This window comes from Romboutsia sedimentorum, from assembly GCF_030131845.1.
Taxonomy (GTDB): Bacteria; Bacillota; Clostridia; order Peptostreptococcales; family Peptostreptococcaceae; genus Romboutsia_D; species Romboutsia_D sedimentorum.
The window spans coordinates 1-57,671 of record NZ_JASKYM010000009.1 but is presented as its reverse complement, the minus strand read 5'-3'; the positions used below and the strand labels follow the sequence as shown (position 1 = coordinate 57,671).

Below are 57,671 nucleotides of genomic sequence, written 5' to 3'. Positions count from 1 at the left end.
GGGGCTATAGCACTTCTTTTAGCGGGTGAAGATCCAATAGTAGCGTATTCGGCTATGCTAGAAGGCGTATTTGGAAAGCCTAAATTTATAGCATGGACTATAATAAGATCTACTCCACTTATATTAACAGGTCTTTCTATTGCCTTTGCATTTAAAACAGGATTATTTAATATAGGTGCAGAAGGTCAATTTATAATAGGAGCATTAGTTGCTACTATAGTTGGTGCTGGAGTACAGTTACCAGCTATAATACACATACCATTTACTCTTTTAGTCGCAGGATTCGCAGGAGGATTATGGGGTGGATTTGCAGGATGGTTAAAGTCTAAGTTTGGAATAAATGAAGTTATAGCAACTATAATGCTTAACTGGATAGCTTTCTATTTAAGTAACTTTATGATAAAAAGCACTTGGTTAGCAAGACCAAATAGTGAAGCTTCAGTAAGTATACATGATTCAGCAAGTATAGGAATAGATTGGTTAACAGGATTAGTAGGACCAGCAACAAAGGTTAACTGGGGCATAATTATATCTATAATACTTGTTTTAATAATTGCATTTATACTGTTTAAAACAACTTTAGGATTTGAACTAAGAGGAGTTGGATACAATAAATTTGGTGCAGAGTACGGTGGAATAAACGTTAGTTCATCAATATTAAAATCTATGGCAATTGCAGGTTTACTTGCAGGTATAGCAGGAGCTATACAAGTTATGGGTGTATCTGGTAATGTAACAATACTTGCAGCACAAGAGGGATATGGTTTTGATGGTATCGCTGTTGCTTTAATTGCAAATAGTAACCCAATAGGAGTTATTTTCTCAGGATTGTTATTTGGAGCATTTAAATATGGTGGAACGAAGATGCAAGCAGTAGGAGCACCTTCAGAAGTAATAAATATAGTTATAGGGTCAATAGTTTACTTTATAGCTTTAAGTAGTGTTTTAAGAATGATGTATGTTAAATTTAGAGATAAAAAGAACAAAGGGGGTAACGTATAATGGAAGATTTTGCTTTAATTCTTAGTACTACCTTAATGTATTCTACACCCCTTATATTTGCAGCTTTAGGAGGAGTGTTCTCAGAGAATTCAGGTATAATTAATATAGGTATAGAAGGTATGATGACTATAGGTGCTTTTGCAGGTGCAGCAGCAGGTGTTATTATAGGAAATCCTTGGATAGCTTTTATGATAGGTGGAATTGCGGGTGGTATATTTGCATTGATACACGGAATTGCTACTATAAGTTTTAATGCAGACCACACTATATCAGGTGTTGCAATAAACTTATTAGCTCCTGGGGTTGCGTTATTTGCATCTAAGATAATGTTTGATGGTGCAACTATGACACCAACTATACCAATGGAAAATAAGATACCAAGACCGTTAAATGGATTATTCCCATCTGGTAGTGTATTAGATATTATATTTAACTCATACGCAACAGTATTTTTAGCTTTTATATTAGTTGTAGTTGTATGGTATGTGTTATACAAAACTAGATTTGGGCTTAGAGTAAGAGCAGTTGGAGAACATCCAGGATCAGCAGATACATTAGGTATAAATGTTGCATTAACTAGATATTCAGCTGTAATAATATCAGGTGTATTAGCAGGATTAGGTGGAGCATCAATGAGTTTAGCTGTTGTTTCTTCATTTAGACCTACATTAATTTCAGGACAAGGATATATAGCTATAGCAGCAGTTATATTTGGTAAATGGAGACCACAATGGGCAATGGCAGCATGTTTATTATTTGGATTCTCAACAGCATTATCAGTATACTTTGGTAATCCGGAATTACCATTTAGCATAAATGAAAACTTATTATCAATGATACCATATATTGTAACATTAATAGTTTTAGTTATCTTTGTTAAGAGTTCTAAGGCTCCAGCAGCGCTTGGTAGCTCATATAAAAAAGGTGAAAGATAAAAAAGATGATAGCATATGCTATCATTTTTTTTTGTAAATTATTTGTAAGCATATAATATGAATTAAATAAAACAAATATAGATATAATAAAAGAAAGAGTTGTTGTAGATGAGATTAAAAAATCTATTCTAAGTACTAATAAATTATCAAATTGATTTTTATACTTCCTCTTATAGCAAGAAAGGAGCGAGTAGTTGACAATGAAAAATATTTACCTAACTTTATCAGAACAAGATAAGGCATATGCTATGAAATTTTTAAATAGTAATAACTTAAAAAAAGAACTAAAGTATGATGATGAACTTGTAGAAATAGAAATAAGTTCTGATAAACAAAATGAAATAAATAAAAAAGAAGCAACTGAAGAAATAACTGATTTAATAATCGGCATAATGAAAGACAAAATGTTAAAGGAACACTTATCAAAACAATATCATGATACATACTTAAGAGAAGATGAAAAAATATATATGCATTTATTAGACTTATTTGTGGAAAAGGAAAACTTAATTAGGCAGTCTGTTTACAGCGCTGTATACAATTATATACAAAATAACGACTATATAAATTTAGAAGGTTTTGTAAAATTTAGAATGAAAGGATTTTCTAAATATATCTCACATATAGTTGATATAGCAGTAGAAGAATATATACTTAAAAAAGATCAAGATGAGTTTATAAATGTTTTAAAATATTTTATAGATATGCAGGATGAAAAAATAGATTTATTAAAAGTTCACATAATGAAAGATAATTCATTTTTATTATACGACAAAGACGGCAATAGAATAGACAATATTGATAATCAAGAAATTGTAAATATGATAATCAAAGAAAATTTAAATTATGAGGATTTTTTAATAAGTACATTATTGACTCTGTGTCCTAAAAAAATAGAAATATTAGACACATTAAATAATAATGCATCTAAAGAAATAATAGAAACTATAAAATCTATATTTGTTAATAAAGTAGTAAAAGTATATGAAAATTAAATTAAATAAGTATTAACATTTAATTTATGATATTAACAACAATAAAATATTACTTTTTAAAATTCGATAAAAGTCTTATAATGGTATAATAAATAGTTATAAAATGAACTATATATTATATTAGGACGAGGAGAATTTATTATGAGTAATATATTTAAAATATTAATATTAGCAAGTATAGGCGGGGTAATAGGATATGTAACTAATGTTGTAGCAATTAAGCTGATATTTAGACCTATAAAACCTATTAAGATACCAGTAATAAATAAAGAGATTATAGGACTAATACCAAAGCGAAAAGCTGAGATTGCTAGTAATATAGGTGAGATAGTTCAAAAGGAATTTATTTCATTAGATGAAATATTAGAAAATATAATCACAGAAGAAGATAAAGAAAATGTAGTAGAGTACATAAAGGTAAAAATAAAAGTTATAATAAATGAAAAAATGGCATTTGCTCCTAGTGCTATAAAAAATATCATACAAGGATATGTATCAGAAGCAATTGAAAATGAAATAAAACAAAGTATAGACGATTTAAGTGAAGAAGTAATAAGAAAAGCAAATAAGCGTATAGATATTGGCAAAATGGTAGAAGATAAGATAAACAACTTAGATTTATATGAATTAGAGGAAATAATACTTAGAATAGCAAAAAATGAATTAAAGCATATAGAAATACTAGGTTTAGTATTAGGATTCTTAATAGGTATAGTACAAGGATTAATAATTATATTTATATAATATATTTATTGTTGCGACACCTATAAGTATCTGCTATAATTATATTAAATTTAAAAGCAAGCTATGAAAAGGAAGAGTAAAGTAGAAACAATTGCCAGAGAGGATAAGTCACCGGCTGAAAGCTTATCTAAATATGACTATTTGAAAACTACCTTGGAGCAGAATTTATTAACATATATTAATATATATGCGAAAGTATTCGGTTGACTACCTTATAGTCATCAAGAGGGTTGTATAAATATACGCCAACTTGGGTGGAACCGCGAATTAATACTCGTCCCAAATACATTATTTGGGTCGAGTTTTTTTAATATAAAAAATTAATCAAGGAGGTAAAAAAAATGATAAAAGTTACTTTGAAAGATGGGTCAATAAAAGAGTTTGAAAATGAAATATCTGTTATGGATATAGCTAAATCTATAAGTGAAGGGTTAGCTAGAGCAATAGTTGCAGCATCAGTTAATGGGGACGTTGTAGGATTAGACTACAAAGTAGAAAAAGATTGTGAATTAAACTTATTTAAGTTTGATGATGTAGAAGGTAAAGATGTGTTTAGACATACATCTGCACATATGTTAGCTCAAGCTATAAAAAGATTATATCCACAAGCTAAGTTTGCGATAGGACCAAGTATAGAAAATGGATTCTACTATGATATAGATTTAGAGCACAGACTAACAATGGAAGATTTAGAGAAAATCGAAAAAGAAATGAAAAAAATAGCTAAAGAAGATTTAAGCGTAGAAAGATACGAGTTACCAAAAGAAGAAGCTTTAGCTTGGGCAAAAGAAAACGAAGAAATATATAAAGTTGAGCTTATAGAAGACTTACCAGAAGGCGAAATAATATCGTTTTATAAACAAGGAGACTTCACTGATTTATGTAGAGGACCACACTTACCTTCAACTAAAAAAGTTAAGGCAGTTAAGTTATTAAGTGTAGCAGGTGCTTACTGGAGAGGTGACGAAAAGAACAAAATGCTTCAAAGAGTATATGGTATAACTTTTGAAAAGAATAAAGATCTAGAAGAATACTTACATTTACTAGAAGAAGCTAAAAAAAGAGATCATAGAAAATTAGGTAAAGAATTAGATTTATTCTTTATACCAGAAGAAGGACCAGGATTCCCATTATTCTTACCAAAAGGTATGGAACTTAAAAATGAATTATTAAAATTCTGGAGAGAAATACACAGAGCAGATGGATATTGTGAAATAGAAACTCCAATAATATTAAACCAAAAATTATGGGAGACTTCAGGTCACTGGTACCACTACAAAGAGAATATGTACACTGTTCAAATAGATGAGCAAGACTTTGCTATAAAGCCAATGAACTGCCCAGGTTCAATGTTATATTATAAATCTAGCCCACATTCATATAGAGATTTCCCTATGAAAGTTGGTGAGTTAGGTAGAGTTCATAGACATGAGTTATCAGGAGCATTACATGGATTAATGAGAGTTAGAGCATTTACTCAAGATGATGCACATATATTCATGCTACCAGAGCAAATAAAAGAGCAAATAAAAGGTGTTGTAAACTTAATAGACAGTGTTTATAAAACTTTCGGATTTGAATATCACTTAGAATTATCTACAAGACCAGAAGATTCAATGGGAACAGATGAAGAGTGGGAAACTGCTGAAAATGGATTAAGAGAAGCTTTAGAAGAATTAAATTTACCATATAAGTTAAATGAAGGAGATGGAGCATTCTACGGTCCTAAGATAGATTTCCATTTAAGAGATTGCTTAGGAAGAACTTGGCAATGTGGAACTATACAATTAGATATGCAACTACCTCAAAGATTTGATATAAGTTATGTAGGTCAAGATGGTGAAAAGCATAAACCAGTTATGATACACAGAGTTGCATTTGGAAGTATAGAAAGATTCATAGGAATATTAATAGAGCACTATGCTGGTAAATTCCCAGTTTGGTTAGCTCCAACTCAAGTTAGAATACTCCCTATATCTGATAAGTACAATGACTATGCTAATGAAGTTAAAAAAGCTTTATTTGAAAAAGGTATAAGAGTTGATATAGATGATAGAGCAGAAAAGACAGGGTTTAAGATAAGAGAAGCTCAACTTCAAAAGGTACCATATATGTTAGTAGTTGGAGAAAAAGAAGAAGCTGAAAAGAAAATATCTGTTAGATCAAGAGATAATGGAGAAGTAGGAACTCTAGATTTAAATGAGTTTATGAAAACAGTGTTAAAAGAAGTTGAAGAAAGAACAAATGTTATACAAGGATAATTAGTATAACTCTACTAATTACAAAGTCCCAAGTTTTTTTGAACTTGGGACTTTATTTTTTATACCTAAAAGGGTGTAGTACTATTTTCTAGTGCTACACCCTTTTATATTATTTGAATTTTGTATTATCTAACAAAGTTCTTTTTTAATTAAAGATTTTAATTCATCGTGTGTCATTGTCTCTTTGTCGAATAAGTGTTTAGAAACTAAATGCAAGTCATTTATATTTGCTTGTAATAATTTTAATGTCTCATTATAGCAATTTTGAACTATACTGTTAGCTTCTTTTTGGACTTGTTTAGACATAAATGTTTTAATATTACCATCTATAGTCATAAATCCTAAGTTACTCATACCGTATTCACATACCATTTGGTTAGCAATATCTGTGACTTTTTTTAGGTCATCCTTTGCACCAGTTGATTTATGGTTAAATATTATTTCCTCTGAAGCTTTTCCAGCTAGTAAAATTTTAATTTTTCCCATTAGTTCATCTTTAGTGTATATATATCTGTCTTCATCTGGAAGTTGAAGTACATATCCTAAAGCTTGACCTCTTGGAACTATAGATATTTTTTGAATAGGACAAAGGCCAAGTATATCACTGACAATAGCATGTCCTGCTTCATGATATGAAACTATTTTCTTTTCTTTTTCTACCAATACAGAATTTTTACACTCAAGTCCTGCGATAACTCTTTCAATTGCTTTATCAAAATGAAGTTCTGTGATAATGTCGCTATTTTCTCTAACTGCAAATATAGCAGCTTCATTAGCAATGTTTGATAAATGAGCACCGTTGAAACCATGAGTTTTTTTAGCTAAAAGTTCTAAATCTACAGATTTGTCTATTGGCTTATTTTTAGTATGAACTTTTAAAATCTCAAATCTAGTATGATAATTAGGAGAACCAATGTGTATATGTCTGTCAAATCTTCCTGGTCTAAGTAGAGCTTCATCAAGTAGGTCTAGTCTATTAGTAGCTCCAACTATTATTACATTAGAATCCTTTGCAAAACCGTCCATTTCAACTAAAAGCTGATTTAGAGTTTGGTCTTTTTCGTTATTACTTTCAGAATGTCTTTTGGCACCAATAGCATCGATTTCGTCTATAAAGATTATACTAGGGGCTTCTTTTCTAGCTTTTTCAAATAATGTTCTAACACGTTTAGCACCTACACCAACGTATTTTTCAACGAACTCAGAACCAGTTACATTGAAAAATGATGAATTTGTTTCTCCAGCCATAGCAGATGCAAGTAAAGTTTTACCAGTTCCAGGAGGTCCATAAAATAAGACTCCTTTAGGTATTTTTGCACCCATTTTCTGATATTTGCCCGGAGATTTCATAAAATCTACTATTTCAAATAACTCTTCTTTTATTTCTTCTAATCCGGCAACATCGCAAAATGTTGTTTTGGGCTTAGTAGCATTAGAGTCATCAGTTGGATTTTCCTTCTCCATTTTAGTTTGAGCAAATACAGGTACTGGTTTGTTAATCTTCTTTAAAAAATTATCTAACATTTTCATAGCCATACACCTCAATAATAAAAATTGTTTACTTGCTTTTATAGTTTCCATAGTTGCTAATATTTATTATTAAAATTTTCTATCAAACAAACCACAGAGTATGTAACATCTTTAAGTATGGCCAGAAATCAAGGAAATCATTACTTATTTAATAAAAAAAAAATGAAAAAATGTAAAAAAAAATAAAAAATAGTTGCAAAAAAATTAATCTGATGTTATATTATATAGAGTAGCTAATTGAGCTGCCAATTGAAAAATGAAGAAGAAGTCCGCTTCTCACCTTACGATAAGTGTTGTTGGGTAAATATAAGTTAAAGTTTTTATAGATATTATGCATAAAACTTTTTAAATTTGTTAACTTATATAGCGGATGATTTTATATCATTCGCTTTTTATATTTATAAAAAAATTTGGAGGTGTCCTACCATTAGTAAAGAACAAGCAATCAATGAACAAATAAGAGATAAAGAAATAAGAGTTATCTCGGACAGTGGCGAACAACTTGGAGTAATGCCAACTAAAGAAGCTCAAGCAATAGCAGATAGTAAAAATTTAGACTTAGTAATGATTTCACCTAATGCTGCACCACCAGTATGTAAAATAATGGATCTTGGTAAGCATAAGTATGAACAAGCAAGAAAAGAAAAAGAAGCTAAAAAAAATCAAAAGATTATAACTGTTAAAGAAGTTAGACTTAGACCAGGTATAGATACTAATGATTTAAATACTAAAGCTAATAATGCTATAAAGTTCCTTAAAAAAGGCGACAAAGTTAAAGTTGAGCTTAGATTCAGAGGTAGAGAACTAGGACATAAAGACATCGGAAGAACAGTAATGCTTAAATTCATAGATATAGTAAAAGAGTTTGGAGAACCAACTAAAGCCCCAGCATTTGAGGGTAATAACATGGTTGTAATTATAGATCCAAAAAAATAGATGATTAACTGAGAGGAGGAAATTAACATGCCTAAAATGAAAACTCATAGAGGTGCTGCTAAAAGATTCAAGAAAACAGGAACTGGAAAATTAAAGAGAGCTAAAGCTTTCAGAAGACATATACTAACTAAGAAGGCTGCTAAAACTAAGATGCAATTAAGAAAATCAGGAATAGTTTCAGCTGGAGATGCTAGAAGAATAGCGCAATTATTACCATACTAAGAATCGGATTAAAAAAAAACATAAAAACAGAGGAAAACAAAGGAGGTCATAACGATGGCAAGAGTTAAGAAAGCTATGAACGCTCGTAAAAAACACAAAAAAGTGTTAAAACTTGCAAAAGGATATATAGGAGCTAGAAGTAAATTATACAGACCAGCTAATACATTCGTAATGAAGGCGTTAAAGAACGCATATATAGGTAGAAAGTTAAAGAAGAGAGACTTCAGAAGACTTTGGATACAAAGAATAAATGCTGGAACTAGAGCTCATGGATTATCATACTCAAGATTCATGAATGGATTAAACTTAGCAGGAATAGAAGTTAACAGAAAAATGTTATCTGAAATGGCTATACATGATGCAGAAGGTTTCGCTAAATTAGTAGAAGTTGCTAAGTCAAAATTAGCTTAATCAAAATATAATTAATTTATATAATCAAGGTCTTTGAATTTTATTCAAAGGCCTTTTTGGTTATATAAAAACGAATTTTTTAATTGTTGTAAGAATTAAAAATTAAGCTTATGTAAATAATATTCTTTACACAAATTTAACGTAATTAGCGATATATATCATTGTTTTTAAATAAATTTTGGAATATAATATAATAATGGTTATAAGGGTTAAATATTTAGATAATACATAACAATTCATTATCTAAATTATAGAGGAGGTCTAGTGCTAAATGAAAATACTAGTGAGTAAGCTGGCTGCCTTCATAAATAAAATGCAACCAACACAAACAATGGTAATGGGATTTGCTTTAGTTATTTTAACTGGAGCATTATTATTAAATTTACCAATTGCAACTCAAAGTGGAGAAAGCATTGGTTTTTTAGATGCTTTATTTACATCAACATCAGCAGTATGCGTTACAGGATTAGTTATGGTAGATACGGCTACATATTGGAATACATTTGGTCAAGTTGTAATAATAATGTTAATACAAATCGGTGGACTAGGATTTATGACAATAACAACGTTATTTGCTCTTATAACTAAAAAGAAAATAAATTTAAGAGAAAGACTTTTATTACAAGAATCACTAAATCAAATGGATTTATCTGGATTAGTTAAATTAACAAGATATGTCTTATTAATGACTTTTACTATAGAAGGTATGGGTGCTTTACTTTTATCTACTGTATTTGTTCCACAATTTGGACTAATAAAAGGAATATGGTACAGTGTATTCCATGCTATATCAGCATTTTGTAATGCTGGATTTGATTTAATGGGAACTTATTCGGGTCCGTTTACTTCATTAACATCATATGTTAATAATTTTACAGTATCCGTAACTATCTGCGCACTTATAGTTTTTGGAGGATTAGGATTCCCTGTTATACTAGACGTAATTAAAAACAAAAAAATATCTAAATTAAATATACATTCAAAAGTAGTATTATTTACTACTGCTATATTGATATTTTTAGGAATGGCACTAATATTATTAATAGAATATAATAATCCAGATACGTTAGGACCTTTGGGTATAAAAGGTAAATTGCTTGGAGCTTTATTCCAATCGGTTACAACTAGAACAGCTGGATTTAATACTGTAGATTTAGCAATACTGCGCCAAAGTAGTATATTTATAATGATAATACTTATGTTTATAGGTGCTTCTCCTGCTTCAACTGGAGGAGGAATAAAAACCACTACATTAGCAACCCTAGTGCTTACAGTTAAATCCTTTATACTTCAAAAAGAAGATATAGAAATATATGAAAGAAGAATTGGAACATCTACAGTTAGAAAGTCCTTAGGAATATTTTTTATAGGAATTACTGTAGTTGTTTTTGGAACTTTAATTATTTCAATTACAGATCCAGATTTTACATTAGTAGAAGCTGGATTTGAAGTTGTATCAGCTTTTGCTACAGTCGGATCGAGTATCGGTGGAAGTCCTAACTTAAGTAGTTTAGGTAAAATGTTTATAATTTTATTTATGTTTATGGGAAGAGTAGGATCGTTAACTATATTTATGGCGTTAGCATCAAGAGGAATAAAGAAAAATGCACCGATTAAATATCCAGAAGGTAAAATAATAGTTGGATAAATATAATAAATTAAAAAATAAGATAGGTATTATTGAATAGACATTGGAGATGATTTTATATGGAAAGGAAGAAAAAAATGAAGCAATATATAGTTATAGGATGTGGAAGATTTGGAGCTTCAGTAGCTACAACTATGCATCTTTTAGGGCATCAAGTTATGGCAATAGATAAAGGTGAAGAAATAATTCAAAATATAGCAGACAAAGTTACTCATGCAGCGATAGTAGACGTTACAGATGAGCAGTCATTAAGATCTTTAGGACTAGGAAACTTTGATGTAGCCATAGTTGCAATAGGATCGGATATAAGAGCATCTATAATGGCTACACTTATAGCTAAAGAGATGGGTGTATCTCAAATCGTATGCAAAGCAAAAGATGAGTTACAAGCAAAAGTTCTTTACAAAATAGGTGCAGATAGAGTTGTTTTCCCAGAAAGAGACATGGGGGTAAGAGTTGCACATAACCTAGTTTCTGATAATATATTAGATCATATAGAATTAGACCCAGAATATTCAATAGTTGAAATTGTTACGCCAACTAGTTGGGTAGGAAAAACATTGATAGATTTAGAACTAAGAGCAAGATATGAAATTACTGTTTTAGCTATAAAAACAGGTAAAAGTATAAATGTTACTCCAGCACCACAAGAAGAATTAAGATCAGGTAGTATTTTAGTTGTAATTGGACAAAATAGTAAAATAAGTAGTATAGCATCAGAAAATAAAGATGTAATTAGGAGAAGATAGTAATGTCTATAATGATAACAGCTAAAGATAATGAAAAAATAAAATATACAAAATCATTATTGAAAACAAAAAATAGAAATAAAGAATGTAAGTTTATAATAGAGGGATACAGAATATTAACATTAGCTATTGAATGTAGTGCAGATTTAGAATATGTATTTATAAACGAAGATTTTGAAAATAAAGAAGAACATATAGAGTTCTTAAACACTTTAAAAGAAAAAAATATAAAAACATACAAAACTACAAATAAAATATTTAATGATTTAGTTGATACAGAAAGTACACAGGGAATACTTGGAGTAGTTAAATTTACTCAAAAAAATATAGAAGAGAATTTAAGCGATAAGAATCGATTTGTACTTATATTAGATAGAATACAAGACCCTGGCAATATGGGTACAATAATAAGAACAGCAGATGCTGCTGGAATAGATGCTATAATCGCGTTAAAAGGGTGTGTAGATATATACAATCCAAAGGTTATAAGATCTACAATGGGATCAATTTTTGATATGAAAGTAATTCATACGACACAAGAAGAAGCTTTAAGAATACTTAAATTGAAAAACTTTGAGATCGTATCTAGTTATTTAGACACAAATAATTTCTATAATGATGTAGAATACAACTATAAAACGGCGTTAGTTATAGGTAATGAAGCTAATGGAATAAATGATGAACTAGTATCACAATCAGATGTATTGGTTAAAATACCTATATACGGTAAGGCTGAATCTTTAAATGCAGCTATTAGTAGTGCCATATTAATGTATGAAATAAAAAAATACCAAGCTTAATATATTGTAAATAGTGTATAGTATATGTTATAATTATACGAAAAATATATTTTAAAATACTGTGAAAGAGAAAAGTATTTTGATTTAACTTAGTTTAGAGATAAGTGCCAAGGCTGAAAGTACTTTCTAAGAATTCAAAAGAAGTTCCCTCTGGAGTATTAAAGCTGAAATTTATAGTAGGCTTTAACGTCAAAACGCGTTAAGTTTATTTGAGGTGGTTTAATAAATTAAATTTATTAAGCTACTAGGGTGGTACCGCGAAATTATAGTCTTTCGTCCCTAGATAGGGATGAAGGGCTTTTTTTAATACACAAAAAGCGAAAGGGTGATTAATGTGCAAGAAAAATTACTTAATCTACAAGAAGCTGCTTTAAATGAAATTAAAGATACTTCAAGCATAGAAGTTGTAGAAAGCCTAAGAGTTAAGTACCTAGGTAAAAAAGGTGAGATAACATCTATTCTTAAAGAAATGGGTAAGTTATCAGCAGAGGAAAGACCAGTAATAGGTCAAGTTGCAAATAAAGTAAGAGAAGCGATAGAAGAAAATATATCTTCTAAAAAAGAAGAATTAAAATCAATCGAAAAACAAAAACAATTAGCAGAGGAAGTTATAGACGTTACTATGCCAGCAAAACCAGCATTAGTAGGAAAAAAACATCCTATATCTCAAATAATAGATGAAGTAAGTGAAATATTTATGGGGATGGGATTCTCTATAGCACAAGGTCCTGAAGTTGAAACAGTTGCAAATAACTTCGATGCATTAAATGCACCTAAAGACCATCCATCAAGAGATATGAGTGATACATTCTACATAAATAGTGAATTATTACTTAGAACTCAAACTTCTCCAGTTCAAGTTAGAACTATGAAAAATCAAGAACCACCTATAAAGATAGTGTCTCCTGGAAGATGTTTTAGATTTGATTCTCCAGATGCAACACATTCACCAATGTTCCATCAAATAGAAGGTCTTGTAGTAGGAAAAGATATTACAATGGCTCAATTAAAAGGAACATTAAACATGTTCGTTAAGAAGTTATTTGGAGAAGAAACAAAAACTAAATTTAGACCACATAACTTCCCATTCACAGAACCAAGTGCAGAAGTAGACGTTACATGCTTTAAGTGTAATGGAGCAGGATGTCCTATGTGTAAAGGTGAAGGATGGATAGAAATACTAGGAGCTGGAATGGTACATCCAAATGTACTTAGAAACTGTGGGATAGATCCAGAAGTTTATAGCGGATTTGCATTTGGTATGGGTGTAGATAGAATTACAATGCTTAAATACGAAATAGATGATATAAGATTATTATTTGAAAATGATATGAGATTCTTAAATCAATTTTAATTAGGAGGGATTTAAATGTTAGTACCTTTAAAATGGCTTAGAGACTATGTTAACATAGATAAAGATACACAAGAATTTGCTGATATGATGACTATGACAGGATCAAAAGTAGAAAAAGTAGAATTCTTTGGAAAAGAAACAAATGGAGTTGAGGTATGTAAAATACTAGAAATACAACAACATCCAGATGCAGAAAGATTAACAGTTACAAAAGTTGAAGTAGCAAATGAGCAAATACTTCAAATAGTAACTAATGCTAAAAACATAAAAGTTGGAGATTTTGTTCCTGTTGCAAGAATAGGTGCAGTATTACCAGGTGACTTTAAAATAAAAAAAGGTAAATTAAGAGGCGTATTATCAGAAGGAATGTTCTGTGGTGCTGAAGAATTAAGTATACCATCTCAATATGTTGAAGAATATAAAAAAGATGGGATATATATACTAGATCATCAAGATTCATTTGAATTAGGCATGGATGTAGCAGAAGTTCTAGGAGTTAATGATGCTTTAATAGAGTTTGAAATAACTTCAAATAGACCTGATTGTAGATCAATAATAGGTATAGCAAGAGAAGCAGCTATTACTTTAGGAACTGAGTTAAAATTACCAGAGATAAAAGTAAATGGTTGTAGTGAGGAAATGCAATTTGAAATAGACATCCAAACTGATTTATGCAAAAGATACTGCGGTAAAGTAGTAAAAGATGTTAAAGTAGGACCTTCTCCATATTGGATGCAAAGAAGACTTATAGAAGCTGGAATGAGACCAATAAACAATATAGTAGATATAACAAACTACGTTATGTTAGAGTTAGGTCAACCACTTCATGCATTTGACTTAGATGATATAAAATACAATAAAATGATAGTTAAATGTGCAAATGAAGGTGAAAAATTCACTACATTAGATGGTGTTGAAAGAACATTAACATCAGATATGCTAGTTATAGGAAACCAAGATAAGACACTAGACTTAGCTGGTATAATGGGTGGAGAAAACTCAGAAATAAAAAATGAAACAATAGCTATATTCTTAGAAGGAGCAAGTTTTGCTAAGGAAAACATAAGAGCTACATCTAAGAAATTAGGACTTAGAACTGAAGCATCTTCTAGATTTGAAAAAGGAATAGATGTTAATTTAGCACAAATGGCTGTAAATAGAGCGGCTCAGTTAATAGAAGAATTAGAATGTGGTAGAGTATTAAACAATATGTTAGACTACTATCCAAAAAAAGAAGAAGTTCAAAAATTAACAGTTAACCCTCAAAGAATAAACAAACTATTAGGTGTAAATGTATCTATAGAGCAATTCATAAATATATTAGAAAACCTAGAGTTTAAATGTAACTTAGTAGCTTCAGATAAGTTAGAGTTAGAAGTTCCAAGCTTTAGATTAGACATAACTGAAGATGCAGATATATTAGAAGAAATAGCTAGAATATATGGTTATGAAAAAATACCAGCAGCTGATTTAGAAGGAAATGCTACAGCAGGTGTAAAAAGTGAAAACCAAAAATTCATAGATACTGTAAAAAATAATGCTATAGCAGTAGGATTAAATGAAATATTAACATATTCATTTGTAAGCCCTAGAGGTGTAGATAAAATAAACTTACCTAAAAATGATGAAAAGAGAAACTTTGTTAAGATAATAAACCCATTAGGAGAAGAAACTTCTGTAATGAGAACAACTTTAATACCTAATATGTTAAATGTAATATCTACAAATGTATCTCATAAAGTTGAATCTGTAAGTGCATTTGAATGTGGAAATACATTTACACCACAAGATGGATTACCAGTTGAAACTAAGAAATTCTGTTCAGCAATGTATGGAAAGGATGTTGATTTCTTCTCATTAAAGGGAGTTGTAGAAACTATATTAAACAATGTAGGATTTGATGGTTATGAAATTGAGCCAGAAACTACTAATTCTACATTCCATCCTGGTAGATGCGCGAAAGTAGTGTATAATAATATATATATAGGTACTTTTGGTGAATTACATCCAGATGTTATTGAAAACTATAACTTAGGACAAAGAGTTTACGTAAGTGAAATAAATGTAGATTTAGTATTTGAAAACTTAACTAAAGTTAAAAAATACAGTCCACTACCAAAATACCCATCTACATCTAGAGATATAGCACTAATAGTTAAAGATGAAGTAATTGTTAAGCAAATAGAAGATATAATAAAAGCTAACAGTGCAGGGCTAGTAGAGAACTATCAATTGTTTGATGTCTATAAAGGGTCGCAAATAGAAGAAGGATACAAGTCTATAGCATACTCTATAACATATAGAAGTGCACAAAAAACTTTAACAGATGAAGATGTAGCAAAAGTACATGATAAGATATTAAGTGAGTTAAGTGAAAAACTAAACGCAAACTTAAGATCAAACTAACTAACGTAAGGGGAGTGTGTTAGTATGAACAAAGTTATGGTAAAAATCAACGGTGCTGAATATCCAATGGTGGGAGAGAAATCAGAACAGCATATGGTAAGTGTGGCATCATACGTTGATAAAGAGATGAGTAAGGTAATTGAAAGTAATCCTAGATTAAGTTCATCTGTTGCAGCAATAGTTACCGCTGTTAATATAACAGATATATTATTTGAATGTTCGCATGAAAATGAAGAACTTACTAAGAAAAATGAAGAGCTAAGCAACAAAGCTGGAAGTTCAGATGAAGAAATAAAACTAGAGATGACAAAGTTACAAATTTTATTAAAGAAAAAAGAAAAAGAAGAAGAAGACTACAATATAAAAATCAAAGAATTAAATAAAGTGATTGAAAATCAAAAATCACAAATAAAAGACTTAGGTAATAGAACAGAGTCTACTAAAGAAGAAGTTGATAGCTACAAGTGTGAAATAGAAGAACTTAAAGCACAACTTGAACAAGCAGAAGAAAAAGCTGTAGTAGCAGAAAAACTGTCTTCTAAATTCCAAAATGATGCATATAAAGTGCAACTAGAAAAAATAGAGATTGAAAATGAGGTAAAATACCTTAGAGCAAAGAAATAGTAATAATAATTAAACCTTCAGGAAAACCTGGAGGTTTTAATTTTGAGAATTAGGGATATTATAAAAATAAGATAAATATTCCTTAAAGGAGGACGTTATGAAAGACATAGAATTATTAGCACCCGTTGGGTCTTTTGAAGCATTAAAAGCAGCTGTTCAAAATGGAGCCAATGCTGTATACCTAGGAGGTAAAGATTTTAGTGCAAGAGCATCAGCGAATAACTTTGATAGAGAAGAATTAAGACAAGCAGTTATGTATGCACATATAAGAGATGTAGAAGTCTTTGTAACTGCAAATACATTAATAAAACAAAATGAAATACATGATTTTGTGGAATATGCAAAATTTTTATACGATATAAATGTAGATGCAATAATACTTCAAGATGTAGGAATGGCAAAACTTATAAAAAGTATGTTACCTGATTTTGAACTTCATGCAAGTACTCAAATGGTGGCACATTCACTAGAGGATGTTAGATACTTAGAATCAATAGGATTTGATAGAGTTGTTTTAGCTAGAGAAGTAAACGTAGAAGAAATAAAATATATTTGTGATAATTGTAAAGCAGATATAGAAGTATTTGTTCATGGAGCGTTATGCGTATGTTATTCTGGACAATGTTTAATGAGTTCTATGATAGGAAATAGATCTGGAAATAGAGGAAGATGTGCTCAACCATGTAGACAAAAATATGAACTTATAGATGTACATAGTGGAGAGATAATAAACAATAGTGGAGATTATTTATTAAGTCCAAGAGATTTAAATACTATAGAAGAAATCGATAAAATAATGGATGCTGGAGTGCATTCTTTAAAAATAGAAGGAAGAATGAAAAAACCTGAGTACGTTGCAACAGTTGTAGATGGGTACAGAAAAGCAGTAGATGAATATAGAGCTACTAATAAATTAAAAGTAAGTGATGAAACAATAAGTGATTTATACACTATATTTAATAGAAAATTTACAAAAGGATTATTATTAGGAGAAGTAGGAAAAGATGTTATGAACTCTGAAATACCTAATAACCAAGGTTTATATATAGGTAAAGTATTAGATTGCAATAAAAGAACTAAAAGACTTAAAATAATGCTTGAAAATACTCTTAAAAAAGGTGATGGAATAAACCTTGGTGGAGGAACTATAGGAAGAATTATAAAAAATGGTGATATACACACAGTAGGTCATAAAGGTGAGCTTATAGAACTAGATTTTATAGGAGAAGCTAAAAGAGGACAAGTAGTATTTAAAACTTCAGATAGTGAATTAACTGATAGAGTTCAAGCTACTTTTACACAAGAAAAAGAACTTGTAAAAAGTGATATAGATGCAAAAGTAACTATAAAATTAGGACAAAATCCTATACTTACATTAAGTGATAAAAAAGGTAGTAGTGCAACTATAGAAGGAGATAAAATAGTTGAGCCTGCAATGAAGGTTGCATTAAGCCAAGAAAAAGTAGAAACTCAAATGCAAAAACTTGGAAATACTCCTTACAAACTTAGAAATCTAGAAATAATATTAGATGACAATGCTAGTTTACCAGTAAGTATAATAAATCAAATGAGAAGAGATTGTATTGAAATCTTAGATAAACAAAGAATCAAGATAAAAAATAGAAATTATAAAAATAAAATAGTAAAATATAATCCAGCTAAAGTAAGTAGAGAATCATCAGAAAATATAGCTGTAAAAGTTAAAAACTTAGAACAATTAGAAGCCGTTCTAGAATTTAATAACATTGATATTATTTACTATGAAGATGCTAATACTTTACAAGAAGCATTAAATATGGGAATAAAGTTTAGCAAAAATATATCGTATTCTGCACCAAGAATAATAAGAAATCAAGAATATAAACAATTAGATAAAGCCAAAGAAACAGGAGTTAACTCGATACAAGTTGGAAATTGGGGTGCACTAGATTACTTTAAAGGAAAAAATTTAAATATTGATTATTATTTAAACGCTTTTAATAGTGAAACCATGAATCATTTTAAAGAAGCTGGAGCAACTAACATATGCTTGTCCCAAGAATTAAACATATATGAGATAAAAGAAACTTTAAAATACACAGACTTACAGACTGAAGCTGTGGTATATGGATATACCCCGCTTATGATAACAGAATATTGCCCAATGGGAGTTATCGTCCGTGATTGTAAAAAAGATAAAAGAGCATCTATATGTAAACAAAGTACATATGCTTTAAAGGACTTTAAAGAAGAGCAATATAGAATATCTCAAGATGTATTCTGTAGAAGTACTATATATAATTCAAAAGTAACTTGTATGCTAGATAACTTATATGAATTAAATGAAATTGGTATAAATACATTTAGATTAGATTTTACAATAGAAGATGGTCAAACTGTTAAAAAAATTATAGAAGCTTATCAAGAAGTAATAAATAATGATTATAAATTAGGAGTTAAGGCAACTAAACTTTATAATGAATTAGATGATTTAGGCGTTACAGCAGGACATTATTACAGGGGCGTAGAATAAATATAAGTTATACACGATTATTTAATAAGAAAATGTATATTAAAGTAGAAATCTAGGAGGTAATGGAAAAATGAGAGACAAAGCAGTAGAGCTAGTTAATAAGTACTTAGAAAGTGAGCACCTAATAAAACATTCGTATGCAGTAGAAGCGGTTATGAGAGCATTAGCTAATAAATTAGAACCAGATAAAGTTGATGAATGGGCAATAACAGGTCTGCTACATGATTTAGATTCAGATATGCTAGATTATAAAAATAATATAGAAGATTGTAAAGTACATGGATTTAAGTCGGTAGAAATTCTTAAAAATGAAAAATTAGGAAATGAATGTATGTATCAAGCTATAAAAGCTCACAATGAAGATTACAATGGAGTGAAAAGAGAGACTTTAATGGACAAAGCTATATATGCAGCAGATCCTATAACTGGATTTATAACTGCTATAACTCTTGTGTATCCAGATAAAAAAATAGCTAGTGTAAAAGTCAAATCTATAATTAAACGTATGAAAGAATTGAGATTTGCAGCAGGTGCAAATAGAGATGCTATGAGAAGTATAGAAGAAGTTGGTATTCCATTTGATGAATTTGCACAAATATCATTAGATGCTATGAAGGAGATAAGTGATACACTAGGATTATAGTTTATCGTCTGTTATAAAATGCAGTTTAATTGACTATATTGAGCAAATGTGGTATCATTATCGACAGAATAAGATTAAATAATGCTCTGGGTATTAAATGTATCCAGAGCATTTTAAATTTAAATAGCGGATATCACGAAACATGAAAGAGAGATATATAATATGAGTAGAAAAAAAATATTTAACGGAAAAAGATTAAAAGCAGCTAGAACATATAGAGGAAAAACAATAGATGTATTAGCAAAAGAAGCAAACATAAACAAAAAAGATATACTTGCATTTGAAGAAGATAAATACAAGCCAGTAGTTGAAAATGAATTAAAAATATCAAATACACTAAACTTCCCAAGAGAATATTTCTTCCAACACGATGATATAAAGGTAATTGTGGAAAGTACACATATAAGACCAGAATCACCAATACCAAGAGTTGAAGAGATATCATACAAAGAAAAACTTGTAATGACTCATAGAGTAGTATCAGTTATAGAAGAATATATAAAATTCCCAGAAATGAAAATAGCTGATGATTTAAGCAAGTATGATGATATGGAAGAACTAGCAACTAAGGTTAGAAGAAACTGGGGATTAGGTGATGGACCTATAGGAAATATGCTAAGTTTATTAGAATCTAATGGAATAATTGTATCAGGACTTAATGTAGATAAAAGAGGAGCATTATCATTTACTCAAAAACAAAGTGTAGAAAGAAATTCAAGATACTTAGTGTCTCTTGGAAATGATAAAAAATCAGCTACAATAAGAAATTATGATTTAGCTTATGAATTAGGTTATATAGTGTCTACTGAGATTGGAATGTCATCTAAAAATTTCTCTAAAGATGAATTTGCTTGTGCATTTTTACTACCAAAGGAAACTTTCTTTGAAGATTTAGCAAACGTAAATGAAATCAATGATTATGTTGAATTAAAGAAAAAATGGATAGCTCCGATATCAGCAATGATATTAAGAGCATATCAATTAGAAGTTATAAATTATAAAAAATATATGTATTTAATGAGAGAGATGGAAAAACAAGGTTGGTTAAAGAAAGAGCCTTTAGATGAAAATATAAAAGCTACAAGTCCAGCTTTATTAAAGAAATCTGTTGAAATGTTAATAGATAATAAAGTAATGACTAGAGAAGGATTAGTAGAAACAGTAGCTGATTCTGGAATAAGTCTTTACGCTGAAGATATAGAAATGCTTTTAGGATTAAAAGAAGGAATGTTATCACCAAAGGTTAATAATAAAAAAAATAATGTAACAAAAGTTAATTTTAAGAATAGAAAATAACATAATTTATAGAAGTAGCATAGTTGTTGGGATTAAATCTAACAACTATGCTACTTTTTTTATTTCTAAAATACATAATAAAACAATGTATCCTGTAACTTATGTAGTATATACTGTATCTTGGGTATATATATTGATACCAAAATATGTTAAAGTTTATAATTAAACTAAGCAATAAAAGAAAAAGAGGTAATGAAAATATTAAATTAGAAGGGTTATACTTATAGAGAGGGGGAATTCTAAATGAATAGATATGAAAAAATATTTTTGGGAATAATAGTTTTTTTGACAATAGCATTAATTATATTTTTAAATATAGACTATAGTGGCCATAAGATGAAATTTGAAGAAGACAGGATAATAGTAAATATAGACAATATATATATAAAAGATATAAAAAGTGTAGAATTGCTAGATGATGTATTTATAGGTAATAAAATAAAGGGAACTAATACTTTTAAATATCTTAGAGGTGAATTTAGGCTAGGTAATGATATCAAAGGAAAAGTATATGTATACAACAAGAGTAAGCCATATATAAGGATTATAGCTAAGGATAAAGTGTTAATATATAATGATAAAGATAGTAACGAAACAAAGGAAACATACAATAAGCTATCAAGCACATACGATATAAGTAAAACTATAAATGTTAAAGAAAACATTGTAAGTAAAGGCAATAAAGTTAAATATAATAAAACAGATAGTATTGTAGAAATTGTATCAATAATGCCTGTTGTTTTAATATTTATAGGTATAGGAATATACTCACTTAAAAGAAAAACACCAATGCATTTTTGGTCTGGTAGTACAGTGAAGTCTGAAGAAATAAGTGATATATATGCATATAATAAAGCTAATGGGATTATGTGGATAGTATATGGATTATCGTATTTATTAATATTGCCAATTGGAGTTGTGTTTGGAGAAGCTATATGTGCTATTATAACAATTATACTTGCTACTTTTGGTTTAGTTGCACTTATAATTTGCTACAAACTTATTTATAAAAAATATAAAGTTAAATGAAAAATAAAAGGGTATTTTATTATCAAAAAAACTTAAAATCTTTATTGATATAACATTTATATTAACTTTGAGGAAATGTTTTGGTTTAATAAGTAAGAATAAACTATTATTTGTTTAATAAAGATAGATAAAATGGATAAAAGTATTTATAATGAGAGTAAAGAAAATTTGATTTAGTTCAATATAGGTTAATTTAAAAAATTGGAGACATAATATGAAAAAAAAGCACATCACGATAACCATTATATTATTAATTTTAATATCATTATTTTTAGTGATAACAATTAATAAAAAAGAAAAAAATATAAATACTAGTAGTGAAAAACATAAATTAGATGTAAATCCTATTTCAAAAGAAACTGCAATAAATGTATTAAAAGCTGAGTATGGAGAGTATGTATCTACAAAAGTAGAGGATATAAAAACTGTGGACAATTTATATGTAGTAGATGTTTATATTGACATAAAAGATAGCGAAGAAGATGCACAGTCGCATGAACATTCGCATAGTCAAAGCTTAGGAGTACATAAGATAGATATGTTCACAGGTGAACTTAAAAAGCAGTAAGGATAATATCCTCACTGCTTTTGTTAATGTTTTACGAGAAACATTATTTATTTATGTTGATTCATAGACTTTAATAAAGCAACTAAATAATTCCATACATTTTCAGTAGAAGGAATATTTAAATGTTCATTAGGTGTATGAACCTCAAACATATCAGGTCCAAGAGAAATAGCTTGTGCATGAGGCATTTTATCTAATAATAATCCACACTCAAGACCAGCATGTAAAGCCATTATAGTTGGCTTCTTACCAGTTAATTTCTCATAAGTATCAATACATATATCTTCTAATTTAGAACCTTTGCAGTATTCCCAAGCTGGATAATCACTTTCTAATTCGAATGTACCACCTAAAGTTTTAGCTAATAATTCCATTTTAGTAGTTATATCATTTTTTAAAGTTTTAACAGAACTTCTAACTGCACATTCAAAAGTAACTTCGCTATCAGTAGATCTAATAACACCTAAGTTAGTAGAACTTTCAACTAAGTTTTCTATATCCATACTCATACTTTGAATTCCATTAGGAATTAAGTTTATTAATCTTATAACATTATTTTTAGTATCACAAGTGAAAACTTTATCTGTAGTAGTTTCAATACATTCTACAACTAGTCCAGGATCAGAAGTACTGAATTCGTGCTTGAATGTAGCTGCTATTTTTTCTATACATTTCTTAGTTTTTTCAACATCATCTTTAGCAACAACTATAACAGCTTCAGATTCACGAGGGATAGCGTTATTTTTAGATCCGCCTTCAATTTTAGCTAAGTCAAAATCTACACATAGTAAATTTAATAGTCTACCAAGTAATCTATTAGAGTTAGCTCTTTGTTTTACTATGTCCATTCCAGAATGTCCACCAAGTAATCCTTTAATATCTATTAATAAAGCTTGTTTGTCAGATGCAGCATTAGTATACTCAGCTTTTAATTTAGACCAAGCAGTTACTCCACCAGCACAACTTACAAGTAAAAATCCTTCTTCCTCAGAATCAAGATTTATTATGTACTCACCTTTAAGTGATTTGCAATCTAAAGCCATAGCACCAGTCATACCAGCTTCTTCATCAGTAGTAACTAAAAGCTCTATTTGAGGATGCTCTAAATCATTAGATGCAAGTACTGCCATACCCATAGCTACAGCTATACCATTATCAGCACCAAGAGTAGTACCAGTTGCATATATCATATCGTTATCTATTCTTAATTTGATAGGATCTTTAATGAAGTCATGATTAGTGTCTTTATTTTTTTCACAAACCATATCCATATGACCTTGAAGTATTACACCAGGGCAATTTTCATAACCTTTTGTAGCAGGCTTTCTTATTATTATATTCATTGCTTCATCTTGTATAGTTTCAAGACCTAATTTTTCTCCGAATTCTTTAAGAAAAGCACTTATTGCTTTTTCATTTCCAGATCCACGAGGTATTTGAGATATTTCCTCGAAAGATTTAAATACAAGCTCAGGTTTTAATCCTTTTAATACGTTTTCCATTATGAACAACTCCCTTTATTATAAATAAATATAGATTAAAATAGCTATCTTTAGTAAATAATGTACAAAAGCTACTAGTTTAAAATCTTAAGTAATACTTTGGTATGTACTTCAAAAAAGCATTTCTCTAGAAATATTCATATAGAATACTTTTTTATATATTACAAACAAACTAGTATTATGTATAATATATAAATAGCTACATAAATAGTATAATACAAATATACATAAAATACACGTTAGAAAATAAATATATTATTTAAGGAGGAACTATGAATCAAAAAGCATTGAGAGTTTTAGAATTCAATAAAATAATAGACATATTGAAGAGTAAATCATCATCTTCTCTAGGTTTAAGATATATAGAAAAATTACATCCGAGTTCTGATTTTGAAGAAGTTAAGTATATGCTAGAAGAAACTAGTGAAGCTCAAGCTATACTTACAAAAACAGGATATGTTGGGCTTCAAGGAATGCATGACATAGAAGATAAAGCGAAGAGGGCTAACGTAGGGGCATCACTAGACCCAGGTAGCTTAATTATGATAGGTGACACTTTAAGAGTCGCTAGAACTCTAAAGAATAGCTTATCATCAAGTGACAAAGAGGATTTTAATTACCCTATAATACAATCTTTAGCAAATTCTTTATATGCATATAGAGATATAGAAGATTCTATTTACAACGCAATAGTAAGTGAAATAGAAATATCTGATAGTGCGTCAAATACGCTTAGAGATATTAGAAGAAGAATAGTACAAAAAAACCAATCGATAAGATCAAAGTTAAATTCTATAATATCTTCTACTACTTACCAAAAATATTTACAGGATGCAATAATATCAGTTAGAGGTGATAGATTTGTAGTGCCTGTAAAATCAGAGTATAGATCGCAAGTAGCAGGGATAGTTCATGATCAGTCTTCATCAGGTGCAACTTTATTTATAGAACCAATGAGTATAGTTGATATGAACAATGAACTTAGACAATTAAGACTTAGTGAAGGTGAAGAAATAGAAAGAATATTATCAGAATTATCTGCAATGGTTGGCGAAATAAGTGAAGATTTAATATCTAATCAAGAAATACTTGGTAGATTAGACTTTGCATTTGCAAAAGGAAAGTTATCTATGCAAATGAGAGGTGTAGAACCTACTTTAAATGAAGATAAATTTATAAACATAAAAAATGGTAGACATCCTTTATTAGAAAAAGATAAAGTTGTTCCAAATACAATTTACTTAGGAAGAGACTTCCATACTTTAGTTATAACAGGTCCTAATACAGGTGGAAAAACTGTAACTATAAAAACAGTAGGTTTATTTGCACTTATGAACCAAAGTGGATTACATATACCAGCTGACTTTGGAAGCAGTATGTGTGTATACGATAATGTATTTGCAGATATAGGAGATGAACAAAGTATAGAACAAAGTTTATCTACTTTCTCATCTCATATGACTAACATAGTATCTATATTAAAAGATGTAAGTGAAGACTCTTTAGTTATATTTGATGAATTAGGCGCAGGAACAGACCCGATAGAAGGAGCAGCACTTGCAATAGCAATATTAGAAGATGTGCATATGGCAGGAGCAAAATGTATTGCTACAACTCACTATAGTGAAATAAAGAATTATACACTAACTAAAGAAGGTGTAGAAAATGCTGCGGTAGAATTTGATTTAGAAACACTAAGTCCTACTTATAGATTACTAATAGGAGTTCCGGGTAAATCAAATGCCTTTGAAATATCTAGAAAATTAGGTCTTAGTGATTATGTAATAACAAGAGCTAGGGACTTTATAGATACAGAAAATATAGCACTAGAAGATGTACTTCAAAATGTTGAAAAAAATAGGATAAAAGCTTTAGAGGAAAGAGAAGAAGCTGAAAAATTAAAAAATCAAATAGAAATATTGAAGATAGAGTATGATGAAAAAATAGCAAAAATATCAGCTCAAAAAGAAAAAATGATAGAAAAAGCAAAATCAGAAGCTTTTAGCATTACAAGACAAGCTAAAGAAAATGTTGATAACATAATAAAAGAACTTAGAGTACTAGAAGAAGAAAGAGCATCTAAGGAAAAAAATCAAAAAATAGAAGCACTTAGAAAAGAATTAGCTAGTTCAATGGGAAAACTTCAACCAAGTGTTGAAAGTATGATAATTCCTAAAGTTGCAAATAAAGAGATAAAAGATTTAAAAGTAGGAGAAGAAGTAAAAGTTATAACTCTTAATCAACAAGGTAGCGTAGTTTCTGTTGATAAAAATAAAAAAGAAGCTGTAGTACAAATTGGTATAATGAAAATGAACCTACCTTTTAAATCTCTTAAAAAGGTTAAAAAAGATGTTAAGTCTGTAGTAACTAAATCAACACGAAGTATAATAAAATCTAAATCAGGAAATGTAAGAAGTGAAGTTGACTTAAGAGGACTTAACTTAGAAGAGGCTATTATGGAAGTTGAAAAATATTTAGATGATGCTTATGTAGCAGGTTTAGAAACTGCAACAATAATACATGGTATAGGAACAGGTGTATTAAAAAGTGGACTTCAAGATATATTAAAAAGAAATAAACATGTAAAGTCTCAAAGAGGCGGACAATATGGTGAAGGTGGAGCAGGAGTAACCATAGTTAAATTTAAATAAATTTATGTTTATTTTAACAATAAGGTGGAATATAGATGATATTAGTATCAGCATGTTTAATTGGAATAAACTGCAAATATAATGGTTACAATAATAAAAATGAAAAAGTAATACAGTATTTAAAAGATAAACAGTTTATAATTGCTTGTCCAGAACAATTAGGTGGTATGTCAACACCAAGAGACCCATCTGAGATAATTGAACTAGACACAGACGATATTATAAAAGGGCAAACTATTGTAATTAGTAATAAAAGCCTAGATGTAACTAATAAATTTAAAGAAGGCGCTAAAGAAACCTTAAAGATAGCTAATATATATAATTGTAAAGAAGCTATCTTAAAAGATGGAAGCCCATCTTGTGGTTCTAGCTACATATATGATGGAACATTTAGTAGTAAAAAAATAGATGGGGTAGGAGTAACTACTGTACTATTGATAAATAATGGAATAAAAGTGATAAGCGAAAAAGAATTATAGTAAAATATAAGTAGAGAAATACGGTAAATATCTTGAAAAAACTCGAAAATTGATTTACCATAAAGTAATACATAACAATAAGAGTAAGAGAGAGGAGAAATAGCATGCAAGATTTTAAAATAGCAGTAGCAAAGTGCTTAAAAGAAAAGATAGAAGATTTATCGGTAGAAGAAATAGTAGGACTAATAGAAGTTCCACCAAATAAAGATATGGGGGATTATGCTTTCCCTTGCTTCAAATTAGCAAAGATATTTAGAAAAGCACCTAACATAATAGCTCAAGAATTAAGTGAAACTATAGAAGCTAAAGATTCTGTAGCTAAAGTTATGCCATTAGGAGGATATGTAAATTTCTTCGTTAACAAATCTCAGTTAGCACAAACTGTTATAAATGATGTATTAACACAAAAGGAAAACTATGGTCGTAGTGAAATGGGCAAAGATGAAAATGTAATAGTTGAGTTCTCATCTCCAAATATTGCTAAACCTTTCCATATAGGACATATAAGAACTACAGTTATAGGTAATGCTTTATACAAAATGTACGAATCACAAGGATACAATACTACTAGAATAAATCACTTAGGTGATTATGGAACTCAATTTGGTAAGTTAATAGTAGCTTTCAAAAAATGGGGAGATAAAAAAGTTGTAGAAGCAAGTCCAATACCAGAACTATTAAAATTATATATACAATTCCATGATGAAGCTGAAGCTCATCCAGAAATGGAAGATGAAGCTAGAGCATGGTTCACTAAGTTAGAAAATGGTGATGAAGAAGCTACACAATTATGGCAATGGTTTAGAGATGAAAGTTTAAAAGAATTCTCTAGAGTTTATGATTTATTAGACATAGAGTTTGATTCTTTAGCAGGAGAAAGTTTCTACTCTGACAAAATGCCAAGAGTAATAAAAATGTTAGAAGAAAAAAATCTATTAAAAGAATCTAAGGGAGCTAGAATAGTAGATTTAGAAGATTACAAGATGCCACCAGCACTTATAATGAAAAATGATGGTTCAACATTATATATGACAAGAGACTTAGCAGCGGCAATATATAGAAAAGAAACTTATAACTTTGATAAGTGTGTATACGTAGTTGGATCTCAACAAAATTTACACTTTGAACAATGGTTTAAAGTAATCGAACTTATGGGATTTGAATGGGCTAAAGATTTAGTTCATGTTGGATTTGGTATGGTTGCGCTAGAAAATGGAACTATGTCTACTAGAAAAGGTAGAGTAGTATTCTTAGAAGACGTTTTAAAACAAGCTATAGAAAAAACAAAAGAAACAATACTTGCAAAAAATGCAGATGCTTTAAATGCAGATGAAATAGCAAAACAAGTAGGTGTTGGAGCTATAGTATTCCAAGAATTATCTAACAGTAGAATAAAAGATTATACATTCTCATGGGAGAGAACATTAAGCTTTGATGGTGAAACAGGACCATATGTTCAATATACTCATGCTAGATGCTGTGCAGTACTTAGAAAAGCTAATGAAGAAGCAACTACAAATATAAACTATGAATTATTAAATGATGTTGATAGTGCAGAAGTATTAAAAGTTATAGCATCTTTCAATAAGTGTATAGTATCAGGATTAAAAAAGAATGAGCCTCATTTAGTAACTAGATTTGTATTAGACTTAGCTCAAGCATTTAATAAATTCTACCATGATAACTCAATATTAGTTGAAGACGTAGAATTAAGAAAAGCAAGACTTGCTTTAGTTGCAGCTACTAAGCAAACTTTAGAAAATGGACTTAAGTTATTAGGAATGCATGCACCAGAAAGAATGTAATAAAATATAAAAATGCAGGGATGTCGAAAATTGATACTTTACATCTAAAAATGTAGTATCGTATAATAGAAGTAGATAGTAGTATAATCAAAAATCTTGTAAACTACTATCCCCCTGTATAAATGGCAGCTTATAAGCTGCCTCTTTTTTTTAGTTACTCAAGTAAGAGTATATTAAATGTAGTAGATGATAAAAATAATTATTATAGAGCTTTATTTAGGAAGGTAATATTAATGAAAGATGATATAATAAAAAAGTCCTATATACAAGCATTTGATATAGGAGATAAAAATTTAAAAGATTTAATTATAATAAATACAAAATGTTTAATTGATGACAATACACAACGTTATGTTTATATAGATAATAATAGGCTTAAAGACGAATTGATATATTACAGATATTATGGAGAAACTCCAACATATAAAAATATATTGAATTTACTATTGCCAGTGATACTTTCAAATACTAATATTCGAAAAAGTGAAGATGTTGTACTAGATTTGATTAAAAAATATGTAAGATACCTAAAAAGAGAAGCATATTTATTTGAATATATTTTAGGTGCAGTTATCTACAACATTATAATTCATAAAATAATAGAAGATAAAAATATAGAATATGAAGATTTGTTAAAAGATATCAAACAAAGAATAATAGGGTTTTCTATAGAGTTAGATAAAGTTAATACAATAAAATTCCAAATGGAAAGAATAAAAATTATACAATCAATTGATAAGTATATAGATTTAAAAGTAGAAGATTATGATGATGAAAAAATCGTAGAAAGTATGTTGAATATTTTATATGATATATATATAGAAGATAGAGAAGTAGATAATGATGGGGTTTTAAGTATAAAAAAATCTATATTATCTATATTAGGAAGTGAAGAAAATCTAAAAATAGATAATATAGACTTTGTTTTATCAATGTCACAATATATTATTAAATTGAGAAAATATAAAATCAATAAAAAAATTTATGATAAAAATGCAGATCCACGAAACTTAATTAATTTAGAAGCTGGAGATACTACATTAGACAATATACTTAATCAAATAACAATCGTATCAAAGTATTTTAGCGACAATATACTCCATATAAATGTAAAATCTAAATCTGGTATATACGAACTAAAATTTAAGAAGTCATAAACTTTTAGTTATTAGTTTCTAAATAATTTACGAATTGTTCTTCGGTAGTGCTAGTTAAAAAACATAGTTCTTTTACTATGCTGTTTCTAAGATCAATAAAATCTTCAAGGCCAGTATTTTCGTTTGTGTACTCTAGGGCCTTTACAATAAGCAATAAATCTCTTTTTGATAAAGCGTTGATAGATACTTGGTCAATTAATTCCATAAAAAACTTCCTTTCTAAATCAGATATACTTATAATACTATTATTCTACAAAAAACATGGAAAAACCTTCTATTAAAAAAATTTTGATAGAATTTTACACATACTATTTTAACCTAAAAATAGCATAAAAATATATAACAATATTAAAAAGAGGTGAAATAATTGAAAATACTATTAACAACGCTAAATTCAAAGTTTATTCATACAAATTTAGCTATAAGATATTTAAAAGCATTTGTTAAAGACTTAGTAGATGTAGATTTAAAAGAATACACGATAAATAACGATTTAGATTATATATTAAAAGATATACATAAAAATGATTATGATATTATATTATTTTCAACTTATATCTGGAATGTAAATGATATAGTGAGGATATGTGATAATATAAAAAAAGTTAAGCCTAATACTAAAATCGCGCTAGGTGGACCAGAGGTAACATACGATAGTGAATGTTCTATGAAAAACTATCCATTTGTAGACTACATATTATGTGGTGAAGGTGAATTAGTTTTTAGGGACTTAGTAATGTACTTACAAGGTAGCAAAAACATAGAAGATGTAGAAGGTATAGTTTATAGACATGGAAATGAAATAATAACTAATAGACCTAAGGCATTATTAGAAAATTTAGATGATATACCAAGCCCGTATGAAAACTTAGATCCAACAGAATATGAAAATAGAATAGTTTATTATGAAACATCTAGAGGTTGTCCTTTTAATTGTCAATATTGTTTATCATCAACGCTTAAAGGACTTAGATACTTTGGTATAGATAGGGTAAAAAAAGATTTAAAGGCATTGATAGATGCTAGAGTTTCTCAAATTAAATTTATAGATAGAACATTCAATGCAAATAAAAACTTTGCAAAAGAAATTATGAACTTCCTTATGGAAAATGATAATGACTATACTACATATCATTTTGAGGTTACGGCACATTTATTAGATGATGATATGCTAGATTTTTTAGTAGATTGCAAAGAAGGATTATTCCAATTTGAAATCGGAGTTCAAACAACAAATCAAAAAACTTTAGATGCTGTTGGTAGAAGAGATGATTTTAAAAAATTATCTTATGTAGTACAAAAAATAGCATCATATAGAAATATACATCAACATTTAGATTTAATAGCAGGTCTTCCTTATGAGAATTATTCTAGTTTTGAAAATTCATTTAATGATGTTTTCAACTTAGGTATAGAACATTTACAATTAGGATTTTTAAAGATGATAAAAGGAACAGGTATAAGAAAAGCTGCTAATGAACATGGATATAAATACAAAGATTATACTCCATATGAAGTTTTATATAATGATTATATTAGCTACTCACAAATATTAAAATTAAAAGATATAGAAGAAATATTAGAAAAATACTATAATTCCAAGAATTTTGTATTATCAATGAGATATATAATATTTAATTATTATAAAGAAAGTCCATTTAAGTTTTTTGAAGCTTTTGCTACATACTTTGATGAAAATGGATATTTTGATATGGCACAAGGAAAAAATCAATTATACAAAATATTACTAGATTTTTATAATGAAAAGATAAATGCGAATAATGATATGTTTAATGATATTTTAAAATATGATTATATATCTTTAGGAAAAACATCTAATTTACCAAACTTCTTTAATAAATTAGAAAAAGAAGATTTTAAAAATAGATGTCATGTATTTTTACAAAAAGAAGAAAATTTATCACAATACTTACCTCAATTTATAAATATTTCAGCTAAAAATATAATAAAAAATGTTCATTTTGAACCATTTGAGTTTGATATACTAAAGCTAAAACAAAATATAAATGCTTCAGTAGGTAAAACAGACAATATGATATTGTTTGTATATGATGATAAAAAAATATTTGAAAAATCAAAAGCACATAGCGTAGAAATATAAAGGAGATTAATATGAAATTTAAAATAGAAAAATATTTAGTTAAAAAAGCTGAGCAATTAGCTTTTATAAAGATAAAGCACGATGGTGAGTTTAAAGTTGAAGGATATAGTGTTCCAAATGGTGGATTAGATGTACCTATAAAAAATGAAGTACTAGTTAAAGGAATAAAAGAAAATACAGCACAAGATAATATAAATGCAATGTCCATAGCTGATGCAATGATATTTATAATTGGTATAGATAGCCAATTTAAAAATAATAATGAATATAGAAAATTCTTAGACGCATTTAGTAAAAAAATAAACTTAGACCTAAAAGCATATATGGGATATATGTCTAGAAAATATTTTGATATTGGAGAATGTACAGATTCACTAATATATCTAAAAGCTATGATAACTATGTACCCTGAAGACATAGATGGATTATATCATTATGCAATAGTATGCCAAGAAGTTGCTAAACAATATCAAAAGGATATGGAAGATGAGGCAATGAATAAGTTTTTACTTGAGGCATTATCTAAATTAGAAAAAGTTATAGAATTAGATGAAGGATTTGCATTAGGTTATTACCATTTAGGATATCATTATTATAATCAAGGTCAATATATAAAAGCTAGAGTAATATGGGAAGAAGCATGTAAATTAGGATTAGATCCAGATTTAATCGCTGAAATACAAGAGAATGTAGGTAAAATGGACTTTAAAGTTCAATATGAAGAAGGATATAATCTTGTATTCCAAGGAAAGTGCGAAGAAGGATTAAAGAAACTATTACCACTAGAAGAAGAACATTCTGATTGGTGGAACTTATTATTTATGATAGGACTAGCTTATAAGGATATGAATGAAATTGAAGAGGCTAAGAAATATTTCGAAAAAATATTATTAATAAAACCACATCAAGTTGATGCTATGGTGGAATTAGGTCTTTGTGAAGCAACTAATTTTAATTTAGAAAAAGCAATTGAACATTTTGAAACAGCAGCAAAAATAAAAGAAGACCCAGAAATATTATGTAATTTAGGAATGGCATACTTAAATAATGGTAATCTAGATGATGCTATTTATTATGTAGAAAGAGCGCATGAATTAGATTCACAAGATGAAGTAACGATAGCGTGCATGAAAGAACTTAGTAAATATAGATAAAAATAATTCTAATTAACCAAAAAAGGCTCCTAATAAGGGGCCTTTTTTTATAATAATATGCTACTATATAAGTATATACAAAAGGGGGTGGCTTTAATATGATAAAAAATTTAGAAGATATGTTAGCTAAACTTAAGGGACAAGATAAAGTAACACTTTCTGTAGCTGCAGCAGAGGATAAAGAAGTATTAATAGCTATAAAAGATGCAGTAGAAAAAAAAATAATAAAGCCTATATTAGTAGGAAATCTTGAAAAAATACAACAAATAGCAAAAGAAATAGACTTTAAGTTAGATGATATCAAAATAATAAAGACTGAAACTATAGAGGAAAGTGCTAAAGTAGCAGTTCAATTAGTATGTAATAAAGACGCTGACTTCGTAATGAAGGGAATATTAGATACAGCAGTACTTTTAAAGGCAGTATTAAATAAAGAATATGGGCTTAGAACTGACAGCTTATTAAGCCATGTCATGATATATGAACTTGAAAAATACCATAAGTTATTATTATTAACTGATGGTGGAATGAATATAGCACCAGATTATGAGCAAAAAGAAAAAATACTTAAAAATTCTATACAAGCAGCAAAAGCATTAGGTATGGAAACTGTCAAAGTTGCATGTCTTGCAGCTAAAGAAAAAGTTAATCCTAAAATGCAAGCTACAGTAGATGCAGATTTACTACAAAAGGCTTCTAAAGAAGGTAAATTTGGTGAGAATGTTATTGTTGAAGGACCTTTAGCTTTTGACCTTGCAGTATCTAAGGAAGCTAGTGATATAAAAGGGTTCAAAAGTGAAATAGGTGGTGATGCAGATATATTAGTTGTACCAACTATAGAGGTGGGTAATGGAATAGGTAAAGCATTTACATATATGTCAAATTCAAAATCAGCAGGGGTGGTTATGGGAGCTAAAGCACCAATAGTTTTAGTATCAAGAGCAGATAGCCATGAATCAAAATTGTACTCTATAGCATATGGTGCACTAATAGCACAAAATTTGAAATAAAATATAGTTAAAATATGTAAAATGTATATGTACAAATCATTAAATTGATACTATAATAAAGTTGGACGAGGTAAACGTTTTTCACAAATGTTTATTGGTAAAATTTTATATAAAATCATTTTAGTGATAAAATTAAAATTTATTAATTTAAAATATTTATTTGATGAATGATTTTGTTTAAATTTGTATAAAAAAATACCAAATTATCAAAAATTAGTATATAATCAAATTAAAGGAATTTGTAATTTGAACTTTTATAAAGGCTAAGGAATTGATGATTACTAATTTGTTTATGATCATCCTTAAAATAATATTTCAATAAAATAACAATTAAAAACGGACATAATTTTTTTATCACCTAGGGAATAAAAATCAATAAAAAAGGGGATAGGAATATGGATAAAAAAATGTTAACTATCGATTTAAATAGCCAGGTTATGATAGACAAGGCTGAAAAAGATGGCGTAGAGACTATGTACGATAGAAAGTTAGCTATGAAAGCACAATGTGGCTTTGGTCTTCAAGGTAACTGTTGTAGAATATGTGGAATGGGGCCATGTAGAATAACACCAAAAACTCCAAGAGGATTATGTGGAGCAGACGAACATACAATAGTAGGTAGAAACTTTGCAAGAATGGTTGCTGGAGGAACAGCAGCTCACTCTGACCATGCTAGAGATTTAGCGCATACAATGGCTTTAAGTAGTAGAGATGGTAACTACAAAATAAGAGAAGAAGGTAAATTAATAGAACTAGCTAAGGAATGGGATGTAGCTACAGAAGGTAGAGATATCTATGATATAGCTCATGAAGTTGCTGAGATAGGTCTAATGGAATTTGGTAAGCCTTATGGCGTATCAAGACTTCTAAAAAATGCACCAAAACAAAGACAACAAGTATGGAAAGATTACGAAATAGAGCCAAGAGCTATAGATAGAGAAATAGCTACAATAATGCATTCAACTCATATAGGGTGTACTTCTGATTTAGATAGTTTAATACATATGTCATTAAGAACATCTATGGCAGATGGATGGGCTGGATCTATGATAGGAACTAGATTTAGTGATATCCTATTTGGAACTCCAATACCAAGACAAACAGAAGCTAATTTAGGAGTATTAGAACAAACTAAAGTAAATATAGTATTACACGGTCATGAACCAACATTATCAGAAATGATAGTATTAGCATCAGAAGATCCAGAATTAGTAGCTTTAGCTAAAGAAATGGGAGCTGAGGGAATAAACTTAGCTGGTATGTGCTGTACAGGTAATGAGGTTACAATGAGACATGGTGTAAGAATAGCAGGAGACTTCCATCAACAAGAACTAGCAATTATAACAGGAGCTGTAGAAGCTGTTATAGTTGATGTTCAATGTATATTCCCAGCATTAGCAAAAGTTGCTGATTGCTATCACACAAAATTCATAACAACTTCTCCAAAAGCAAAAATAACAGGATCAACTTATATAGAATTTAAAGAAGAAGAAGCATTAGCAATAGCTAAAGAAATAGTGAAAGAAGCAGTATTAAACTTCAAAAACAGAGATCAAGAAAAGGTTTTAATACCAGAATTAAAATCAAGTGCAACAGTTGGATATAGTGTAGATGCTATAATACCTCAGTTAGATAGAGTTGTAAACTCTCATATAGATCCAACAGGAACAGTTAAGCCATTAGTGGACTGTTTAAAATCAGGAGTATTAAGAGGAGCTGCTGGTGTTGTTGGATGTAACAATGCTAAAGGTGTTTCAAATGAAGCTCATGTAACTATTATGAAAGAATTAATTAAAAACGATATAATAGTTGTTACTACAGGATGTGGTGCTCAAGCAGCAGCTAAGTTTGGATTAATGGATAAAGATGCAGCTAAGAAATATGCTGGAAAAGGTTTGGCTACAGTTTGTGAATTAGTAGACATACCACCAGTACTACATATGGGTTCATGCGTTGATATAAGTCGTATATTAGATTTAGTTGCAGCATGTGCTAAAAATTTAGATATGGATATGTCTGATATTCCAGTAGTAGGAATAGCTCCAGAATGGATGTCTGAAAAAGCAGTAGCTATAGGATGTTATGTTGTTGCATCTGGTATAGATACTTACTTAGGAATAATGCCTCCAATCACAGGATCATCAAGAGCAGTAGAGATATTGACTGAAGGATTAAAAGATAAAGTTGGAGCAAGCTTTACAGTTAATGAAAACTGTCATGAGTTAGCTGCTACTATAATAAGTGATATAGAAAAGAAACGTGTTCACTTTGAAAAATTAGTAGAAGAAAAAATGATGGTTCCAGCTGAAGCTTAATAATTATATATAAATAAAAAAACTATAAATACTACTTTGAAAAGTTAGTAATTATCCAAATAGGTTCTAGTAAGAACTAACTATAGTTTATTTTGTATGTAAAAATATAAAATAAACTTAAAATTTAAAGTAAATTTGTTAAATATAAAACAAAAGTTTAAAAAACAATGGGGAATATAAAAAAAACAACATAAAATAAAGTTATAAATGACAAAAGGTGGTATAATAATGAAAATAGCAATAACTGGTAAGGGTGGAGTAGGTAAGACGACTTTTTCTTCAATGTTATCTAGAATGTTTGCAAATGACGGGTACAGAGTTGTTGCTGTAGACGCCGACCCCGATGCTAATTTAGCTTTAGCACTAGGTTTTCCAAAAGAAGTATATGATTCAATAGTTCCTATATCAGAAATGAAAAACTTTGTATCTGATAGAACTGCTGCATCAATAGGATCATTTGGAAAAATGTTTAAATTAAATCCTAAAGTAGATGATATACCTGAGAACTTTTGTAAAGAGTACAATGGTGTTAGATTACTTACATTAGGAACTGTAGATTCAGGTGGATCTGGATGTGTTTGTCCAGAACACGTATTATTAAAAAGACTATGCTCTCATTTAATACTTCAAAACAAAGATGTAGTTGTTATGGATATGGAAGCTGGTATTGAACACTTAGGTAGAGGAACTGCAGAAAGTGTAGATGCATTTATAGTAGTTGTTGAGCCAGGTGAAAGAAGTCTACAGACTTATAGAAAAGTTAAAAAGCTAGGAAATGATATTGGCGTTAAAAAAGTATTTGTTGTAGGCAATAAAATCAGAAATAAAGAAGATGAAGAATTTATAATCTCCAACTTAGAAGATGGGGAATCATTAGGATTTATTTATTATAATCAAGATGTTATAAATTCAGATAGATCAAATCAATCTCCATATGACACAAGTGAAGAAACCAGAAATCAGGTAAAAGCAATACAACAGCAGTTGATGAAATTGCAAAATCTGTAATTAAAAAGTTGATAAGTTAACCATCAATAAAACTTGATGGTTAACTTAAAAAACACTATTACACATAAAATATTTACAAATGAAAAATATGTATACATAGTGTCATATAGATTTATAAAAATATTTATTTTTGGGAGGAGATTCAGTTATGGGATTCAAATCTGATATAGAAATTGCACAAGAGGCTAAGCCACAAGATATAAGAGAAGTAGCTAAAAAGTTAGGATTAGGTGAAGATGACATAGAATTATATGGAAAATATAAAGCTAAGGTAGACTATAATCTTTTAAAAAGAGATAATGGTGGAAAAAAATCTAAGCTAATATTAACTACAGCTATAAACCCAACTCCAGCAGGAGAAGGAAAAACTACAACTACTATAGGAGTTGCAGATGGATTAGCTAAGTTAGGTGAAAATGTATTAGTTGCTTTAAGAGAACCATCTCTAGGACCAGTGTTTGGTGTTAAAGGTGGAGCAGCTGGTGGAGGATATGCTCAAGTTGTTCCTATGGAAGATATAAACTTACACTTCACTGGAGATTTCCATGCAATAGGAGCTGCAAATAACTTACTAGCTGCTATGCTTGATAATCATATACACCAAGGCAATGTATTAGGAATAGATTCTAGAACTATAACTTGGAGAAGATGCGTTGATATGAACGATAGACAATTAAGAAATATTGTTGATGGTTTAGGCGTAAGAGCAGACGGTGTAGTTAGAGAAGATGGATTTGATATAACTGTTGCATCAGAAGTAATGGCAGCTTTCTGTTTAGCAAGTGATATAAGTGATTTAAAAATTAGATTAGGAAGAATAATAGTTGGATATAACTTCCAAGGAGAGCCTATAACTGCAGAACAATTAAAAGCTAATGGAGCTATGGCAGCATTATTAAAAGATGCTTTAAAACCAAACTTAGTTCAAACATTAGAAGGAACACCAGCATTTGTTCACGGTGGACCATTTGCAAATATAGCTCATGGATGTAACTCAGTTATAGCTACAAGAATGGCTATGCACTTTGCTGATTATGTAGTAACAGAAGGAGGATTTGGTGCTGACTTAGGTGCTGAAAAATTCTTAGATATAAAATGTAGAATGGCTAACTTAAAGCCAGATGCAGTTATAATAGTTGCTACTGTAAGAGCATTAAAATACAATGGTGGAGTACCAAAAGATCAATTAAATAATGAAAATTTAGAAGCTTTAGAAGCTGGACTTCCAAACTTATTAAAGCATGTTGAAAATATAACTCAAGTATTTAAATTACCAGCAGTAGTTGCTATAAATGAATTCCCAACTGATACACAAGCAGAAGTTGAATTAGTAAGAACAAAATGTCAAGAACTAGGTGTTAATGTTGCCTTATCTCAAGTATGGGAAAAAGGTGGAGAAGGCGGAATTGAAGTAGCTAAAGAAATCATAAGATTAACTAGCGAACCAAATGACTTTAAGTTCTGTTATGAAGATGATGTAACTATAGCAGAAAAAATAAATGCTATAGCTACTAAGATATATGGAGCTGATGGTGTAGACTTTACTCCACAAGCTAAAAAAGAATTAGATAGATTAGAAAGTTTAGGATTTGGAAAGATGCCAATATGTATGGCTAAAACTCAATATTCTTTAACTGATGATCAAACTAAATTAGGAAGACCAACAGGATTTAGAATAACAGTAAGACAATTAACTGTTTCAGCAGGAGCTGGATTTATAGTTGCACTTACTGGACAAATAATGAAGATGCCAGGACTTCCAAAAGTTCCAGCAGCAGAAAAAATAGATGTTGATGAAAATGGAGTAATCGCAGGATTATTCTAATATATAAATTAAAGTAGTGTGTGGTTTTCCACACTCTACTTATACATAATATAATACCTTTAGAGTACTCAAGGGGGAAAAACAATGAAAATATCAGAAAAAAATTGTGTTGAATTTGTAGAAGTGCTAGCTTCTAAATCAGCAGTACCTGGTGGTGGCGGAGCTGCTGCATTAGTTGGTGCTGTGGGTATGGCCTTAGGTAGTATGGTATGCAATCTAACAATAGGTAAGAAAAAATATGCTGAGTATGAAGAAAGTGTAAAAGAAACATTAGTAAAAGCAGGTCAAATAGAAAAAAGATTATTAAATATGATAGATGAAGATGCAGAGTGTTTCCTACCTCTTTCAAAAGCTTATGGACTTCCTAAATCAACTGAGGAAGAAAAGAAGATAAAAGAAGAAACAATGGAAAATGCATTAAAGGTAGCTTGTGAAGTGCCAATAAATATAGTTAAGGTATGCTATGACGCAATAAAGTTACATGAAGATTTAGTGGACAAGGGATCAAAACTTGCTATAAGTGATGTAGGAGTTGGGGTTCAATGTTTAAGAGCTGCCATCCTTAGTGGACAGCTAAATGTAGTAATTAACATAAACTCTATAAAAGATGAAGATTATGTTAATAAAGTAAAAACTGAAGTAGATACTTTAGTAACTGAAGGTGTAAAAATCTGTGATGAAGTATATGCTAAAGTTGAAAGAGCATTAGGAAAATAAATATTAAATAAGAAAATTAATACTATTTGTAGTATTTAGATATAAATAAATTTAGGGGGCGTTGAACATGGAAGTAACTGCAACTAAAGGACAAATAATAAAAGGAAAACCAGTAGCTGATCAAATAAGTGAAAGTTTAATAAAAGAAGTTAATGAATTAGTTAAAGAGGGTATAAATCCTAAGTTAGCTATATTAAGAGTTGGAGCAAATGGAAGTGACTTAGCTTATGAAAGAGGCGCATTAAAAAGATGTGAAAGCACAGGAATACAAACAGAAGTTGTAGAATTACCTTCAGATGTTACTCAAGAAGAATATGTTAAGACTTTAAAAGGATTAAATGAAAATAATAATGTACATGGTATATTATGTTTTAGACCACTTCCAAAGCAATTAGATGAAGAAGCTATAAAATACATAATAGCTCCAGAAAAAGATGTAGATAGTTTCAGTCCAATAAACTCTGCAAAAGTTATGGAAGGTGATACAACAGGATTCCCACCATGTACTCCAACTGCAGTAGTTGAAATATTAAAGCACTATGATGTAGATTTAAATGGAGCTAAAGTAGCTGTACTTGGAAGAAGTATGGTAGTTGGAAAGCCAGCTGCAATGCTTTTATTAAATGAAAATGCAACTGTTACAATATGTCACTCTAGAACTAAAGATTTAGCTAAAGTAACAGCTGAAGCTGACATTTTAGTAGCTGCTGTAGGTAGAGCTAAAATGGTTAAAGAAGACTTTGTTAAAGAAGGCGCAGTTGTTATAGATGTTGGTATAAATGTAGGAGCTGACGGAAAATTATGTGGAGATGTTGATACTGATGCAGTACTTTCAAAAGCATCTATGATAACACCAGTTCCTGCAGGGGTAGGTTCAGTAACTACATCTGTACTTGCTAAACACGTAATCAAGGCTTGCAAATTACAAAATAATAAGTAATAAAAAATAGAGAAATATATACGTTTTAAGGGGGAATAGGGATGATAATTTCTGAAAATAAACCAATGCAAGAAATTTTAGGGTTCTTAAAGGATTCTGAGAAAGTTGTCTTAGTTGGATGTAGTCAATGTGCTGCGACTTGTAAAAGTGGTGGAGAAGAAGAAGTTCTTAAAATGAAAGAAGTTTTAGAAGCTGAAGGAAAAAATGTTTTGGGGTATACATTATTAGATCCAGCATGTAATCTTTTAAAATCTAAAAAAGATTTAAAAGTATTAAAAGAAGAAATTAAAGAGGCTGATGCACTTTTATCTTTAGCTTGTGGAGATGGAACACAAACTATAGTTAAAAATGTTAAGAACCTTCCAGTTTATCCAGCTAACAACACTTTGTTTATCGGTGAAACAAAGAGAGTTGGAGAATTTGAAGAGTCTTGTAAAGCTTGTGGAGAATGTGAGCTTGGATGGACAGGCGGAATATGTCCAGTAACTATGTGTGCAAAGGGATTAATAAATGGAGCATGTGGTGGAGCTAAAAATGGTAAATGTGAAGTGAACTCAGAACATGATTGCGCTTGGATAATGATATATAATAGATTAAAAGATATAGATCAATTAGAAAACATGGTAGCAATAAGACCAATGAAAGATTATTCTAAACAAAATAATCCAAGAGGTTTAAACTTAAAGGAAAAAGAAAAAGAAGCTACAGTTGAAGCATAGAGAGTTTAAAAAGGTTAAAAGGGGGATTTATTGATGAGCTTATTAAAACAAACATTAGAGAGTGGAAAGTTTGCAGTTACTACTGAAATGGCACCGCCAAAAGGAACTGACCTTTCTCACTTAGTAGAATGTGCTAAACCATTAGTAGGAAGAGTTCATGCAGCGAACGTAACTGACTTCCAATCAGCAGTAATGAGAACAACTTCACTTGCTACTTGCAAGTTATTAAAAGATGTAGGATTAGAGCCAGTTTTACAAATGACTGGAAGAGATAGAAATAGAATAGCTATACAAGGTGAAATGTTATCAGCTGGACTATTTGGAATAAATAATATGTTAGCTTTAACAGGGGACCATACAGTTGTTGGAGACCATCCACAAGCCAAAGGTGTGTTTGATTTAGATTGTGTTGGAATACTTCAAACGGCTGAGACTTTAATGAAGGGAACTGACCTAGTTGGAAACTCATTAAAAGGATCTCCAGAATTCTATTTAGGTGCATCAGTAACTCCAGAGTATGCTCCAATAGAAGTACAATTAATGAAAATGCAAAAGAAAATAAATGCTGGGGCTAAGTTCTTCCAAACTCAAGCTGTTTATGATATAGAACATATGAGAGAATTCAGAAAATTAACTAAAGCTATGGACTGTAAGGTATTAGCAGGGATAGTACCTTTAAAATCTCCAGGGATGGCAAAGTTTATGACTGCAAATGTTCCAGGTATATTTGTTCCAGATGAGCAAATAGAAAGATTAAGAGCTGCAGGAAAAGAAAACTGGGTATCTGAAGGTATAAAAATGTCAGGAGAATTTATAAGACAGTTAATAGAAGAAGATTTATGTGATGGTGTTCACATAATGGCAATAGGAGCAGAGGAAAACGTTCCTGCAATATTGGATTCTGCTGGACTATAAAATTAATAAAAAACTAAAGACTAATTAAGTATGGGGGAAAATAAAATGAGAATAGCGGTTATAGGGGGAGGACCAGGTGGATACGTTGCAGCTATAAAGGCGGCTATGCTTGGTGCAGAAGTAACAGTAATAGAAAAAAGAAGAGTTGGAGGAACTTGTTTAAACGTTGGTTGTATACCAACTAAAGCATTACTTGCATCTTCTTCTATGCTTATGAATATAAGAGAAGCCAAAGACTTTGGTATAAATATAGAAGGCGAAATAAAACCAGATTTTAAAGCTATAATGGCTAGAAAAGATAAAATAGTAAATCAATTAATAAGTGGAATAGAATTCCTATTTGAAAAAAGAGGAGTAAACTTAGTTAATGGATTTGGAAAATTAGTAGATAAAAATACTATAGAAGTTACTAAGGAAGATGGTTCAAAGGAAATGATAACTGCTGATAAAATAATATTAGCTAATGGATCAGCTCCTGTAGTTTTACCAATGTTCCCATATGATAAGAAAAGAATAATAACTAGTGATGAAGTGCTAGGATTAGAAGAATTACCAAAGTCAATTTTAATAGTTGGCGCAGGAGTAATAGGTTGTGAGATAGGTCAATTTTTAAGAACATTAGGAACAGAAGTTACTATAGTTCAAAGAGGTAAGCAAATATTACATTTTGAAGATAAAGATGTAGCAAAACAGTTGCAGAGACAGTTTAAAAAGGATAAAATTAAAGTATTAACAGATAGTGGGATGGAAAAATGTGAAGTAGTAGGTGATGAAGTTGTATCTACACTTTCAAATGGGAAAGAGATAAAAACTCAGTATGTATTAATGGCAACAGGTAGAAAACCAAATCTTGACGGTTCTGGAGTAGAAGATATAGGGATAGAACTTAATAGAGGTAAGGTAGTAGTAGATGAAAATTTACAAACAAATGTAGATGGTATATATGCAATAGGGGATTTAATAGATACTCCATTCTTAGCACATGTTGCTTCTAAGGAAGGTATAATAGCTGTAGAAAACGCTTTTGGTAAAAATAAAACTGTTGACTATACTGCTGTACCAAGATGTGTATATACAGAGCCAGAAATTGCTGCTGTAGGTAAAACAGAAAGACAGTTAGAAGAAGAAGGCTTAGAATATAATGTAGGTAAGTTTGAATTTAGAGGATTAGGTAAAGCTCAAGCTATTGGTCACTTCCAAGGATTTATAAAAATTCTTGCTGATAAAGAGGACAAGATAATAGGAGCTTCAATAGTAGGTCCTCATGCTACAGACTTATTGACAGAATTATCACTTGCTGTTCATTTAGGATTAACTGTAGAGCAAGTAGGAGATGTAATACATGCACATCCAACGTTATCAGAAGGCTTAATGGAAGCTCTTCACGATGTACATGGAGAATGTGTTCATGCAGCACCTCAATTAGCAAAAGCATAAAAGTCAGAGTGAAATTTAAAAGCTCTGTCTTGACTAAACAAAGGGGGAAATCTTAGGATGGGATATAACATAGCTGTAGCAGGAAAAGGTGGAACTGGTAAGACTAGTCTTACAGGGCTTTTAATTAATAATTTAGTAAGTAATAAAAAGGGTCCTATATTAGTTGTTGATGCAGATGCTAATGCTAACATAAATGAAGTATTAGGAATTGAAATTGAATCAACTATAGGGGCTATAAGAGAAGAAGTAAGTAATAGAGAAAAACAAGGGAATTCATTTCCAGGAGGTATGACTAAAGCTCAATATTTACAATATAGATTAAATACTTGTCTAGCAGAAGGCGAAGGATATGACTTAATGGTAATGGGAAGATCTGAAGGAGAAGGTTGTTATTGTTATGTTAATGGTATATTAAGAGAGCAGACAGATAAACTATCAGATGCTTATGAATATTTAGTTATAGACAACGAAGCTGGAATGGAGCATTTAAGTAGAAAAACTACTAAGCATATAGATAAACTATTATTAGTTAGTGATTGCTCAAGACGAAGTGTACAAGCTGTAGCGAGAATAAGAGATTTAGCTAGAGAACTTAAGTTAAGTGTAGGAGAAATATACTTAATAGTAAACAAAGTACCAAATGGAGAGTTAAATAAAGGTATAAAAGAAGAAATAGAGAAGCATAATCTGAGTCTTATAGGTGTAGTACCTATGGATGAGATGATATATGAATATGATTCTTCAGGGGTACCATTAGTAGAACTACCTGAAGATTCAAAAGCTAAGATTGCAATAAGCGATATAATAGCTAAATTAGAATTAAATTAGGCTTAAGGGGGAAAAAACTATGGCATTTAAAATGTCTGTTCAAAAATATTCTGGTAAGATATCAGAAGTAGAAATAGGAACAGGAGAAAAAGCAATAAAAATAGGTGGGGAAAATACTTTACCATTTTATAACTTTGATGGAGTAGCTGGAAATACTCAAAAAGTAGGAATAGAAATAAGCGATGTTTATCCAGAAGGATGGACTGATTCATTTAAAGAAATGTATAAAGAGGTTGCTGATTGTCCAGTTAAGTGGGCTAAGTATGTAGAAGCAAATACAAAAGCAGACTTTATATGTCTAAAACTTGTAAGTGCAGATCCAAATGGATTAGATAAAACTCCAGAAGAATGTGCACAAGTTGCTAAGGAAGTTGCACAAGCTGTTAGCTTACCATTAGTAATAGCTGGTTGTGGAAATCATGAAAAAGATGGAAAATTATTTGAAAAAGTAGCTCAAACTATAGATGGATACAATAGTTTATTCTTATCAGCTACAGAAGATAACTATAAAGCAGTAGGAGCAGCAGCAACTATGGCTTATAGCCACAAAGTATCAGCTGAATCTTCTGTTGATATAAACTTAGCTAAACAATTAAACGTTTTATTAACTCAATTAGGAGTAAAATCTGAAAATGTAGTTATGAATGTTGGTTCTTCAGCGGTTGGTTATGGATATGAGTATGTTGCATCGACTATGGATAGAATTAGATTAGCTGCATTTGGTCAAAATGATAAAACATTACAAATGCCTATAATAACTCCTGTTTCATTTGAAAGTTGGAATGTTAAGGAATCTATAGCAAGCGAGGAAGATGAACCAGCTTGGGGATGTATTGAAAAAAGAGGTATCGCAATGGAAATATCAACTGCAGTAAGTTCATTAGTTGGTGGATCAAATGCAGTAATACTTCGTCATCCAGAATCAATAGAAACTGTAAAAGAACTAGTTAGCGCATTAGCTTAATTAAATTGTAGGGTTAGGGGGAAAAAATCATGGCATTAAAAGCTTTAGATATATTTAAATTAACACCAAAGAAAAACTGTAAGGATTGTGGATTCCCAACTTGTATGGCTTTTTGTATGAAAGTTGCTTCAGGAGCTGTAGAAGTAAGTAAGTGTCCACATATGTCTGATGAATCATTAGCAAAATTATCAGAGGCAACTGCACCATTAATGAGAGGTATAAAAATTGGAGCAGAAAATTCTGAATATGAATTAGGGGCAGAAACTGTATTATTCAGACATGAAAAAACTTTAATAAATAGAAATAGATATGCTGTAGCATTTTGTGAATGCATGACTAATGAAGAAATAGATGCTAAATTAGCTAACATAAAAGCTGTTAATTATGTAAGAATAGGCGAAGAAATGAAAGCTGAAATGGCTCTTATAGAGTACTTCGAAAATAAAGAAGGATTTTTAAATGTAGTAAATAGAGTTAAAGATAGTAATTTAGACTTAGCTTACATATTAGTATGTGAAGATGCAGCTATAGCTAAAGAAGCTGTTGAAATATTAAAAGATAAAAAACCAGTAGTATACGGTGCTACTAAAGAAAACTACAAAGAAATGATAGAAGTAGTTAAAGCAGATAAATTAGCTCTAGGAGTTAAAGCATCTAGCTTAGAAGAATTATATGCTACAGTTGAATTAATTCAAGCTGCAGGATATAGAGAGTTAATATTAGATGTAACTGGAGAAAATATAAAAGATACATTTACAAATGCTGTTCAAGTTAGAAGAATAGCTTTAAAAGAACAAGACAGAACATTTGGATACCCATCAATAGTATTTGCAAACAAATTAGCACAAGACAATGCAAATATGGAAGTTGCATTATCATCAGTATTTACAGTTAAATACGGTTCTATAATAGTTATAGATGATATAGATTATGCAAAAGCTTTACCATTATTCGCATTAAGACAAAATATATACACTGATCCACAAAAACCAATGAGAGTTGAACCAAAAATATATCCAATAAATAACCCAGATGAAAATTCACCAGTAATAGTTACTGTTGACTTTGCATTAACTTACTTCATAGTATCAGGAGATGTAGAAAGATCTAAAGTACCAGTATGGTTAGCAATACCAGATGCTGGAGGATACTCAGTTCTTACAGCTTGGTCTGCAGGTAAGTTTGGAGGAAGTTCAATAGCTAACTTTATAAAAGAATCAAATGTTGGTGAAATGACTAAGAATAGAGATTTAATCATACCAGGTAAAGTTGCAGTTCTTAAAGGCGATATAGAAGATTGCTTACCAGGATGGAATGTAGTAATAGGTACAGAAGAATCAATGGAAATACCTAAGTTCTTAAGAGAATACAAAGCAAAGAAAGATGAAGCTTTAGCAAACGCTTAGAGAATAAAATACATATACTATACAAAATCCAAGGGGGATAATTATAATGGAAAAATTTATGATTATAGGTGAAAGAATACACTGTATATCACCAGTAATAAGGAAAGCATTAGCTGAGAGAGATCCACAACCAATATTAAAAAGAGCGCAAGAACAATTAGAAGCTGGAGCTCATTATATAGATTTTAATATAGGACCTGCAGAGAGAGATGGAGAAGAGTTAATGGCTTGGGGAGTTCAATTACTTCAAAAGGAATTTAACAATGTTCCATTAGCATTAGATACTGCTAATAGAAAAGCTATAGAAGCTGGTCTTAAAGTATATGATAGAACTCATGCAAAACCAATAATAAACTCTGCAGATGCAGGTGGAAGAATAGATTTAATAGATTTAGCAGGGGAATATGAAGCTAGAGTTATAGCTTTATGTGCTAAAGAAGGTATACCAAGAGATAACGATGAGCGTATGGCTTACTGTCAAGAAATGTTAGAAAGAGGTTTAACAGCAGGATTAGAACCAGAAGATATGTTATTTGACCCATTATGCTTAGTTATAAAAGGAATGCAAGATAAGCAAATAGAAGTATTAGAAGCTATAAGAATGATGACTGAAATGGGATTATTAACTACAGGTGGATTATCTAACGTATCTAACGGATGTCCTAAACATGTAAGACCAATACTTGATAATGCATGGCTTGCTATGGCTATGGCAAATGGATTTAGCTCAGCTATAATAAATCCATGTGATGCAGAATTAATGAAAACTATAAAGTCTTGTGACATAATAAATGGAGCTTCTTTATACGCAGATTCTTATTTAGAATTAAATGAAGGTGCATTTGCATTTAACGGATAATAGATAAAAAATATTTTAAAGTACAGATTAGGAAACTATGCTTAGTAAGCTTAAAGCAATATATAGTTTCCTAATGTATTACACAAAATAGATAAGAAGCTTAAAAGGGGGAATTAGAGTGAATTTATATAATACAATATTTAATGGTTCAGAACAAGCTTTAGCAGCAGCTAAAGGAATGTTAGCAGAATCTATAGAAAAACATGGAAGAGATCATAAGGTGGCATTCCCTGATACTGCATATTCATTACCATGCATATATGCAGCAACAGGACAAAAGATGAATACTTTAGCTGATTTAGAAGCAGCTCTTTCAATAGTTGAGAGTTTAATAAATAGAACTCATTTATTAGAACATGCACTAAATTCAGGTCTTGCTACAGCTCTTGCAGCTGAAGTAATAGAAGCTTTAAAATATGTGGATGCAGAAGCTCCATATAGTGAGCCTTGTGCAGGTCATATAACTGACCCTATAATAAGATCACTAGGGGTGCCTTTAGTTACTGGAGATATACCTGGAGTTGCAGTTGTACTTGGAGAGTGTCCAGATGCTGAAACTGCAGCTAACGTTATAAAAGACTACCAATCTAAAGGTTTATTAACTTTCTTAGTTGGAAAAGTAATAGACCAAGCTATAGAAGCTGGAGTTAAGATGGGTCTTGAATTAAGAGTTATACCATTAGGATACGAGGTAACTTCTGTTATACACGTAGTATCTGTTGCAATAAGAGCAGCTTTAATATTTGGAGGATTAACTCCAGGTGATTTAGCTGGATTATTAGACTATACTGCTAAGAGAGTTCCTGCATTTGTTAATGCATTTGGACCATTAAGTGAACTAATTGTATCTTGTGGTGCTGGAGCAATAGCTTTAGGATTCCCAGTTATAACTGATCAAACAGTACTTGAAGTTCCAATGAACTTATTAACTCAAAAGGATTATAGTAAGTTTGTAGCTACTTCTCTAGAAGCTAGAGGAATAAAAATAAAAGTTACTGAAATTCCAATACCAGTATCATTTGCAGCTGCATTTGAAGGTGAGAGAATAAGAAAGAATGACATGTTCGCTGAGTTTGGTGGAAATAAAACTGAAGCTTGGGAATTAGTTGTTAAAAAAGAATTAAGTGAAGTTGAAGACCATAAAATAGATATAATAGGACCAAATATAGATGAAGTAGAAGCTGATGGAGTAGTAAGATTACCATTAGCTGTAATAGTTAAGATAGCTGGTAAAGCTATGGAAGATGATTTTGAACCAGTTCTTGAAAGACGTTTCCATTACTTTATGAACTACATAGAAGGTATAATGCATGTTGGTCAAAGAGATATGTCTTGGGTAAGAATATCTAAAGATGCTTATGAAAAAGGATTCAGATTAGAGCATATTGGAGAAGTTTTATATGCTAAGATGAAAGATGAATTCGAATCTGTTGTTGATAAATGTGAAATAACTATAATAACTGATGCTGCTAAAGTATCAGAATTAAAAGGTGAAGCATTAGCTAGATATGAAGCTAGAGATGAAAGATTAGCTTCATTAGTAGATGAAAGTGTTGATACATTCTATTCTTGTAACTTATGTCAATCATTTGCACCAGCACACGTTTGTGTTGTTACTCCTGAAAGACTTGGACTTTGTGGAGCTGTTAGTTGGTTAGATGCTAAAGCTACTAAAGAATTAGATCCAACAGGACCATGCCAACCAATAGTTAAAGGTGAATGTTTAGATGATAGAAACGGTATATGGGCATCTGTAAATGAAACAGTAAGTGAAATATCTCAAGGTGCTGTTGAAAATGTTACATTATACTCAATACTTGAAGATCCTATGACTTCTTGTGGATGTTTCGAGTGTATATGCGGTATAATGCCAGAGGCTAATGGATTTGTTATAGTAAACAGAGAATTCTCAGGAATAACTCCAGTTGGTATGACATTTGGTGAGCTTGCTTCTATGACTGGTGGAGGAGTTCAAACTCCAGGATTCATGGGTCACGGAAGACACTTCATATCTTCTAAAAAGTTTGCTTATGCAGAAGGTGGACCAGAGAGAATAGTTTGGATGCCAAAAGAATTAAAAGAATATGTAGCTGAAAAATTAAATGCTAGTGTTAAAGAGTTAACTGGTATAGAGAACTTTACAGATATGATATGTGATGAAACTATAGCTAATGATTCTGAAGGCGTATTAGCTTTCTTAGAAGAAAAGGGTCATCCAGCATTATCTATGGATTGTGTAATGTAATTTAGGATACTAGGGGGATAAAACAATGAAGGTTATACCAAGCTTAAAATATTCAGATAAACATACTTGGGTAAAAGTTGAAGGTGAATTTGCTTATATAGGAATAACTGATTTTGCTCAAGATCAATTAGGGGAAGTATTATTTGTTGAAATGCCAGAAGTTGAAGATGAATTAACTACAGGAGAAGAGTTCGGAGTAGTTGAATCTTCAAAAGTTGCATCTGACCTAATCGCTCCTATATCTGGAGAAGTTGTTGAAATAAATGAAAAATTAGATGATGAGCCAGAATATATAAATGAAGATGCATATGATGCATGGATAGTAAAAATTAAATTATCAGATGCTGATGAAGTTGAAAGTTTATTAAACTCTGATACTTATGAAGCTGGATTAGAATAATAAAAATAAAGAACATAGTAGATTTGAGTGCACGCAAATCTACTATGTTTTTTTATGCATAAAAATTAATAATCTTATAAATTTAATATATAAAAATATAGTCAATAATACTGTAAATTTTAATACTTATAAGTTAATTTATGTTAAAATTATAGTATCAAATATATTGGGGGGATAGATATGATTAAGGTTAATTTTAAATCGCATAATAAGGAAATTTACTGCAATAAAGGGGATAATTTATTAGAAATTGCAAGAAATTCAAATATATTTATAGACGCTCCATGCAATGGAAGTGTGTCTTGTGGGAAGTGTAAAGTAAAATTATTAAAAGGAAATGTAGATAGTGAAAAAACTCTACATATAAAGGATGACGAGTGGGAACAAGGGTACATATTAGCATGTAACACTACTGTTATAGAAGATATAGAGATAGAAGTTCCATCTAAGTTATCATCGTCTATGCATGGTATGAAAATTGAAGGTAGTGACAAGAAAAAGGACAAACAAATTTTTGATAGAGCAAAGAATATAATAGAAACTCACAACCTAGATTTTAAAACAAACATAGTAAAAACTTATATAGAAATCGAAGAACCTACATTAGATGATAATTTAAGTGATGTAGATAGATTAGAGAGGCATGTAAGAAATAACTTAGGGTTTAATGAAATAGATTTCAAATTAGAATTACTAAGAAAAATGCCTGTTATACTTAGAGAAAACGATTTTAAGGTGACTATAACATACGTAAAAAAGAAAAATAAAATAACTATATTAAATATAGAATCAGGAAATAGCGAAGATAAACTTTATGGAGTTGCAATAGATATAGGAACAACTTCGGTCGTAGTTTGTTTAGTAGATTTATATACAAAAGAAGTTATAGACAAAGCATCATCAGGGAATGCTCAAATAAAATACGGAGCAGATGTAATACATAGAATAATATATTCAACAAAGAAAGATGGATTAACTAAATTAAATCAAGCAGTTATAGACGATACAATAAATCCGTTACTAGAGTCTCTTTACGTAAGAAACGATATAAATAAGGACAATGTAGTAACTCTTGTAGTAGCAGGTAACACAACAATGTCTAGTTTATTTTTAGGAGTATATACAGATTATTTAAGACAAGAACCATTTATACCACCGTTTTTAAAATCACCAAAGATAATGGGACAAGATATTGGGCTTAATGTTAATGATAGTGCATACGTATATCTTGCTCCTTCGGTAGCGAGCTATGTAGGTGGAGACATTACGGCAGGTGTTTTATCAGCAGGAATTTGGGCTAGTGAAGAAAATATTTTATTTATAGACTTAGGAACTAATGGTGAAATAGTATTTGGTAACAAAGATTATATGATGAGTTGTGCTTGTTCAGCAGGACCTGCTTTTGAAGGTGGAGGAATAAGCTGCGGAATGAGAGCATCAAATGGTGCTATAGAAAAAGTAAGCATAGATAAAGCTAATTTAAATCCAAATCTTACGATAATAGGAGAATGTGAACCTATAGGAATATGTGGGTCTGGAATAATTGATTTAATATGCCAAATGTTGCTTACAGGGATAATAGATAGAAGAGGGAAAATATATAGAGACTTAGATAATAAAAGAATAAGATTTAATGAACATGATATAGGAGAATATGTACTAGCTTTTAAAGAAGACTATAATTTAGAAAATGATATAACTGTAAATGAAGTAGATATAGATAACTTTATAAGAACAAAGGGAGCAATATATTCAGGCGCTTCTACTCTTATAGAAAGCTTAGGAATGGATTTTAGTGTTATAGATAAGGTTTATATTGCAGGTGGGATAGGAAATAACTTAAACATTGAGAATTCAATTTTAATAGGATTACTTCCAGATATAGAAAGAGAAAAATTTGCTTATATAGGAAACAGTTCATTAGTTGGTTCTTATCTTGCACTTATAAGTAAAGATGCAAAGAAAAAACTTCAACAAATAGGAAATGAAATGACATATGTTGAACTAAGTGTTTATCCAACATATATGGATGAATTTATATCAGCATGTTTCTTACCACATACGAATATAGAACAATTCCCAACAGTTAAAAAATTATTGGAGGACTAAACTATGAATATTACGCCTAAAATGGAAAAAGCTATGAAAATCAAAAATACTAACTTCGGGAATGAAATACAATTTTCTTACCCAAATGAGACATTAGCTATAAGTACTACAGGTGATAATTGTAATTTAAGTTGTGCTCATTGCAATGGACATTACCTAAAGAATATGACTCCTATAAATGATTATAAATCTAAAATAAAAACAAAAAATATAAGTAGTTTTTTATTAAGTGGAGGATGTAGCTTTGAAGGGGACGTTCCAATAAATAGAAATATAGAAACTATAAAAAAACTAAAAGAAGAGGGCTACAAATTAAATGCTCATTTAGGTCTTATGGATAAAAAAAGTATTGAAGACGTGTGTAAATACATAGATATAGTATCCTTTGATTTAGTTTTTGATAAAGAAACAATAAAAGAAGTATATAAGATAGATAAAAATAAAGAGGATTATATAAAAGTATATGAAACAATAAGAGAAGTTACAGAAGTTGCTCCTCATATATGTATAGGCTTAAAAGGTGGTCAAATAAAAGGAGAATATGATATTATAAATTATTTATCACAAAGCCGTCCTAAAAAAGTAACATTTATAGTTTTGATACCAACAAAAAATACTGAATATGAAAATGTAAGCCCACCAGATTTAGAAAAAGTATGTGATGTACTTTGTGAAGCTAGAATAAACTTGCCTAATACGGAAATTAATTTAGGTTGTATGAGACCTAGGGGAAAATATAGAAAAGAATTAGATGAACTAGCTATAATGTGTGGTGTTAACAAAATAGTATTACCATCAAATAATGCAAAAGCTAAAGCAATAGATATGAATATGACTATAGAAGAGACTAAGGAGTGTTGTGTATTATGATTAGATTATCTTTGGGGACTGCAATAGAGCTTGGATTATTAAACAAAAAAAGTGATATACCTCCTACAACTGCATACATAATGATAGGGAATAAGTGTAGCAATAAATGTGCATTTTGCTCTCAATCAACAGAAAGTAGTACTAGAAAAGATAAACTTTCTAGAGTAATCTGGCCAGAGTATTCTAAGGAAGAGATTCTTAGTGCATTTGAAAATTATAAAGGAAACAATATAAAGAGGATGTGTATTCAATCTATGGCAAGTGAAGATGCACATGAAACCGTAGCTGAATTTATAGAGTATATGAAAGATAAAATAAATATGCCAATATCTTTATCTGCTAAACTTGAGAAAAAAGAAGATATTGAAAAATTCTTCTCATATGGAGTAGATAAAATAGGTATAGCCATAGATGCTGCAAACAAAGCGCTATATGAAACTATAAAGGGCAATAACTATGAAGAAAAATTAGAGTTTGTAACTAACATGGCTAAAGAATATGAGGGCAAAATTAGTACTCATATAATAGTGGGGTTAGGTGAAACTCATAAGGATATATATGATTTATATACATATTTAAAATTAAACAATGTAACTATAAGTTTATTTGCATTTACTCCAGTAAAAGGAACTAAAATGGAAAAAATTAATCAGCCACATATAGAAAGTTATAGAAGAGTACAGCTTATGACGTACATGATTAACAATGGATATGAAAAAGAAAGCTTCACTTTTAAAAATGGTTATATTGATGATATAAAGATTGATGATAAAATAAAAAAAGATATAGAAAATGGATATCCATTTGAAATAAGAGGCTGCAAAAATTGTAATAGACCGTATTATAATGAAAGACCTGGGAGTACAATTTATAATTACTCAAGGGCTTTAAATGAAGATGAAAAATTACTTGCTATAAAGGAAATAAATCTAGGGGGATAGTATTATGGATAAGTGGAGAGTTATAAAAAGTAAATCATACAATGGTGCAATGAATATGGCGATTGATGAAGCTATAATGATTGCGCATAAAGAAGGCAAAGTAAAGCCTACACTTCGATTTTATACTTGGGATCCAGCTTGCATAACTATAGGATATTTCCAAAAGCTTGAAGAAGAAATAGACTTAGATAAATGTAGTGAACTTAATGTAGATTGTGTAAGAAGAATTACAGGTGGAAGAGCGGTACTCCATGAGGATGAACTTACATATAGCATAATTGTTGGCGAAGATAATGAATTGATGGATAGCAGTATAACTAAATCATATAAGTTTATAAGTGAAGGATTGGTAAAGGGATTAAATTTATGTGGAGTATATACTGATGATTTAAACAAAGGGGAGAAAATAAGCAGAGAAAATTTATCAGCAGCTTGCTTTAATGCACATGCATCTTATGAAATATCTATAAATAAAAAGAAAGTAGTAGGAAGCGCTCAAAGTAGAAAAGATGGAATAATATTACAGCATGGTTCTATAATATTAGACTTTGATGTTAATAAGTTATTTGAGCTTATAAAGAGTGAAGATGAAGAAAAAAAACAAAGATTAATAAACTTTACAGCTAAAAAAGCTAGTGGAATAGAAAATGAAATAAATAAAAAAATAGACATAAAAGAGCTAGAAAAAAATATTACAAAAGGTGTGCAATCACATTTTAATATAGAGTTTGTAGAAGAAGATTTAACAAATTATGAATACGAGCTAGCTAAAAAATTATATGAAAGATATAGTAGTGATGAATATAACAAAAAACGATAAAATAATTGACTTTATATAAAATAAAGTGCTATACTCAAACTATAAATAAATAGTAAAATTTTGAAATCATGAAGGTTTCTTTAGTGTATTGAAATACCTGAAGGAGCCTTTTTTGACTATATCTAAAAACGTTTTACTAAATAATATTAAAGGTAAAGTTAATGGAGGGGATTAATATGTGTGAATCAGCAGCTTATATTTTAAAAGAGGATAAATTAGAAAGAGTTATGGAGAATGTAGTAAATGTAGATCCATTTGAAGGAAAAGTTTATTTAACAGATTTACTAGGTGAACAAAAGATAGTAGATGGAAAAATAAAAGAAATAAGATTAATGGATCATAAGATAATAATATCTGAGGCAATCTAATTAATAATAACAAATGACTAAATAATAAATTAGGGGAATAATTATATGATAATCGCAGTAATAGATGCAATGGGTGGAGGAATAGGAGCTCAGATAGTATCTAATCTTAGAGAAGAATTGCCTACATACATAGATATATATGCATTAGGGACAAACTCGATAGCTACAAACTCGATGATGAAAGCCCATGCTAACAAAGGAGCAACAGGTGAAAATGCAATTGTAACATCTGTTAAAAAAGCTAATATAGTTATAGCACCTATGTCTATAGTAATGCCAAATTCTATGATGGGAGAAGTAACTTGTAAAATGAGTGAAGCTGTAGTGGATTGTGAAGCTTTAAAAATACTTTTACCGATTATTCCAGAAAATATCGAAATAGTAGGATTAGAAAATAAACCATTAGCACTTCTTATAAAGGATAGTATAAAAGTAATTAAAAAAGAATTTAATATAAAATAATGGGGGGAAAAAGAATGTTATTTAATAATGATAAAGTAGTATGCCACCATGCAGATGATCATGACCACGAGAACGTGCACGCACATGATCATATTCATCCACACTCTCATGGAGATAGTAGTGAAAGCAAAGATGAAAAGACTTTAAAGATATTATTACTTCATTGGGTAAATCATAACGAAACTCATGAAGAAGGATTTAGAGAATGGGTAGAAAAAGCTAGAGCGATAGGAAAAGAAGAAACAGCTAATAACATAGAAAAGGCTATTGAATATATGAAAAAAGCAAATGAAATGCTAGTAGAAGCTAAAAAAAATATGTAAATTATATTTATAAATAATTAAGAAAAGGATGATTTCAATATTAAAAGGAATCATCCTTTTTAAATATAAAAGATTATATGTGAATTTGTAGCATTATATTTAATAAAAAAGGTAAAAGAAAAAGATGGACAATATATTCATCTTAAAATATATAAAATTATAACTTCATATATATGAATACTATATTTAAAAAATAAATTTATTATCTCGGATTTTGACTGTTTAATAGTTAAAAAGGGTTTTTATACATTTATATGTAACAAATTGATGTACACAAGTATATATATATATTAGATAGACTGTATTCTATCTAATATATATAGGAGGGCAATTATGTATAACAATAGACCTAAGATTGAAATGAGAAGAATAAGTAAATGTGATAGATCAAACAATAAAAATAAAAGAAAACAAGAATTAGAAGAAAGAAAAGCTAAAAGAAGACAAGAGCTAGAAGCGGAACTAGAAGCAAAATTAAAAGCAAAGGCATGTGCAGATGCAGATGCAGACGCAGACGCAGACGCAGACGCAGACGCAGACGCAACAGCAGATGCAGATGCAACATCAGACGCAGACGCAACAGCAGACGCAGACGCAGATGCAACAGCAGACGCAGACGCAGATGCAACAGCAGACGCAGATGCAACAGCAGACG

The 57,671-nt window shown here is 29.9% G+C and carries 51 protein-coding genes and 2 other annotated features (1 of these 53 running past the window's edge); of the genes, 48 read left to right on the top strand and 3 right to left on the bottom strand.

Going from position 1 to position 57,671, the window contains the following annotated elements:
* The 5 genes from QOZ84_RS13780 to thrS form a co-directional block, all read left to right on the top strand.
* On the top strand, positions 1-1,002 hold the 3' portion of the coding sequence (locus QOZ84_RS13780; RefSeq protein WP_284133522.1) for an ABC transporter permease. It extends 90 nt beyond the left edge of the window; the window shows 1,002 of its 1,092 coding nt (coding positions 91-1,092); its start codon lies beyond the left edge, outside the window; its stop codon occupies positions 1,000-1,002.
* Positions 1,002-1,937, top strand: coding sequence for an ABC transporter permease (locus QOZ84_RS13775; RefSeq protein WP_284133521.1), 936 nt, complete (start codon positions 1,002-1,004; stop codon positions 1,935-1,937). The genes QOZ84_RS13780 and QOZ84_RS13775 overlap by 1 nt, the downstream gene beginning before the upstream one ends.
* Before the next feature lie 200 nt (positions 1,938-2,137).
* Positions 2,138-2,932 carry a putative sporulation protein YtxC gene (locus QOZ84_RS13770; protein WP_284133520.1) on the top strand — a complete coding sequence of 265 codons (795 nt, stop codon included), beginning with the start codon at positions 2,138-2,140 and terminating at the stop codon, positions 2,930-2,932.
* Positions 2,933-3,073: 141 nt separating this feature from the next.
* Entirely contained in the window at positions 3,074-3,676 is a 603-nt protein-coding gene (locus tag QOZ84_RS13765) for a DUF445 domain-containing protein (RefSeq protein WP_284133519.1), read from the top strand.
* Between the two features lie 54 nt (positions 3,677-3,730).
* Positions 3,731-3,961: a binding site (T-box leader), on the top strand.
* A gap of 56 nt (positions 3,962-4,017) precedes the next feature.
* On the top strand, positions 4,018-5,937 hold the full coding sequence (gene thrS, locus QOZ84_RS13760) for a threonine--tRNA ligase (RefSeq protein WP_284133518.1): 1,920 nt from the start codon (positions 4,018-4,020) through the stop codon (positions 5,935-5,937).
* 129 nt (positions 5,938-6,066) lie between these two features.
* On the opposite strand, the gene QOZ84_RS13755 is transcribed toward thrS, so the two are convergent.
* Positions 6,067-7,467 carry an ATP-dependent metallopeptidase FtsH/Yme1/Tma family protein gene (locus QOZ84_RS13755; protein ID WP_284133517.1) on the bottom strand — a complete coding sequence of 467 codons (1,401 nt, stop codon included), beginning with the start codon at positions 7,465-7,467 and terminating at the stop codon, positions 6,067-6,069.
* Positions 7,468-7,818: 351 nt separating this feature from the next.
* On the opposite strand from QOZ84_RS13755, the gene infC reads away from it, so the two are divergent.
* From infC to QOZ84_RS13685, 14 genes are all read left to right on the top strand, one after another.
* Positions 7,819-8,403: a translation initiation factor IF-3 gene (gene infC, locus QOZ84_RS13750; RefSeq protein WP_331496595.1), complete on the top strand. Its 585-nt coding sequence runs from the start codon at positions 7,819-7,821 to the stop codon at positions 8,401-8,403.
* 27 nt (positions 8,404-8,430) lie between these two features.
* Positions 8,431-8,625 (top strand): 50S ribosomal protein L35, encoded by a 195-nt coding sequence (gene rpmI, locus QOZ84_RS13745; protein ID WP_284133516.1) that lies wholly within the window; start codon positions 8,431-8,433, stop codon positions 8,623-8,625.
* Between the two features lie 54 nt (positions 8,626-8,679).
* Positions 8,680-9,036 (top strand): 50S ribosomal protein L20, encoded by a 357-nt coding sequence (gene rplT / locus QOZ84_RS13740; RefSeq protein WP_026900093.1) that lies wholly within the window; start codon positions 8,680-8,682, stop codon positions 9,034-9,036.
* Positions 9,037-9,307: 271 nt separating this feature from the next.
* Positions 9,308-10,684: a TrkH family potassium uptake protein gene (locus QOZ84_RS13735; RefSeq protein WP_284133515.1), complete on the top strand. Its 1,377-nt coding sequence runs from the start codon at positions 9,308-9,310 to the stop codon at positions 10,682-10,684.
* A gap of 77 nt (positions 10,685-10,761) precedes the next feature.
* Positions 10,762-11,433 carry a potassium channel family protein gene (locus tag QOZ84_RS13730; protein WP_284133573.1) on the top strand — a complete coding sequence of 224 codons (672 nt, stop codon included), beginning with the start codon at positions 10,762-10,764 and terminating at the stop codon, positions 11,431-11,433.
* A 2-nt stretch (positions 11,434-11,435) separates the two neighbouring features.
* Complete coding sequence (locus QOZ84_RS13725; RefSeq protein ID WP_284133514.1) at positions 11,436-12,233, top strand: TrmH family RNA methyltransferase; 798 nt, start codon at positions 11,436-11,438, stop codon at positions 12,231-12,233.
* Positions 12,234-12,285: 52 nt separating this feature from the next.
* Positions 12,286-12,517 (top strand) — a binding site (T-box leader).
* Positions 12,518-12,567: 50 nt separating this feature from the next.
* Positions 12,568-13,587: a phenylalanine--tRNA ligase subunit alpha gene (gene pheS / locus QOZ84_RS13720; protein WP_284133513.1), complete on the top strand. Its 1,020-nt coding sequence runs from the start codon at positions 12,568-12,570 to the stop codon at positions 13,585-13,587.
* 15 nt (positions 13,588-13,602) lie between these two features.
* Positions 13,603-15,993 (top strand): phenylalanine--tRNA ligase subunit beta, encoded by a 2,391-nt coding sequence (pheT, locus tag QOZ84_RS13715; protein ID WP_284133512.1) that lies wholly within the window; start codon positions 13,603-13,605, stop codon positions 15,991-15,993.
* Positions 15,994-16,017: 24 nt separating this feature from the next.
* Positions 16,018-16,617, top strand: a complete 600-nt coding sequence (locus QOZ84_RS13710) for a cell division protein ZapA (protein WP_284133511.1) — start codon at positions 16,018-16,020, stop codon at positions 16,615-16,617.
* A gap of 97 nt (positions 16,618-16,714) precedes the next feature.
* Positions 16,715-19,129, top strand: coding sequence for a U32 family peptidase (locus tag QOZ84_RS13705; RefSeq protein ID WP_284133510.1), 2,415 nt, complete (start codon positions 16,715-16,717; stop codon positions 19,127-19,129).
* Between the two features lie 70 nt (positions 19,130-19,199).
* The gene (locus QOZ84_RS13700) at positions 19,200-19,772 is read left to right on the top strand and encodes an HD domain-containing protein (RefSeq protein ID WP_284133509.1); all 573 of its coding nucleotides are present in this window, start codon (positions 19,200-19,202) and stop codon (positions 19,770-19,772) included.
* Between the two features lie 162 nt (positions 19,773-19,934).
* Positions 19,935-21,068: an XRE family transcriptional regulator gene (locus QOZ84_RS13695; RefSeq protein ID WP_284133508.1), complete on the top strand. Its 1,134-nt coding sequence runs from the start codon at positions 19,935-19,937 to the stop codon at positions 21,066-21,068.
* Positions 21,069-21,311: 243 nt separating this feature from the next.
* Positions 21,312-22,097 (top strand): hypothetical protein, encoded by a 786-nt coding sequence (locus tag QOZ84_RS13690; RefSeq protein WP_284133507.1) that lies wholly within the window; start codon positions 21,312-21,314, stop codon positions 22,095-22,097.
* A gap of 214 nt (positions 22,098-22,311) precedes the next feature.
* Entirely contained in the window at positions 22,312-22,665 is a 354-nt protein-coding gene (locus tag QOZ84_RS13685; RefSeq protein ID WP_284133506.1) for a hypothetical protein, read from the top strand.
* A gap of 47 nt (positions 22,666-22,712) precedes the next feature.
* On the opposite strand, the gene QOZ84_RS13680 is transcribed toward QOZ84_RS13685, so the two are convergent.
* Complete coding sequence (locus QOZ84_RS13680; RefSeq protein WP_284133505.1) at positions 22,713-24,167, bottom strand: aminoacyl-histidine dipeptidase; 1,455 nt, start codon at positions 24,165-24,167, stop codon at positions 22,713-22,715.
* Positions 24,168-24,439: 272 nt separating this feature from the next.
* Between QOZ84_RS13680 and QOZ84_RS13675 the strand changes: the two genes are divergently transcribed.
* From QOZ84_RS13675 to QOZ84_RS13660, 4 genes are all read left to right on the top strand, one after another.
* Positions 24,440-26,818, top strand: coding sequence for an endonuclease MutS2 (locus QOZ84_RS13675; protein WP_284133504.1), 2,379 nt, complete (start codon positions 24,440-24,442; stop codon positions 26,816-26,818).
* Positions 26,819-26,853: 35 nt separating this feature from the next.
* Entirely contained in the window at positions 26,854-27,297 is a 444-nt protein-coding gene (locus tag QOZ84_RS13670) for a 2-thiouracil desulfurase family protein (protein WP_284133503.1), read from the top strand.
* Between the two features lie 104 nt (positions 27,298-27,401).
* Positions 27,402-29,102 carry an arginine--tRNA ligase gene (argS, locus tag QOZ84_RS13665; RefSeq protein WP_284133502.1) on the top strand — a complete coding sequence of 567 codons (1,701 nt, stop codon included), beginning with the start codon at positions 27,402-27,404 and terminating at the stop codon, positions 29,100-29,102.
* A 233-nt stretch (positions 29,103-29,335) separates the two neighbouring features.
* Positions 29,336-30,259: a hypothetical protein gene (locus tag QOZ84_RS13660; RefSeq protein WP_284133501.1), complete on the top strand. Its 924-nt coding sequence runs from the start codon at positions 29,336-29,338 to the stop codon at positions 30,257-30,259.
* 4 nt (positions 30,260-30,263) lie between these two features.
* Here the strand turns inward: QOZ84_RS13660 and QOZ84_RS13655 are convergent, their stop codons facing one another.
* A complete protein-coding gene (locus QOZ84_RS13655; RefSeq protein ID WP_026900113.1) occupies positions 30,264-30,464 on the bottom strand; it encodes a hypothetical protein in 201 nt (66 codons plus the stop codon).
* Between the two features lie 162 nt (positions 30,465-30,626).
* Here QOZ84_RS13655 and QOZ84_RS13650 point away from each other — a divergent pair, with 162 nt between their 5' ends.
* From QOZ84_RS13650 to QOZ84_RS13530, 25 genes are all read left to right on the top strand, one after another.
* Positions 30,627-32,381 carry a B12-binding domain-containing radical SAM protein gene (locus QOZ84_RS13650; RefSeq protein WP_284133500.1) on the top strand — a complete coding sequence of 585 codons (1,755 nt, stop codon included), beginning with the start codon at positions 30,627-30,629 and terminating at the stop codon, positions 32,379-32,381.
* Between the two features lie 11 nt (positions 32,382-32,392).
* Positions 32,393-33,535 (top strand): tetratricopeptide repeat protein, encoded by a 1,143-nt coding sequence (locus tag QOZ84_RS13645; protein WP_284133499.1) that lies wholly within the window; start codon positions 32,393-32,395, stop codon positions 33,533-33,535.
* Between the two features lie 98 nt (positions 33,536-33,633).
* Positions 33,634-34,545 (top strand): bifunctional enoyl-CoA hydratase/phosphate acetyltransferase, encoded by a 912-nt coding sequence (locus QOZ84_RS13640; protein ID WP_284133498.1) that lies wholly within the window; start codon positions 33,634-33,636, stop codon positions 34,543-34,545.
* A gap of 395 nt (positions 34,546-34,940) precedes the next feature.
* The gene (gene cooS, locus QOZ84_RS13635; protein ID WP_284133497.1) at positions 34,941-36,860 is read left to right on the top strand and encodes an anaerobic carbon-monoxide dehydrogenase catalytic subunit; all 1,920 of its coding nucleotides are present in this window, start codon (positions 34,941-34,943) and stop codon (positions 36,858-36,860) included.
* Positions 36,861-37,088: 228 nt separating this feature from the next.
* Positions 37,089-37,868, top strand: a complete 780-nt coding sequence (locus QOZ84_RS13630) for an ATP-binding protein (RefSeq protein ID WP_284133496.1) — start codon at positions 37,089-37,091, stop codon at positions 37,866-37,868.
* Positions 37,869-38,016: 148 nt separating this feature from the next.
* Complete coding sequence (locus tag QOZ84_RS13625) at positions 38,017-39,693, top strand: formate--tetrahydrofolate ligase (RefSeq protein WP_284133495.1); 1,677 nt, start codon at positions 38,017-38,019, stop codon at positions 39,691-39,693.
* An 84-nt stretch (positions 39,694-39,777) separates the two neighbouring features.
* A complete protein-coding gene (locus QOZ84_RS13620) occupies positions 39,778-40,410 on the top strand; it encodes a cyclodeaminase/cyclohydrolase family protein (RefSeq protein ID WP_284133494.1) in 633 nt (210 codons plus the stop codon).
* A 67-nt stretch (positions 40,411-40,477) separates the two neighbouring features.
* A complete protein-coding gene (locus tag QOZ84_RS13615; protein WP_284133493.1) occupies positions 40,478-41,350 on the top strand; it encodes a bifunctional 5,10-methylenetetrahydrofolate dehydrogenase/5,10-methenyltetrahydrofolate cyclohydrolase in 873 nt (290 codons plus the stop codon).
* Positions 41,351-41,391: 41 nt separating this feature from the next.
* On the top strand, positions 41,392-42,069 hold the full coding sequence (locus QOZ84_RS13610; RefSeq protein WP_284133492.1) for a methylenetetrahydrofolate reductase C-terminal domain-containing protein: 678 nt from the start codon (positions 41,392-41,394) through the stop codon (positions 42,067-42,069).
* A 33-nt stretch (positions 42,070-42,102) separates the two neighbouring features.
* Positions 42,103-42,984, top strand: a complete 882-nt coding sequence (locus tag QOZ84_RS13605; RefSeq protein WP_284133491.1) for a methylenetetrahydrofolate reductase — start codon at positions 42,103-42,105, stop codon at positions 42,982-42,984.
* 45 nt (positions 42,985-43,029) lie between these two features.
* Entirely contained in the window at positions 43,030-44,421 is a 1,392-nt protein-coding gene (gene lpdA, locus QOZ84_RS13600; protein WP_284133490.1) for a dihydrolipoyl dehydrogenase, read from the top strand.
* A 57-nt stretch (positions 44,422-44,478) separates the two neighbouring features.
* Positions 44,479-45,249, top strand: a complete 771-nt coding sequence (locus QOZ84_RS13595; protein WP_284133489.1) for an ATP-binding protein — start codon at positions 44,479-44,481, stop codon at positions 45,247-45,249.
* 19 nt (positions 45,250-45,268) lie between these two features.
* Positions 45,269-46,213: an acetyl-CoA decarbonylase/synthase complex subunit delta gene (acsD, locus tag QOZ84_RS13590; protein WP_284133488.1), complete on the top strand. Its 945-nt coding sequence runs from the start codon at positions 45,269-45,271 to the stop codon at positions 46,211-46,213.
* A 29-nt stretch (positions 46,214-46,242) separates the two neighbouring features.
* Positions 46,243-47,619: an acetyl-CoA decarbonylase/synthase complex subunit gamma gene (gene acsC, locus QOZ84_RS13585; protein WP_284133487.1), complete on the top strand. Its 1,377-nt coding sequence runs from the start codon at positions 46,243-46,245 to the stop codon at positions 47,617-47,619.
* A gap of 46 nt (positions 47,620-47,665) precedes the next feature.
* Positions 47,666-48,478 (top strand): carbon monoxide dehydrogenase/acetyl-CoA synthase methytransferase subunit, encoded by an 813-nt coding sequence (acsE, locus tag QOZ84_RS13580; RefSeq protein WP_026900128.1) that lies wholly within the window; start codon positions 47,666-47,668, stop codon positions 48,476-48,478.
* Between the two features lie 118 nt (positions 48,479-48,596).
* Positions 48,597-50,723 carry an acetyl-CoA decarbonylase/synthase complex subunit alpha/beta gene (gene acsB, locus QOZ84_RS13575; protein ID WP_284133486.1) on the top strand — a complete coding sequence of 709 codons (2,127 nt, stop codon included), beginning with the start codon at positions 48,597-48,599 and terminating at the stop codon, positions 50,721-50,723.
* Between the two features lie 25 nt (positions 50,724-50,748).
* Positions 50,749-51,123, top strand: coding sequence for a glycine cleavage system protein GcvH (gcvH, locus tag QOZ84_RS13570; protein WP_284133485.1), 375 nt, complete (start codon positions 50,749-50,751; stop codon positions 51,121-51,123).
* 180 nt (positions 51,124-51,303) lie between these two features.
* The gene (gene acsV / locus QOZ84_RS13565; RefSeq protein ID WP_284133484.1) at positions 51,304-53,232 is read left to right on the top strand and encodes a corrinoid activation/regeneration protein AcsV; all 1,929 of its coding nucleotides are present in this window, start codon (positions 51,304-51,306) and stop codon (positions 53,230-53,232) included.
* A 3-nt stretch (positions 53,233-53,235) separates the two neighbouring features.
* Positions 53,236-54,102 carry a radical SAM protein gene (locus QOZ84_RS13560; protein ID WP_284133483.1) on the top strand — a complete coding sequence of 289 codons (867 nt, stop codon included), beginning with the start codon at positions 53,236-53,238 and terminating at the stop codon, positions 54,100-54,102.
* The gene (locus QOZ84_RS13555) at positions 54,099-55,043 is read left to right on the top strand and encodes a radical SAM protein (protein WP_284133482.1); all 945 of its coding nucleotides are present in this window, start codon (positions 54,099-54,101) and stop codon (positions 55,041-55,043) included. Before QOZ84_RS13560 ends, QOZ84_RS13555 begins: the two co-directional genes overlap by 4 nt.
* Before the next feature lie 4 nt (positions 55,044-55,047).
* Positions 55,048-55,863, top strand: coding sequence for a lipoate--protein ligase family protein (locus tag QOZ84_RS13550; protein ID WP_284133481.1), 816 nt, complete (start codon positions 55,048-55,050; stop codon positions 55,861-55,863).
* Between the two features lie 176 nt (positions 55,864-56,039).
* The gene (locus QOZ84_RS13545; protein ID WP_284133480.1) at positions 56,040-56,231 is read left to right on the top strand and encodes a CooT family nickel-binding protein; all 192 of its coding nucleotides are present in this window, start codon (positions 56,040-56,042) and stop codon (positions 56,229-56,231) included.
* 45 nt (positions 56,232-56,276) lie between these two features.
* Positions 56,277-56,693 carry a DUF3842 family protein gene (locus tag QOZ84_RS13540; RefSeq protein ID WP_284133479.1) on the top strand — a complete coding sequence of 139 codons (417 nt, stop codon included), beginning with the start codon at positions 56,277-56,279 and terminating at the stop codon, positions 56,691-56,693.
* Between the two features lie 14 nt (positions 56,694-56,707).
* A complete protein-coding gene (locus QOZ84_RS13535) occupies positions 56,708-57,016 on the top strand; it encodes a DUF8180 domain-containing protein (protein ID WP_284133478.1) in 309 nt (102 codons plus the stop codon).
* A 333-nt stretch (positions 57,017-57,349) separates the two neighbouring features.
* Positions 57,350-57,671: hypothetical protein (locus QOZ84_RS13530; protein ID WP_284133477.1), on the top strand; the 322-nt coding region annotated here is incomplete at its 3' end.

Bases quoted from the DNA above. Each gene is read 5' to 3' on its own strand.
- QOZ84_RS13545 (WP_284133480.1), top strand. From the start codon at position 56,040: ATGTGTGAATCAGCAGCTTATATTTTAAAAGAGGATAAATTAGAAAGA.
- thrS (WP_284133518.1), top strand. From the start codon at position 4,018: ATGATAAAAGTTACTTTGAAAGATGGGTCAATAAAAGAGTTTGAAAAT.
- QOZ84_RS13555 (WP_284133482.1), top strand. From the start codon at position 54,099: ATGATTAGATTATCTTTGGGGACTGCAATAGAGCTTGGATTATTAAAC.
- gcvH (WP_284133485.1), top strand. From the start codon at position 50,749: ATGAAGGTTATACCAAGCTTAAAATATTCAGATAAACATACTTGGGTA.
- rplT (WP_026900093.1), top strand. From the start codon at position 8,680: ATGGCAAGAGTTAAGAAAGCTATGAACGCTCGTAAAAAACACAAAAAA.
- acsV (WP_284133484.1), top strand. From the start codon at position 51,304: ATGATTAAGGTTAATTTTAAATCGCATAATAAGGAAATTTACTGCAAT.
- QOZ84_RS13645 (WP_284133499.1), top strand. From the start codon at position 32,393: ATGAAATTTAAAATAGAAAAATATTTAGTTAAAAAAGCTGAGCAATTA.
- QOZ84_RS13540 (WP_284133479.1), top strand. From the start codon at position 56,277: ATGATAATCGCAGTAATAGATGCAATGGGTGGAGGAATAGGAGCTCAG.
- QOZ84_RS13680 (WP_284133505.1), bottom strand. From the start codon at position 24,167: ATGGAAAACGTATTAAAAGGATTAAAACCTGAGCTTGTATTTAAATCT.
- QOZ84_RS13535 (WP_284133478.1), top strand. From the start codon at position 56,708: ATGTTATTTAATAATGATAAAGTAGTATGCCACCATGCAGATGATCAT.
- QOZ84_RS13630 (WP_284133496.1), top strand. From the start codon at position 37,089: ATGAAAATAGCAATAACTGGTAAGGGTGGAGTAGGTAAGACGACTTTT.
- QOZ84_RS13775 (WP_284133521.1), top strand. From the start codon at position 1,002: ATGGAAGATTTTGCTTTAATTCTTAGTACTACCTTAATGTATTCTACA.
- rpmI (WP_284133516.1), top strand. From the start codon at position 8,431: ATGCCTAAAATGAAAACTCATAGAGGTGCTGCTAAAAGATTCAAGAAA.
- QOZ84_RS13705 (WP_284133510.1), top strand. From the start codon at position 16,715: ATGAAAGACATAGAATTATTAGCACCCGTTGGGTCTTTTGAAGCATTA.
- QOZ84_RS13610 (WP_284133492.1), top strand. From the start codon at position 41,392: ATGATAATTTCTGAAAATAAACCAATGCAAGAAATTTTAGGGTTCTTA.
- acsE (WP_026900128.1), top strand. From the start codon at position 47,666: ATGGAAAAATTTATGATTATAGGTGAAAGAATACACTGTATATCACCA.
- QOZ84_RS13695 (WP_284133508.1), top strand. From the start codon at position 19,935: ATGAGTAGAAAAAAAATATTTAACGGAAAAAGATTAAAAGCAGCTAGA.
- cooS (WP_284133497.1), top strand. From the start codon at position 34,941: ATGGATAAAAAAATGTTAACTATCGATTTAAATAGCCAGGTTATGATA.
- acsD (WP_284133488.1), top strand. From the start codon at position 45,269: ATGGCATTTAAAATGTCTGTTCAAAAATATTCTGGTAAGATATCAGAA.
- lpdA (WP_284133490.1), top strand. From the start codon at position 43,030: ATGAGAATAGCGGTTATAGGGGGAGGACCAGGTGGATACGTTGCAGCT.
- QOZ84_RS13770 (WP_284133520.1), top strand. From the start codon at position 2,138: ATGAAAAATATTTACCTAACTTTATCAGAACAAGATAAGGCATATGCT.
- QOZ84_RS13625 (WP_284133495.1), top strand. From the start codon at position 38,017: ATGGGATTCAAATCTGATATAGAAATTGCACAAGAGGCTAAGCCACAA.
- QOZ84_RS13685 (WP_284133506.1), top strand. From the start codon at position 22,312: ATGAAAAAAAAGCACATCACGATAACCATTATATTATTAATTTTAATA.
- QOZ84_RS13660 (WP_284133501.1), top strand. From the start codon at position 29,336: ATGAAAGATGATATAATAAAAAAGTCCTATATACAAGCATTTGATATA.
- QOZ84_RS13690 (WP_284133507.1), top strand. From the start codon at position 21,312: ATGAATAGATATGAAAAAATATTTTTGGGAATAATAGTTTTTTTGACA.
- QOZ84_RS13655 (WP_026900113.1), bottom strand. From the start codon at position 30,464: ATGGAATTAATTGACCAAGTATCTATCAACGCTTTATCAAAAAGAGAT.
- QOZ84_RS13730 (WP_284133573.1), top strand. From the start codon at position 10,762: ATGAAGCAATATATAGTTATAGGATGTGGAAGATTTGGAGCTTCAGTA.
- QOZ84_RS13640 (WP_284133498.1), top strand. From the start codon at position 33,634: ATGATAAAAAATTTAGAAGATATGTTAGCTAAACTTAAGGGACAAGAT.
- pheT (WP_284133512.1), top strand. From the start codon at position 13,603: ATGTTAGTACCTTTAAAATGGCTTAGAGACTATGTTAACATAGATAAA.
- acsC (WP_284133487.1), top strand. From the start codon at position 46,243: ATGGCATTAAAAGCTTTAGATATATTTAAATTAACACCAAAGAAAAAC.
- QOZ84_RS13710 (WP_284133511.1), top strand. From the start codon at position 16,018: ATGAACAAAGTTATGGTAAAAATCAACGGTGCTGAATATCCAATGGTG.
- QOZ84_RS13620 (WP_284133494.1), top strand. From the start codon at position 39,778: ATGAAAATATCAGAAAAAAATTGTGTTGAATTTGTAGAAGTGCTAGCT.
- QOZ84_RS13725 (WP_284133514.1), top strand. From the start codon at position 11,436: ATGTCTATAATGATAACAGCTAAAGATAATGAAAAAATAAAATATACA.
- QOZ84_RS13700 (WP_284133509.1), top strand. From the start codon at position 19,200: ATGAGAGACAAAGCAGTAGAGCTAGTTAATAAGTACTTAGAAAGTGAG.
- QOZ84_RS13735 (WP_284133515.1), top strand. From the start codon at position 9,308: ATGAAAATACTAGTGAGTAAGCTGGCTGCCTTCATAAATAAAATGCAA.
- QOZ84_RS13550 (WP_284133481.1), top strand. From the start codon at position 55,048: ATGGATAAGTGGAGAGTTATAAAAAGTAAATCATACAATGGTGCAATG.
- QOZ84_RS13670 (WP_284133503.1), top strand. From the start codon at position 26,854: ATGATATTAGTATCAGCATGTTTAATTGGAATAAACTGCAAATATAAT.
- QOZ84_RS13595 (WP_284133489.1), top strand. From the start codon at position 44,479: ATGGGATATAACATAGCTGTAGCAGGAAAAGGTGGAACTGGTAAGACT.
- QOZ84_RS13755 (WP_284133517.1), bottom strand. From the start codon at position 7,467: ATGAAAATGTTAGATAATTTTTTAAAGAAGATTAACAAACCAGTACCT.
- QOZ84_RS13560 (WP_284133483.1), top strand. From the start codon at position 53,236: ATGAATATTACGCCTAAAATGGAAAAAGCTATGAAAATCAAAAATACT.
- QOZ84_RS13765 (WP_284133519.1), top strand. From the start codon at position 3,074: ATGAGTAATATATTTAAAATATTAATATTAGCAAGTATAGGCGGGGTA.
- QOZ84_RS13675 (WP_284133504.1), top strand. From the start codon at position 24,440: ATGAATCAAAAAGCATTGAGAGTTTTAGAATTCAATAAAATAATAGAC.
- QOZ84_RS13615 (WP_284133493.1), top strand. From the start codon at position 40,478: ATGGAAGTAACTGCAACTAAAGGACAAATAATAAAAGGAAAACCAGTA.
- argS (WP_284133502.1), top strand. From the start codon at position 27,402: ATGCAAGATTTTAAAATAGCAGTAGCAAAGTGCTTAAAAGAAAAGATA.
- QOZ84_RS13605 (WP_284133491.1), top strand. From the start codon at position 42,103: ATGAGCTTATTAAAACAAACATTAGAGAGTGGAAAGTTTGCAGTTACT.